Origin of the sequence: Roseomonas sp. E05, from assembly GCF_030063475.1 — a bacterium.
In the GTDB taxonomy this organism is placed as follows: Bacteria; Pseudomonadota; Alphaproteobacteria; order Acetobacterales; family Acetobacteraceae; genus Pseudoroseomonas.
This window is the reverse complement of record NZ_JASIRT010000018.1, coordinates 1-56366: the sequence shown is the minus strand read 5'-3', so window position 1 is coordinate 56366 and position 56366 is coordinate 1. Positions and strand designations below refer to the sequence as shown.

The 56366-nt window shown below is 71.0% G+C and carries 51 protein-coding genes and 3 tRNA genes (1 of these 54 running past the window's edge); 19 read left to right on the top strand and 35 right to left on the bottom strand.

Features of this window, described 5'->3' with window-relative positions; translation table 11 throughout:
• From QMO56_RS17180 to recG, 4 genes are all read right to left on the bottom strand, one after another.
• A protein-coding gene (locus tag QMO56_RS17180) for a Gldg family protein (protein WP_283527660.1) crosses the window boundary here: on the bottom strand, nt 1-1602 show its 5' portion. It extends 357 nt beyond the left edge of the window; the window shows 1602 of its 1959 coding nt (coding positions 1-1602); the start codon lies at nt 1600-1602; its stop codon lies beyond the left edge, outside the window.
• Between the two features lie 3 nt (nt 1603-1605).
• Nucleotides 1606-2337: an ABC transporter permease subunit gene (locus QMO56_RS17175; protein ID WP_283527658.1), complete on the bottom strand. Its 732-nt coding sequence runs from the start codon at nt 2335-2337 to the stop codon at nt 1606-1608.
• Nucleotides 2337-3065 carry an ABC transporter ATP-binding protein gene (locus QMO56_RS17170; RefSeq protein WP_283527657.1) on the bottom strand — a complete coding sequence of 243 codons (729 nt, stop codon included), beginning with the start codon at nt 3063-3065 and terminating at the stop codon, nt 2337-2339. Before QMO56_RS17170 ends, QMO56_RS17175 begins: the two co-directional genes overlap by 1 nt.
• A 100-nt stretch (nt 3066-3165) precedes the next feature.
• A complete protein-coding gene (recG, locus tag QMO56_RS17165; protein WP_283527656.1) occupies nt 3166-5247 on the bottom strand; it encodes an ATP-dependent DNA helicase RecG in 2082 nt (693 codons plus the stop codon).
• A gap of 34 nt (nt 5248-5281) precedes the next feature.
• Here recG and QMO56_RS17160 point away from each other — a divergent pair, with 34 nt between their 5' ends.
• Nucleotides 5282-5608, top strand: coding sequence for a succinate dehydrogenase assembly factor 2 (locus QMO56_RS17160; protein ID WP_283527655.1), 327 nt, complete (start codon nt 5282-5284; stop codon nt 5606-5608).
• Nucleotides 5605-9069 carry a transcription-repair coupling factor gene (mfd, locus tag QMO56_RS17155; protein WP_283527653.1) on the top strand — a complete coding sequence of 1155 codons (3465 nt, stop codon included), beginning with the start codon at nt 5605-5607 and terminating at the stop codon, nt 9067-9069. The genes QMO56_RS17160 and mfd overlap by 4 nt, the downstream gene beginning before the upstream one ends.
• A 4-nt stretch (nt 9070-9073) precedes the next feature.
• Here the strand turns inward: mfd and QMO56_RS17150 are convergent, their stop codons facing one another.
• Nucleotides 9074-9760, bottom strand: a complete 687-nt coding sequence (locus tag QMO56_RS17150) for a DsbA family oxidoreductase (protein ID WP_283527651.1) — start codon at nt 9758-9760, stop codon at nt 9074-9076.
• 185 nt (nt 9761-9945) lie between these two features.
• Between QMO56_RS17150 and QMO56_RS17145 the strand changes: the two genes are divergently transcribed.
• On the top strand, nt 9946-10644 hold the full coding sequence (locus QMO56_RS17145) for a metal-dependent hydrolase (RefSeq protein ID WP_283527649.1): 699 nt from the start codon (nt 9946-9948) through the stop codon (nt 10642-10644).
• On the opposite strand, the gene QMO56_RS17140 is transcribed toward QMO56_RS17145, so the two are convergent.
• Nucleotides 10612-10701, bottom strand: a tRNA-Ser gene (locus tag QMO56_RS17140). The two genes, QMO56_RS17145 and QMO56_RS17140, sit on opposite strands and share 33 nt — an antisense overlap.
• Before the next feature lie 95 nt (nt 10702-10796).
• Here QMO56_RS17140 and QMO56_RS17135 point away from each other — a divergent pair.
• From QMO56_RS17135 to mazG, 10 genes are all read left to right on the top strand, one after another.
• On the top strand, nt 10797-11807 hold the full coding sequence (locus tag QMO56_RS17135) for a lipid A deacylase LpxR family protein (protein WP_283527647.1): 1011 nt from the start codon (nt 10797-10799) through the stop codon (nt 11805-11807).
• Nucleotides 11808-11873: 66 nt separating this feature from the next.
• Nucleotides 11874-12845: a lytic transglycosylase domain-containing protein gene (locus tag QMO56_RS17130; RefSeq protein ID WP_283527645.1), complete on the top strand. Its 972-nt coding sequence runs from the start codon at nt 11874-11876 to the stop codon at nt 12843-12845.
• Nucleotides 12842-13753 (top strand): septal ring lytic transglycosylase RlpA family protein, encoded by a 912-nt coding sequence (locus tag QMO56_RS17125; RefSeq protein WP_283527643.1) that lies wholly within the window; start codon nt 12842-12844, stop codon nt 13751-13753. The genes QMO56_RS17130 and QMO56_RS17125 overlap by 4 nt, the downstream gene beginning before the upstream one ends.
• Nucleotides 13754-13777: 24 nt before the next feature.
• Nucleotides 13778-14989, top strand: a complete 1212-nt coding sequence (locus QMO56_RS17120) for a D-alanyl-D-alanine carboxypeptidase family protein (protein WP_283527642.1) — start codon at nt 13778-13780, stop codon at nt 14987-14989.
• A 1-nt stretch (nt 14990) separates the two neighbouring features.
• Nucleotides 14991-15620 carry a dTMP kinase gene (gene tmk, locus QMO56_RS17115; protein ID WP_283527640.1) on the top strand — a complete coding sequence of 210 codons (630 nt, stop codon included), beginning with the start codon at nt 14991-14993 and terminating at the stop codon, nt 15618-15620.
• On the top strand, nt 15617-16621 hold the full coding sequence (locus tag QMO56_RS17110) for a DNA polymerase III subunit delta' (protein WP_283527638.1): 1005 nt from the start codon (nt 15617-15619) through the stop codon (nt 16619-16621). Before tmk ends, QMO56_RS17110 begins: the two co-directional genes overlap by 4 nt.
• Nucleotides 16622-16632: 11 nt before the next feature.
• Nucleotides 16633-18180: a methionine--tRNA ligase gene (gene metG, locus QMO56_RS17105; protein WP_283527706.1), complete on the top strand. Its 1548-nt coding sequence runs from the start codon at nt 16633-16635 to the stop codon at nt 18178-18180.
• Nucleotides 18180-18950, top strand: a complete 771-nt coding sequence (locus QMO56_RS17100) for a TatD family hydrolase (protein ID WP_283527704.1) — start codon at nt 18180-18182, stop codon at nt 18948-18950. Before metG ends, QMO56_RS17100 begins: the two co-directional genes overlap by 1 nt.
• 10 nt (nt 18951-18960) lie before the next feature.
• Nucleotides 18961-19749, top strand: a complete 789-nt coding sequence (locus QMO56_RS17095; RefSeq protein WP_283527702.1) for an MBL fold metallo-hydrolase — start codon at nt 18961-18963, stop codon at nt 19747-19749.
• 67 nt (nt 19750-19816) lie between these two features.
• Nucleotides 19817-20614 carry a nucleoside triphosphate pyrophosphohydrolase gene (gene mazG / locus QMO56_RS17090; protein ID WP_283527636.1) on the top strand — a complete coding sequence of 266 codons (798 nt, stop codon included), beginning with the start codon at nt 19817-19819 and terminating at the stop codon, nt 20612-20614.
• A gap of 25 nt (nt 20615-20639) precedes the next feature.
• Here the strand turns inward: mazG and QMO56_RS17085 are convergent, their stop codons facing one another.
• From QMO56_RS17085 to dusB, 10 genes are all read right to left on the bottom strand, one after another.
• The gene (locus QMO56_RS17085) at nt 20640-21467 is read right to left on the bottom strand and encodes an inositol monophosphatase family protein (RefSeq protein ID WP_283527634.1); all 828 of its coding nucleotides are present in this window, start codon (nt 21465-21467) and stop codon (nt 20640-20642) included.
• A gap of 17 nt (nt 21468-21484) precedes the next feature.
• Complete coding sequence (gene hflX, locus QMO56_RS17080) at nt 21485-22837, bottom strand: GTPase HflX (protein ID WP_408906536.1); 1353 nt, start codon at nt 22835-22837, stop codon at nt 21485-21487.
• A complete protein-coding gene (gene hfq, locus QMO56_RS17075; protein ID WP_283527630.1) occupies nt 22818-23159 on the bottom strand; it encodes an RNA chaperone Hfq in 342 nt (113 codons plus the stop codon). Before hfq ends, hflX begins: the two co-directional genes overlap by 20 nt.
• 115 nt (nt 23160-23274) lie before the next feature.
• Nucleotides 23275-23949, bottom strand: coding sequence for an HAD family hydrolase (locus tag QMO56_RS17070; protein ID WP_283527628.1), 675 nt, complete (start codon nt 23947-23949; stop codon nt 23275-23277).
• Complete coding sequence (locus QMO56_RS17065; RefSeq protein ID WP_283527626.1) at nt 23946-24818, bottom strand: D-amino-acid transaminase; 873 nt, start codon at nt 24816-24818, stop codon at nt 23946-23948. Before QMO56_RS17065 ends, QMO56_RS17070 begins: the two co-directional genes overlap by 4 nt.
• Before the next feature lie 88 nt (nt 24819-24906).
• Nucleotides 24907-26307, bottom strand: a complete 1401-nt coding sequence (locus QMO56_RS17060; RefSeq protein WP_283527624.1) for a sigma-54 dependent transcriptional regulator — start codon at nt 26305-26307, stop codon at nt 24907-24909.
• Nucleotides 26297-28600 (bottom strand): PAS domain-containing sensor histidine kinase, encoded by a 2304-nt coding sequence (locus QMO56_RS17055; RefSeq protein WP_283527622.1) that lies wholly within the window; start codon nt 28598-28600, stop codon nt 26297-26299. The genes QMO56_RS17060 and QMO56_RS17055 overlap by 11 nt, the downstream gene beginning before the upstream one ends.
• Nucleotides 28597-30042: a nitrogen regulation protein NR(I) gene (ntrC, locus tag QMO56_RS17050; protein WP_283527621.1), complete on the bottom strand. Its 1446-nt coding sequence runs from the start codon at nt 30040-30042 to the stop codon at nt 28597-28599. Before ntrC ends, QMO56_RS17055 begins: the two co-directional genes overlap by 4 nt.
• Nucleotides 30039-31181, bottom strand: coding sequence for a nitrogen regulation protein NR(II) (locus QMO56_RS17045; RefSeq protein ID WP_283527619.1), 1143 nt, complete (start codon nt 31179-31181; stop codon nt 30039-30041). The genes ntrC and QMO56_RS17045 overlap by 4 nt, the downstream gene beginning before the upstream one ends.
• On the bottom strand, nt 31178-32260 hold the full coding sequence (gene dusB / locus QMO56_RS17040) for a tRNA dihydrouridine synthase DusB (RefSeq protein ID WP_283527617.1): 1083 nt from the start codon (nt 32258-32260) through the stop codon (nt 31178-31180). Before dusB ends, QMO56_RS17045 begins: the two co-directional genes overlap by 4 nt.
• Before the next feature lie 168 nt (nt 32261-32428).
• Between dusB and QMO56_RS17035 the strand changes: the two genes are divergently transcribed.
• Nucleotides 32429-33577 carry a bifunctional 2-C-methyl-D-erythritol 4-phosphate cytidylyltransferase/2-C-methyl-D-erythritol 2,4-cyclodiphosphate synthase gene (locus tag QMO56_RS17035; protein WP_283527615.1) on the top strand — a complete coding sequence of 383 codons (1149 nt, stop codon included), beginning with the start codon at nt 32429-32431 and terminating at the stop codon, nt 33575-33577.
• A 42-nt stretch (nt 33578-33619) separates the two neighbouring features.
• Here the strand turns inward: QMO56_RS17035 and trpS are convergent, their stop codons facing one another.
• On the bottom strand, nt 33620-34621 hold the full coding sequence (trpS, locus tag QMO56_RS17030) for a tryptophan--tRNA ligase (RefSeq protein ID WP_283527614.1): 1002 nt from the start codon (nt 34619-34621) through the stop codon (nt 33620-33622).
• Nucleotides 34622-34757: 136 nt separating this feature from the next.
• Here trpS and panC point away from each other — a divergent pair, with 136 nt between their 5' ends.
• The 3 genes from panC to QMO56_RS17015 are packed head-to-tail and all read left to right on the top strand — an operon-like array spanning nt 34758 to nt 38615.
• On the top strand, nt 34758-35618 hold the full coding sequence (panC, locus tag QMO56_RS17025) for a pantoate--beta-alanine ligase (protein ID WP_283527612.1): 861 nt from the start codon (nt 34758-34760) through the stop codon (nt 35616-35618).
• 34 nt (nt 35619-35652) lie between these two features.
• Nucleotides 35653-37866 (top strand): VTT domain-containing protein, encoded by a 2214-nt coding sequence (locus QMO56_RS17020; RefSeq protein WP_283527610.1) that lies wholly within the window; start codon nt 35653-35655, stop codon nt 37864-37866.
• A complete protein-coding gene (locus QMO56_RS17015) occupies nt 37863-38615 on the top strand; it encodes an endonuclease/exonuclease/phosphatase family protein (RefSeq protein WP_283527608.1) in 753 nt (250 codons plus the stop codon). The genes QMO56_RS17020 and QMO56_RS17015 overlap by 4 nt, the downstream gene beginning before the upstream one ends.
• A 66-nt stretch (nt 38616-38681) precedes the next feature.
• Here QMO56_RS17015 and QMO56_RS17010 read toward each other — a convergent pair.
• From QMO56_RS17010 to QMO56_RS16950, 13 genes are all read right to left on the bottom strand, one after another.
• A tRNA-Arg gene (locus tag QMO56_RS17010) sits at nt 38682-38758 on the bottom strand.
• A 16-nt stretch (nt 38759-38774) separates the two neighbouring features.
• Nucleotides 38775-39101 carry an ETC complex I subunit gene (locus QMO56_RS17005; protein WP_283527606.1) on the bottom strand — a complete coding sequence of 109 codons (327 nt, stop codon included), beginning with the start codon at nt 39099-39101 and terminating at the stop codon, nt 38775-38777.
• A 54-nt stretch (nt 39102-39155) separates the two neighbouring features.
• Nucleotides 39156-39229: transfer RNA gene (locus tag QMO56_RS17000), tRNA-Pro, on the bottom strand.
• Between the two features lie 45 nt (nt 39230-39274).
• Entirely contained in the window at nt 39275-40543 is a 1269-nt protein-coding gene (gene serS, locus QMO56_RS16995) for a serine--tRNA ligase (RefSeq protein WP_283527604.1), read from the bottom strand.
• Nucleotides 40544-40552: 9 nt separating this feature from the next.
• The gene (tatC, locus tag QMO56_RS16990; protein ID WP_283527602.1) at nt 40553-41338 is read right to left on the bottom strand and encodes a twin-arginine translocase subunit TatC; all 786 of its coding nucleotides are present in this window, start codon (nt 41336-41338) and stop codon (nt 40553-40555) included.
• A gap of 11 nt (nt 41339-41349) precedes the next feature.
• The gene (tatB, locus tag QMO56_RS16985) at nt 41350-41904 is read right to left on the bottom strand and encodes a Sec-independent protein translocase protein TatB (protein WP_283527600.1); all 555 of its coding nucleotides are present in this window, start codon (nt 41902-41904) and stop codon (nt 41350-41352) included.
• Between the two features lie 152 nt (nt 41905-42056).
• The gene (scpB, locus tag QMO56_RS16980; RefSeq protein WP_283527598.1) at nt 42057-42650 is read right to left on the bottom strand and encodes an SMC-Scp complex subunit ScpB; all 594 of its coding nucleotides are present in this window, start codon (nt 42648-42650) and stop codon (nt 42057-42059) included.
• Nucleotides 42631-43413 (bottom strand): ScpA family protein, encoded by a 783-nt coding sequence (locus QMO56_RS16975; protein WP_283527596.1) that lies wholly within the window; start codon nt 43411-43413, stop codon nt 42631-42633. The genes scpB and QMO56_RS16975 overlap by 20 nt, the downstream gene beginning before the upstream one ends.
• Nucleotides 43410-44111 carry a site-2 protease family protein gene (locus tag QMO56_RS16970; RefSeq protein WP_283527594.1) on the bottom strand — a complete coding sequence of 234 codons (702 nt, stop codon included), beginning with the start codon at nt 44109-44111 and terminating at the stop codon, nt 43410-43412. Before QMO56_RS16970 ends, QMO56_RS16975 begins: the two co-directional genes overlap by 4 nt.
• Complete coding sequence (gene nagZ, locus QMO56_RS16965) at nt 44108-45112, bottom strand: beta-N-acetylhexosaminidase (RefSeq protein WP_283527592.1); 1005 nt, start codon at nt 45110-45112, stop codon at nt 44108-44110. The genes QMO56_RS16970 and nagZ overlap by 4 nt, the downstream gene beginning before the upstream one ends.
• A gap of 15 nt (nt 45113-45127) precedes the next feature.
• On the bottom strand, nt 45128-45949 hold the full coding sequence (locus QMO56_RS16960) for an SPOR domain-containing protein (protein WP_283527590.1): 822 nt from the start codon (nt 45947-45949) through the stop codon (nt 45128-45130).
• The gene (gene argS, locus QMO56_RS16955) at nt 45946-47733 is read right to left on the bottom strand and encodes an arginine--tRNA ligase (RefSeq protein WP_283527588.1); all 1788 of its coding nucleotides are present in this window, start codon (nt 47731-47733) and stop codon (nt 45946-45948) included. The genes QMO56_RS16960 and argS overlap by 4 nt, the downstream gene beginning before the upstream one ends.
• Nucleotides 47734-47742: 9 nt before the next feature.
• Nucleotides 47743-48894 (bottom strand): deoxyguanosinetriphosphate triphosphohydrolase, encoded by a 1152-nt coding sequence (locus QMO56_RS16950; RefSeq protein WP_283527586.1) that lies wholly within the window; start codon nt 48892-48894, stop codon nt 47743-47745.
• A gap of 113 nt (nt 48895-49007) precedes the next feature.
• Between QMO56_RS16950 and QMO56_RS16945 the strand changes: the two genes are divergently transcribed.
• Together QMO56_RS16945 and xth are read left to right on the top strand one after the other, a co-directional pair.
• On the top strand, nt 49008-49364 hold the full coding sequence (locus tag QMO56_RS16945; RefSeq protein WP_283527585.1) for an iron-sulfur cluster assembly accessory protein: 357 nt from the start codon (nt 49008-49010) through the stop codon (nt 49362-49364).
• 15 nt (nt 49365-49379) lie between these two features.
• On the top strand, nt 49380-50147 hold the full coding sequence (xth, locus tag QMO56_RS16940) for an exodeoxyribonuclease III (RefSeq protein WP_283527583.1): 768 nt from the start codon (nt 49380-49382) through the stop codon (nt 50145-50147).
• Nucleotides 50148-50161: 14 nt separating this feature from the next.
• On the opposite strand, the gene QMO56_RS16935 is transcribed toward xth, so the two are convergent.
• The 5 genes from QMO56_RS16935 to QMO56_RS16920 all read right to left on the bottom strand — a co-directional run bounded on the left by QMO56_RS16935 (nt 50162) and on the right by QMO56_RS16920 (nt 56224).
• The gene (locus tag QMO56_RS16935; RefSeq protein WP_283527581.1) at nt 50162-50344 is read right to left on the bottom strand and encodes a hypothetical protein; all 183 of its coding nucleotides are present in this window, start codon (nt 50342-50344) and stop codon (nt 50162-50164) included.
• A gap of 1 nt (nt 50345) precedes the next feature.
• Nucleotides 50346-50741 carry a hypothetical protein gene (locus tag QMO56_RS27010; protein WP_408906535.1) on the bottom strand — a complete coding sequence of 132 codons (396 nt, stop codon included), beginning with the start codon at nt 50739-50741 and terminating at the stop codon, nt 50346-50348.
• 297 nt (nt 50742-51038) lie between these two features.
• Nucleotides 51039-52763 (bottom strand): dihydroxy-acid dehydratase, encoded by a 1725-nt coding sequence (gene ilvD / locus QMO56_RS16930; RefSeq protein WP_283527579.1) that lies wholly within the window; start codon nt 52761-52763, stop codon nt 51039-51041.
• 238 nt (nt 52764-53001) lie between these two features.
• Nucleotides 53002-55701: a valine--tRNA ligase gene (locus QMO56_RS16925; RefSeq protein ID WP_283527577.1), complete on the bottom strand. Its 2700-nt coding sequence runs from the start codon at nt 55699-55701 to the stop codon at nt 53002-53004.
• A gap of 70 nt (nt 55702-55771) precedes the next feature.
• Nucleotides 55772-56224 (bottom strand): DUF2497 domain-containing protein, encoded by a 453-nt coding sequence (locus QMO56_RS16920; protein WP_283527575.1) that lies wholly within the window; start codon nt 56222-56224, stop codon nt 55772-55774.
• Between the last annotated feature and the right edge of the window lie 142 nt (nt 56225-56366).

Below are 56366 nucleotides of genomic sequence, written 5' to 3'. Positions count from 1 at the left end.
CCGCATCGCCTCCACGCGGACAAAGGGGCGCAGGGATTCGCCGCGCGAGCGCAGGCCGATCAGCGCGTCCCCGCCGGCCAGCGTGTCCGTCAGGTTGGCGATCAGCGCGCCATTGTCGCTGAAGGGCGTCGTGACCTGCTGCCCGAAGAAGTCCTGCACCTGCACCCAGAAGCGGTCCTCCAGCAGGTCCGCGTCGTTGGCGACGACGAGGTTGGCCGGGCTGGTGCTGTGCGCGAGATGCGCCGGGAAGTCGGCGGGGCGCTCCTCGCCCTTCGGCGGCGCGGGCGGACCATCCGGGAAGGCGGAGTTCAGGATGCCGCGGGCGCGTGCCAGCAGGACGTAGCGCCTGCCATCCGGCCTGAAGGAAGCGAGCAGCGCGGCGGGATTCGGGTTCTCCTCCACCTTCGCGACATCGGCCAGCATGGCGTGATCGCTGCTGGTGATCAGCGGCGTGAACTCGATGCTGGCGCCCTCCTTGCGCAGCACCTGACCGGCGGAGGCGAAGGTCACCTGCTGCAGGTCGGCCGTCGCCACGTCGCTGTGGCTGAGGGAATCGCCGCTGGCGTTGAACCAGGCGAGATAGTCCACCGCCTGCAGCCGGTCCTGCGGGTTGCCGCGCACGCGCCAGGCGCCGCGCTGGTCCAGCACCACCTTGTCGCTCGGCGTCTCGATGCCCCAGGCGCCCAGCAGCCGGTCCAGGTTGGAGGCGGTGTCGGCCGGCGGCTGGCCGCTGGGGCCGGGGCGGGAGGCCTGGCTCTCGCTGTGCGGGTCGGCCAGCACGAAGAGCTTGCCGCCGCGCATGACGAACTGGTCGATGGCGTAGAGCGTCGCATCCGGCAGGTGCTGGGGATGCGCGGCGATCAGCACCTGCATGTCGGCGGGGATGACCTGGGCGTCGGAAGCGACATCGCGCAGGGTGAAGAACTGGCGCAGCTGGTTGGCGATGACGAAGGGCTGCCCGGCGCCGGGAACGCGCATCATCATCGCGCGCGGATCGCCGTTCACCGGCAGCGCGGAGAGCATGCCCACGACCGGCCGCCTGGGGTTGGACAGCTCGTAGACGAGCCGCGTCAGATCGTATTCGAGGAAGCGTTCGCGGTCGGGCTGCAGGAAGGGCAGCACGCGCTCGTCGTCCAGCAGGTTGGTGCCGGCGATGCCGAAATAGACCTGCTCGCCGGACTGGTCGACCGGCACGCCCTGCAGGCCATAGGCCATGGCGCGGTCCTCGGTCTCGCTGAACGGCTCCGGGTCGAGATATTCCAGGCGCAGCCTGCCGTTGGAGACGGCAGCATATTCCTGCAGCATCTCGCGCACCCGGTCGGCATAGGCGCCGTAGACGGGGATCGAGCTGCCGAGCTTGCTGGAATAGAACAGCCGCAGCGTCACCGGGTCCTTGAGGTTCGTCAGGACCTGCTTCGTGCCGTCGGAGAGCGTGTAGAGATGCTGCTCCGTCAGGTCGAGCCGCAGGCGCGGCAGCAGGCGCTGGGCCAGCAGGTTGACGGCGACGGCCAGCACCAGGGCGGCGATCAGGCCGGCGATCGAATAGATCAGGCGGCGCGAGCCGGGCTTGGGCGGCCGCGGCGGGGAAGTGGTTGCGCTCATGCCTCAGTCCGCCTTGCGATGGTCGACCGCCACGGCGTTGGCGAAGAGCCAGAAGCCGATGAAACTGGCGAAGAAGACAAGGTCGCGCAGCGTCACCACGCCGCGCGAGAAGCCGTTGAGCCGGTCGGTGATGGAGAGGCCGCGCGCGATCTCGGCCAAGGCGGGCATCCGGGTGGAGAGGAACTCCGTCACGACGGGGCTGCCGGCGGCGGCGAAGAGGAAACACACGGCGACGGCGAGGACGAAGGCGATCACCTGGTTCTTGGTCAGCGCCGAGATGGCGGCGCCCACCGCGAGATAGGTGCCGGCCACCAGCAGGCAGCCGGCATAGCCCGTCGCGATCACCCCGTTGTCGGGATTGCCGAGGTAGTTGACCGTAAGCACCAGCGGGAAGGTCAGCAGCAGCGCGATGGCGCAGAAGGCCCAGGCGGCGAGGAACTTGCCCAGCACCGCCTGGCCCTGCGTGATCGGCAGGGTGAGCAGCAGTTCGATGGTGCCGAGGCGGCGCTCCTCCGCCCAGAGCCGCATGGTCAGCGCCGGCACGAGAAACAGGAACAGCCAGGGCACGAAGCCGAAGAAGGGCTGGAGATCCGCCGTGCCGCGGTCGAAGAAGTTGCCGAGCGTGAAGGTCAGCGCGCCCGACATGATCAGGAAGATGACGATGAAGACATAGGCGACGGGCGTGGCGAAATAGCCGGCCAGCTCGCGCCGCGCGACGGTGAGGGCGCCGCCCATCACGCGACCTCCTTCGGGAGGGTCAGGTCGCGGAACACGGCGTCCAGCGAGGGGCCGCGGCTGGCGAGCTCCGCCGGCGTGGAATCGGCCAGCACCTGCCCGTGCGCGATGATGATGGCGCGGCTGCAGATGGCCGAGACCTCCTCCAGGATGTGCGTGGAGATGATGATCGCCTTGCTGGGCGCCATCTGCGCGATGAGGCGCCGCACCTCGTGCTTCTGGTTGGGGTCGAGGCCGTCGGTCGGCTCGTCGAGCACCAGCACCGGCGGATCGTGCAGCAGGGCCTGGGCCAGGCCGACGCGCCGCTTGAAGCCCTTCGACAGCGTCTCGATCGGCTGCAGGCGGACGCCTTCCAGCGTGGTCAGGCGCATGGCATGGGCGATGCGGTCGCTCGCCTCGCTGCCGCGGAAGCCGCGCACCCGCGCGACGAAGGCCAGGAAGCCCGCGACGGTCATCTCGGGATAGGTGGGGGCGCCTTCAGGCAAATAGCCGAGATGGCGTTTCGCGGCGACGGGACGGTCCACCACATCCTCACCGCAGATGCGGGCCGTGCCACTGCTCGGCGTGACGAAACCCGCGAGCATCTTCATCGTGGTGGACTTGCCGGCGCCATTCGGGCCCAGGAAGCCGAGGACTTCACCCCGCGCGACCGCGAAGGAAACGTCATCCACCGCGGTGAAGCTGCCGAAACGCTTGGTGAGGCGGTCGATCTCGATGAGCGCGGACAACCGGGCATATCCCCCCTTGTACTGGCCGGATTGTGACCGGGTTTACCGGGGGAAGGGGGGTTTGCAACCCCCTGGGCTGTATCGAAACGTCGCAGCTCCCTCAGCCCGCGGCGAGTGGCGCCAGCGTCAGGTCATGGCTGAAGAGCGCGAGCAGCAGCCGCGCCGCGCGCCCTCGCGGGGTGAGCAGGAGATCGGGATCCTTCTCCAGCAGCAGCGCGGCGTCCTGATGCGCCATCCGCACCATGCCGCCATGCCGTGTGGGATCGGCCAGCCGCCGCCCGAGCCGGCCAGCCTGGCGGACGCCGAGCGCGTCACCGCCGCCGCGATATTCGAGGTCGGCATCGGCGATGACGAAGCCGTCCTGCGTCTCGCGCAGCACGGCGAGGCGGCGTTGCTCCGACTCGTTCAGCTCGGCCGAGGGCAGCAGCAGGCAGAAGGACTGCGCGCGGCCGCGCCCGACGCGGCCGCGCAACTGGTGCAGCGCCGCCAGCCCGAAGCGTTCGGCCTGCTCGATGATCATGATGGTGGCTTCCGGCACATCCACGCCGACCTCCACCACGGTGGTCGCCACCAGGAGCTGCGCGCGGCCGGCGGCGAAGTCGTGCAGAGCGGCCTCGCGCACGTCCAGCTTCTGGGCGCCATGCGCCAGCCGCACCTTGTCGCCGAAGATGGCGGCCAGTTCCGCATAGGTGGTCTCGGCGGCGGCGTTGTCGTGCTTCTCGCCCTCCTCGACAGCGCGCACCACCCAGTAGGCGCGGTGGCCCTCGGCGAAGGCGGCGCGCAGCCGTGCCACCAGCTCGTCCCGCCGTTCGCGGCTGACGATGCGCGTGACGATGGGCTGCCGGCCGGCCGGACGGCCTTCCAGCCGGCTCACCGCCATCTCGCCCCATTGCGTCAGCAACAGGGTGCGCGGGATGGGGGTGGCGGTCATCACCAGCACGTCGGTGGTGCCCTTCTCGGTCAGGGCGAGGCGCTGGGCGACGCCGAAGCGGTGCTGCTCGTCGACCACGGCGAGGGCGAGGTCGTGGAAGGCGACGCCCTCCTCGATCAGCGCATGGGTACCGACCACCAGGGGGATGCTGCCATCGGCCAGCCCGGCCAGGACCCGCCGCCGCTCCTTGCCCTTCACCGAGCCGGCGAGCAGGGCGCAGGGCACGCCGGCCGCGCCGGCCAGCTTCTCCAGCGTGCGCAGGTGCTGGCGGGCCAGCAATTCCGTGGGCGCCATCAGCGCCGCCTGGGCGCCGGCCTCCACCGCACGCAGCATGGCCAGCACGGCGACCAGCGTCTTGCCGGCGCCGACATCGCCCTGCAGCAGGCGCAGCATCCGCCGCGGCCGGGCGAGGTCGGCATCGATCTCCTCCAGGGCGCGGGTCTGCGCCTCGGTCGGCGGAAAGCCGAAGGCGGCGAGGGCGGCGCGGCGCAGGTGGCCGTCGCCGGTCAGGGCGCGGCCGGGGCGTTGCAGCACCGTCCGCCGCACCAGCCCGACGGCGATCTGCCCGGCCAGCAGCTCGTCATAGGCGAGGCGGTCGCGCGGGGTGTCCTCCGGCACGGCCTCCGGCGCCTGGATGGCGTGCAGCGCGGCGGCGAAGGAGGGCCAGCGCCGCCGCGCCACCAGTTCCCGGTCCTGCCATTCCGGCATTTCCCGCAGGGCGCCCAGCGCGAGTCCCATGGCCCGGCCGACGTCGCGCTGCCCCAGCCCGCGCGTCAGCGGCCAGACCGGCTGGATCTCGGGGATGGCGTCCGGCGGGTCCACGAAGTCCGGCGCGTCCATCTGCCAGCGCTCGCGGAAGCGCTTCATCCGGCCGGAGACGCGCCGCACCGCCCCCTCCGGGAAGGTGCGGGCCAGCCAGGCGCCCAGCCAGGACTTGCGGCCGAAATAGATCAGGTCCACCAGCCCCGGCTGGGCCTCGCAGCAGACCACCCAGGGCTGGGTCGGCGTGCGGGGCGGGGCGACATGCAGCACCTGCACCGCCAGCGTGGCGATCTCCCCCTCGCGCGGTGTTGTGGCGCGCCGGTCCTGGTAGCGCTCGGGCAGGTGGAAGAGCAGATCGAGCACCCGCTCCCCCTCCACGGCCTGGAGCAGGCGCTTCCGTTTCTCCTCGGGCAGAGGCAGACTCGCGAGCGGCGCCAGCAGCGGCGCGGCGCCATCCAGTTCGGCCTCTTGGGCTGACATGATTCCCATCTGCCTCTATATGCCAGCCGCACGAGAGGCCGACATGCCCCAGAGCGAAGATAAGAGCGAACAGACTTCCACCGAACTTTCACCGCGCCGCCGCCGCCTGCTGTTCCGGGCGACCCACCGGGGCACCAAGGAGACCGACCTGATGATCGGCGGCTTCGTCGGGCGCCACATCGGCAGCTTCAGCGAGGCCGAACTCGACGAGCTGGAGGCGGTGCTGGAGATGCTGGATGTGGACCTGGCCGACTGGCTCTCCGGCCGCCGCCCGGTGCCGCCCGAGGTGATGACGCCGATGCTGGAGCGCATGGCCCGCGAGTGCTCGGCCCTGGGCGCCGGCGTGCCGGAGGCGGCGCGCCGCGTATGACCACGCTCACCGTCTACGGCGCGCCCGAGGGCTTCGACGCACTGCTGCTGAGCCGCCGCCGCGCCGAGACGGAGGGCTTCGTCCTGCATGTCTGCCGCGACGACGCGCGCATGATGCGGATGCAGGACGGCCTCGCCTTCTTCGCGCCCGACGTCGAGGTGCTGCGCTTCCCGGCCTGGGACTGCCTGCCCTACGATCGCGTCTCGCCGCATGCCGACCTGGTGGCCGAACGGATGGCCACGCTCGCGCGCCTGCTGGAGCCGGCCAGCCGGCCGCGCATCGTGCTGACCACGGTCAATGCCCTGGTGCAGCGGGTGCCGCCGCGCGAGGTCTTCGAGGGCGCGACGCTGCACCTCAAGCGGGGCGGGCGGATCACGCCGGAGAAGCTCGCCGCCTTCCTGGAGGCCAATGGCTATGGCCGCGTCGCCACGGTGATGGAACCGGGCGAGTACGCGGTGCGCGGCGGCATCGTGGATCTCTATCCGGCCGGCGAGCCGGACCCGGTGCGCCTCGACCTGTTCGGCGACGAGATCGAGAGCCTGCGCCGCTTCTCCACCGATACGCAGCGCAGCGGCGAGCATGTGCGCGAGCTGTGGCTCCGCCCGGTGGGTGAGATCCTGCTGGACGAGGATTCGATCTCCCGCTTCCGCACCGGCTACCGTGACCTGTTCGGTCCGGCGGCGGGCGAGGACCCGCTTTACGTCTCCATTTCCGCCGGGCGGAAGCACCCGGGCATGGAGCATTTCGTCGCGCTGTTCCACGAGCAGATGCCGACCCTGCTCGACTACATGCCCGGCGCCTCGGTCAGCCTCGATCACCAGGCGGAGGACGCGCTCGAAGTGCGCCTGGAGATGATCGAGGACCACTACCAGGCGCGCCGCGCCCCGCCACGCGAAGGGGAGGTGCCCTATCGCCCGGTGCCGCCGCGCCGCCTGTATCTCGACCGGCGCAGCTGGGACGCCATGCTCGCGGGCGGCACGCTGCTGCGGCTGAGCCCCTTCCCACAGCCGGAGGGCGCCGAGGGGATCGAGGGCGGCGGCCGCCCCGGCCGGCTCTACGCCGAAGTTCGCGCCGCCGGGCAGAACGTCTTTGCCATCTATCGCGAGCAGGCCGAGGGACAGGCGAAAGCCGGCATGCGCCCGGTGGTCGCCGCCTGGACGCGTGGTTCCCGCGAGCGCCTGGGCAATCTGCTGCGCGAGAACCGCGTGCCCGTGCAGACCACCGAGGACTGGGCGGAGGTCCTCAGGCTGCCCGCCGGGGTGGTGGCACTCGCCGTCTATGGCGTGGAGCGGGGCTTCACCGGGCCGGCGGCACCCGGCAAGGCAGGCGGCGGCATTGCCTTGACCGGCGAGCAGGATCTGCTCGGCGAGCGCATCGCCCGGCCGCCGCGGCGGCGCAAGCGCGCCGACCAGTTCATCGCCGACGCCACCGAGATCGCCGAGGGCGACCTGGTGGTGCACCAGGATCACGGCATCGGCCGCTATGACGGGCTGGAGACGCTGGCGGTCTCCGGCGCCCCGCATGACTGCCTCAGGCTGATCTATGACGGCGGGGACAAGCTCTTCCTGCCGGTCGAGAACATCGAGCTGCTCTCGCGTTTCGGCAGCGACAGCGCTGGCGTCGCGCTCGACAAGCTCGGCGGCACCTCCTGGCAGAACCGCAAGGCCCGCGCCAAGCAGCGCATCGCCGACATGGCCGGCCAGCTCATCCGCATCGCGGCGGAGCGGCGGGTCAAGGACGCGCATATGGCGACCCCGCCGGAAGGCGCCTGGGACGAGTTCTGCGCCCGCTTCCCCTTCGCCGAGACCGAGGACCAGCAGCGCGCCATTGCCGACGTGCTGGAGGACCTTGCCGCCGGCCGCCCGATGGATCGCCTGATCTGCGGCGATGTCGGCTTCGGCAAGACCGAGGTGGCGCTGCGCGCAGCCTTCGTGGTAGCGATGACCGGCGCCCAGGTGGCGGTGGTGGTGCCGACCACGCTGCTCTCCCGCCAGCATTTCCGCACCTTCACCGCCCGCTTCGCCGGGCTGCCGGTGAAGGTGGCGCAGCTCTCCCGCATGGTGACGGCGAAGGAGGCGGCTGCCGTGAAGGCCGGGCTGGCGGACGGCTCGATCAACATCGTCGTCGGCACCCACGCGCTGCTGGCCAAGAGCGTGGAGTTCGCCGATCTCGGCCTGGTCATCGTGGATGAGGAGCAGCATTTCGGCGTGGCGCACAAGGAGCGGCTGAAGCAGCTCCGCGCCGACGTGCATGTGCTGACGCTCACCGCCACGCCCATCCCGCGCACCCTCCAGCTCGCCCTGACCGGGGTGCGGGAGATGAGCGTGATCGCCACCCCGCCGGTGGACCGGCTGGCGGTTCGCACCTTCATCATGCCCTTCGACACCGTGGTGATCCGCGAGGCCATCCAGCGCGAGCGGCTGCGCGGCGGGCAGGTGTTCTGCGTCGTGCCGCGGCTGGAGGACCTGCCGAAGATGGCGACGCGGCTGGCCGAGATCGTGCCGGAGGCCAAGGCCGTGCAGGCGCATGGCCGCCTGACGCCCACCGAGCTCGAACGCGTCATGACCGAGTTCGGCGACGGCAAGTACGACATCCTGCTCGCCACCAACATCGTCGAGAGCGGGCTCGACATGCCGGCGGTCAACACGCTGCTGATCTACCGCGCCGACATGTTCGGCCTGGCGCAGCTCTACCAGCTTCGCGGGCGCGTCGGGCGCGGCAAGCTGCGCGGCTATGCCTACCTGACCTGGCCGGCCACCCAGCGCCTCTCCGCGGCCGCCGAGAAGCGTCTGGCTGTCATGCAGACGCTCGACAACCTCGGCGCCGGCTTCACCCTGGCCAGCCACGACCTCGACATCCGCGGCGCCGGCAACCTGCTGGGCGATGAGCAGTCCGGCCATATCCGCGAGGTCGGCATCGAGCTCTACCAGCAGATGCTGGAGGAGGCGGTGGCCAACATCAAGGCCGGCCAGGGCAAGCGTGGCGAGGCGGGTGACCGCGACTGGACGCCGCAGATCAATCTCGGCCTGCCTGTGCTGATCCCCGAGACCTATGTCGCCGACCTGCCGGTACGGCTCGGCCTTTACCGGCGCATCGGCGGCCTTGCCGGCGAGGCGGAGGTGGACGCCATGGCCGCGGAGATGACGGATCGCTTCGGCCCGCTGCCCACCGAGGTGGAGAACCTGCTGCAGGTCGTCTCCATCAAGCATCTCTGCCGGGAGGCGGGTGTGGAGAAGCTGGATGCCGGGCCGAAGGGCATTGTCGCGAGCTTCCGCCGCAACCGCTTCGCCAATCCCGGCGGGCTGGTGAACTGGGTGACGGCGCAAAAGGGGCTGGTGAAGCTGCGGCCGGACCACAAGCTCGCCATGGTCCGGGAGATGGAGCTGAAGGCGCGCGTCCGTGCCGCCAAGGACATGCTGGCGGCGCTGGCGAAGGTGGCGCGTCAGGCCCAGGCGGCCTGAGCGGTCAGAACTCCATCGCCTCCGCCACCGCGACATCCATCAGGCGCTCCAGCACCTCGGGTTCCTGCGCCCCGGCGATGGCATGCCCGGCGCCCAGACCCTGGCGGCCGGCGATGACGAAGCAGGGCACGCCGTTGATGCCGAGGCGATGGGCGCGCAGGTTCTCGGCATGGACCGCCTCGCTTTCCAGCCCACTGGCGAGGAAGCGGAGCAGGGTGCGCTGGTCCAGACCCTGCGCGGCGCCGAGGGCGGCGAGGGTCTCACGGTCACCGAGATCGGCGCCCTCGCAGAAATAGGCGACGAACAGCGCGTCCACGACCGCGTCCGCCACCCCGTGCTGGCTGGCGAAGCGCACCACCCGGTGCGCGTCGAGCGAGGGCGGCACGCGCCGGATGAGGTCGAAGCGGAAGGCGATGTCCTCGGCCCGGCCCAGCTCCGTGACGGTGGCGTGCAGCCGCCGGGCGCGCTCCTCACCGCCGAACTTGCGGGCGAGATAGTCCTGCCGCGCCAGCCCTCCGGCGCCGAGATCCGGGTTCAGCAGGAAGGGGCGCCAGCGGAGCGCGGCGACGACATCCGCCCGCCGCGACAAGGCGCGGCGCAGCCGCCGGGCGCCGAGGAAGCACCAGGGGCAGACCAGGTCGAACACCACCTCGATTTCGAGCTGGTTGCGGGAGGGCGAAAGCAGGTTCACGGCACCAACATAGGACGGAAGGCGCGCCGCGGCATCCCGGCGGAGCAGGCGGGCCCGCCATTTCCGGCAGCTTTTTTCACCACAAAGGCGAAATAGGCACAGAATATCGCGGAATCAGTCTTGTAGCGGTGATTCCTGACTCCTAGTTTCAGCCAGGCTCAACAAGGGTTTCGACAGCCGGCATGATGGCGGGGTCGCATATCGCGCTCGGGGCGGCCGCGTGGTTCGCCGCCGCCCCGCGGCTGGGACTTCCCGCCCTCGACCCTGCCATGCTGGGGCTGGCGGTGTTCGGCGCCCTGCTGCCGGACGTGGACCATCCGAAATCCTGGGTCGGCAAGCGCCTGCGGCCGGTCTCCATCGTCTTTGCCACGCTGCTGGGGCACCGGGGCGTCACCCACTCGCTGCTGGCGGTGGTCGGCTGCGGGGTCCTGCTGCTCAGCCAGAACGTGCCCATGGCCATCACCGCGCCGCTGGTGGTCGGCTATCTCTCCCACCTCGCGGCTGACCTGCTGACGCCGGGTGGGCTCCGCCTCGCCTGGCCGCTGCGCGGGACCTATTCGCTGCCGCTCTGCCGCACCGGCTCGCCCTTCGAACCGCTGGTGGTGGCGCTCGCCCTCTCCTGGGCCTGGGGTGCGACCTCGGAGAAGGTGGATCTCGGTGCCGGCCTGCGCGCCGTCGGCGTCTGCCGCGTGGTGGGGCAGGAATGGCCCGGCCTCTGCGCGGCCTCCGCGGCGCGGCCGCAGGCGCTGCAGCCGCCGGGGCCTGGGAGCCTCTGGGGGAGTGCGACCGGGACCTTGCTGGCGCATAACCCCGGCCACCGGTTCTCCGCCTGGTTCGACGAGGCGGCGGGCTGGCGGATGGGGTGGGATTCGAACCCACGGTAGGCTTGCACCTACGGCGGTTTTCAAGACCGCTGCCTTAAACCACTCGGCCACCCATCCGGAATGCGGGCGATGCTATTCTAGCGGTTGCGCTCCGCACGAAAACTCGCCACGGAACGTGGCGTTAGCGCCCGCGTCGTCAAAAGGAAAGCCCGATGCGCAAATGTCTCCTCGCTGTCTCGGCCCTCTCGGTCGCTGCGAGCCTTGCCGGGCCGGCGCAGGCGCAGGCGCAGCTGGACCACGCTCCGCCCCCCGATCCGGCGGGCACGCTGACCTTCTCGCTCGACAATGACATGTTCGGCGGCAGCGACCGCTACTACACGAACGGCTTCCAGTTCGCCTGGCGCTCCCCCTCGGCCGACCTGCCGGGCCCGCTCGCCTGGCTGAACGACCGGCTGGACTGGATGATGGGCCCGGGCGCGCTGCGCTGGGGGCTGGCCTTCGGCCAGAACCTCTACACGCCGCAGGACACCGAGACGACGCATCCGGACCCGAATGACCGGCCCTATGCCGCCTACCTCTATGGTGCTTTCTCGCTGACCCGCATCACCGAGCGGACCTCCAACCTGTTCGAGCTGCAGCTCGGCGTGGTTGGCCCCTCGGCGCTCGGCGAGTTCGTGCAGAACAACTACCATGAGCTGATCGGGGTCGATCAGGCCAATGGCTGGCACAGCCAGCTCAAGGACGAGCCGGCGGTCGCCGCCATCTACGAGCGGAAGTGGCGCCTGCCGCTTGGCGAGGTTGGGCCGGTGCAGATGGAGGCCATCCCGGCACTGACAGTGGGCCTCGGCAATGTGCAGACCTATGCGGGCCTGGGCGGGCTGGTGCGGCTGGGGCAGGGGCTCGACGCGGATTTCGGCCCGCCCCGTATCCGGCCGGCCCTGGCGGGTTCCGCCTGGATCCAGCCCCGCCGGGAGTTCGGCTGGTATGTCTTCGGCGGCACCCTCGGGCGCGTCGTGGCACACGACATCTTCCTCGACGGCAATACCTGGCGGGACAGCCGAAGCGTGGACCGGCGGCCCCTGGTCGGCGAGCTGCAGGCGGGCCTCGCGGTGCTCTGGCACGGTATGCGCCTCGCCTATACCCAGGTCTGGCGCAGCGAGGAGTTCTACGGCCAGCGAGGCACGCAGAGCTTCGGCTCGCTCAGCATCTCCTTCCGCTTTTGAGATAAAGCATTTCCCGGTGAAAGGGGCTGTTGCAGGGGGCGGCGTGGTCGTGGCACCAGTCGCCCCATGCTCAACCGCCGATCCTTTCTGACGCGAGTCGCGGCCGCTCCGGTCCTGGCGAGCGCCACGGCCCATGCCGCCACCGCCGGCTTCACCGACTTCCTGGCCGGTGTGGCAGCGGAGGCACGGCGCAACGGCATCGCCGACGAGACGGTGCGGCGCGCCTTCGCCATCATCCGCCCCAATGACAAGGTGCTGGAGCTGGACCGCCGGCAGCCCGAGTTCACGCTGACCTGGGAGCAGTACCGGGACGGCCGGCTGTCGCAGCAGCGCATCCAGCGCGGCCAGCAGGTCTTCGGCGAGAACCAGGCGCTGCTGGATGCCGTCTGGCGCCGCTACCAGGTCTCGCCGCGCATCGTGGTGGCGATCTGGGGGCTGGAGACGAACTACGGCGGCTTCACCGGCAACTTCAACGTCATCGAGGCGCTCGCCACCCTGGCCTGGGATGGGCGGCGCCATGAATTCTTCCGCAAGGAGCTGCTGGCCGCGCTGCGCATCCTGCAGGAGGGGGACGTCGCTCCGGAGCAGATGCGCGGCAGCTATGCCGGCGCCATGGGCAATCCGCAGTTCATGCCGAGCAGCTTCGAGCGGCTGGCGGTGGACTTCGACGGGGACGGGCGGCGCGACATCTGGTCCAGCACGGCGGACTCCCTCGCATCCATCGCCAACTACCTGGCGCGCAGCGGCTGGCGGGACGATGAGCGCTGGGGCCGCGAGGTGCTGCTGCCGCCGAACTTCGATCCCGCGCTGGCCGGACGGAGCACGCGGCGCCCGCTGCGGGACTGGCTGCGCCTGGGCGTCACGGCGGCGGATGGCACCACGCTGCCACCGCTGGAGATGGAGACCTCCATCCTCCTGCCGGGCACTCCGGGGGGGCAGGCCTTCGCGGTGTACAAGAACTTCCACGTCATCCGCCGCTACAACCCCTCAGACTACTACGCCCTCGTCATTGGCCTGCTGTCCGACCGCATTGCATGAGCGGCGCCCTGCGCCTGTTGCCGGCCACCGCCCTGGCGGTGCTGCTGGGCGTGAACGGATGCGCCCCGCAGGGTGCCCGCGAGAGCGCCCAGGAGGGCCGCTACATGGTGGGCGAGCCTTACCGGATGGGCGGCGTCTGGTCCTATCCGCGTGAGGATTTCGCCCTGCAGGAGACGGGCCTCGCCGCGGTCACGCCGGATGCGCGGGCGGGGCGGCGCACCGCCAATGGCGAGGCCTACGACCCCGCTTTGCTGACCGCCGCGCACCGCACGCTGCAGCTCCCCGCCATCCTGCGCGTGACCAACCTGGAGAACGGGCTGGAGCTGCGCGTGCGGGTGAATGACCGCGGGCCGGCCTCCCCGGGCCGGCAGCTTGAGCTCTCGCGCCGCGCCGCCGAGCTGCTGCGGATTCCGCCGGCAGGCGGCGTGCCGGTCGCCATCGCGGTGGATCCTGAGGCATCCCGCGCGCTGGCGGCCAGCCTGCCGCAGCCGGAGGCGCGCCCCCTGGCCATCGCCACGGCGCCACGCGCCGCGCTGGAGAGCGAGGCCCTGCCGCCGCCGCCCGGCGCCCGCGTGGCCGGGCAGGTCCGCCAGGGGCGGGAGGCGCCGGTCCGGGCGGTGGGTATTCCGGACGCCGCGGCCAGCGTGCCGGTCCGCCTGCCGGAGCAGGTGATGCAGGGTGCGCCGCGCATGGGCCGGCTGCTGGTCGAGGCCGGCACCTTCACCAACCGCGCCGAGGCCTACCGGCAGGCGGCGCGGATCAGGGGGCGGGTGGAAATGCGAGGGCCGCCGCGGCGGCCGGAATATCGTGTTCGGCTCGGACCCTTCGCCTCGGTTGCGCAAGCCGATGCCGCGCTAGAGAATGTGCTGGGGGCGGGTGTGCCGGAAGCCCGCATCCTGATCGACTGACTGCAGAGAATGGAGATTTCCGCGATGCCGCTTCGCCGCGAACTGCTGGGCGGTGCCGCCGCCGCGCTTGCCGCCGGCTTGCTGCCCGGCCCCGCCTTCGCGCAGCGCCGGGCGCCCGCAGGCCATGGCGCGGCCACGCCGCCGGCGCCGACCTCACCTGCCAGCACGCCGCTCGGCCCGGTTGACACCGAGGCCCGGCAGGCGATCCTGATCGATGCCGATACCGACGCCGTGCTTCTGGAGAAGAACGCCGACGAACGGATGACGCCCTCCTCCATGTCGAAGCTGATGACGGCCTACGTCGTCTTCGACATGCTGAAGCAGGGCCGGCTGCGGATGGATCAGGAACTGCCGGTCAGCGAGAAGGCCTGGCGCACGGGCGGCTCGAAGATGTTCGTCGAGCTGGGCAGCTCGATCAGCGTGCAGAACCTGCTCCAGGGCGTCATCGTGCAGTCCGGCAACGATGCCTGCGTCGTGCTGGCGGAGGGCATCAGCGGCAGCGAGCCGCAGTTCGCCGAATTGATGAACGACTACGCCAAGCGCCTCGGGCTGAAGAACAGCACCTTCCGCAACGCGAACGGCTGGCCCGACCCCGAGCACAAGATGACGGCGCGCGACCTCGCCATCCTCGCGCGCGCGCTGATCCATGACTTCCCGCAATATTACCCCCTCTACAGCGAGCGGGCCTTCACCTGGCACGACATCACCCAGCAGAACCGCAACCCGCTGCTCGGCCGGGTCTCCGGCGCGGACGGACTCAAGACCGGCCATACGGAAGAGGCGGGCTATGGCCTCGTCGGCACGGTCAAGCGCGGCGAGCGGCGGCTGATCCTGGTGGTGAACGGCCTCTCCAGCATGCGCCAGCGCGCCGAGGAGCCGGAGCGGCTGCTGGAATGGGGCTTCCGCGAGTTCGAGAATGTCGTGCTGTTCAAGGCCGCCGACACGGTGGACAGCGTGCCGGTCTATCTCGGCGAGCAGCCGAGCGTGCCGCTGGTCGGCGGCAAGGATCTCGTGCTGACCCTGCCGCGCCAGTGGCGCCGCAACCTGGCGGTGAAGCTGCGCTATGAGGGGCCGGTGCCCGCGCCCGTTGCGAAGGGCCAGGAGCTGGGCCAGCTCGACATCTCCGGCGAGGGGGTTCCGCCGATGGTCCTGCCGCTCTATGCCGGCGCGGACGTGGCCAAGCTCGGGCTGGTGCAGCGCATCCCGACCGTGCTGAGCCACCTGGTCTCCGGCTGAGGTGCCCCGCGGCGTCTTCATCACGCTGGAGGGCGGGGAAGGGGCCGGCAAGACCACCCTGGCCCGCCGTCTGGCGGAGGCGCTGGCCCTGGCCGGCCAACCGGTGCTGCGCACGCGCGAACCGGGCGGCGCGCCGGGGGCCGAGGCCCTGCGCGCCCTGCTGCTGAGCGGCGACGTCGCCTGGGACCCGGTGGCCGAGGCCATGCTGATGTTCGCGGCGCGCCGCGAACACGTGGCCAAGACCATCGAACCGGCTCTCGCCGCCGGCGCCTGGGTGATCTGCGACCGCTTTGCCGACTCGACGCTGGCCTACCAGTGCCACGGCCACGGGCTCGACCCGGCGGTCTGGCATGGGCTGTATGATGTGGCCCTGCCGGGCTTCGAGCCCGACCTGACGCTGGTGCTCGACCTGCCTGCCGAAGCCGGCATGGCCCGCGCCGTCGCGCGCGGCGCGCCGGATCGCTTCGAGCGGCTGGGGCCGGAGTTCCATGCCCGGGTGCGGGAGGCGTTCCGCCGCATCGCCGAGGCCGACCCGCGCCGCTGTGCGCTGCTGGATGCGCTGCTGCCGCCGGAGCCGCTCTATGCCGAGGCGGCGAAAGTGCTGCGCAGCCGCCTGGGGGCGCCGCTGTGATCCCGCCGGAGCCGCGCGCCAACCCAGAGCTGTTCGGGCACGACCACGCCGCGCAGATGCTGGCCGAGGCGGCCGGGGCAGGGCGCCTGCACCACGCCTGGCTGCTGGCCGGGCCGCGCGGCGTCGGCAAGGCCACGCTGGCCTATCGCTTCGCCCGCTGGCTGCTGGCCGGCCGTCCGCCGGGGCAGGCGCCGCTGGCGGTGCGGCCGGAGGATGCGGTGTTCCGGCGCGTCGCGGCCGGCGGCCATGCCGACCTGCGCGTGCTGGCGCCGAATGCCGGCGAGCGCGGCGTCAAGCTGATGATCCGCGTGGACGAGGTGCGCCAGGTGCCCCGCTTCCTCGGCCTGACAGCGGCGGAGGGCGGCTGGCGCATCGTCATCGTCGAGCAGGTGGAGGCGATGAATGCCGAGGCGCAGAACGCCCTGCTCAAGACGCTGGAGGAGCCGCCGGCCCGTGCCCTGCTGCTGCTGACCACCGCGGCGCCGGACCGGCTGCTGCCCACCATCCGCAGCCGCTGCCGCCGCGTCGACCTGTTTCCGCTGCCGGCGCCGGAGATGGATGCGGTGCTGGGCCGCTGGCTGCCGGAGCTTCAGCCGGAGCAGCGCGCGGTGCTGGCGCGCATCTCCGGCGGCGCGCCGGGAAGGGCATTGCAGCTCGCGGAGGGCGACGGGCTGGCGTTGCAGGCGCAGGTGGAGACCTTTCTTGGCGCACTGCCGCGGCCTGATCCGCGCAGCCTGCATCAACTGGCCGATACCCTGGCGGCCAAGCGGGACGGAAGCGCGTTCGTCACCTTCATGGAGCTGCTGCGCACGGGATTGGGCGAGGCGATCCGGGCGGCGGGCCGCGGCCAGCCGGCGCCGGGCTTCATTGCCGCCCGCCCGCTTGCCGACTGGGCCACCCTGTGGGACACCCTCGGCCGACTGGCCGATGAGACGGAGACCCTGAACCTGGACCGCAAGCAGGCGGTGCTGAGCGGGCTCTCGCAGCTGGCCTCGCGCTGAGGACCATGAGCATGACGAGCGAGCGGCGCTTTTACCTGACGACGCCCATCTACTACGTGAACGACAAGCCGCATATCGGCCACGCCTACACCTCCCTGGCGGCGGACGTGCTGGCCCGCTGGAAGCGGCTCTCCGGGCATGAGGTCTTCTTCCTGACCGGCACCGACGAGCACGGCCAGAAGGTGGAGAAGGCCGCCGAGGCCAAGGGCCTCGATCCGCAGACCTTCACCGACCAGGTGAGCCAGGCCTTCCGCGACCTCGCGGTGCGCATGAACTATTCCAACGACGCCTTCATCCGCACGACGGAGGAGCGCCACAAGGACGCCTGCGCCGCGCTGTGGAAGCGGCTGGAGGAGCGCGGCCAGATCTATCTCGGCCACTACGAGGGCTGGTACGCCGTGCGCGACGAGGCCTTCTACGGCCCCGACGAGATCACCGAGAAGGACGGCCAGAAATTCGCCCCGACCGGCGCGCCGGTGGAGTGGGTGAGGGAGCCTTCCTATTTCTTCCGCCTCTCCGCGTGGCAGGACAGGCTGCTGGCCTTCTACGACGAGAACCCGGACTTCATCGCGCCGGTCAGCCGGCGCAACGAGGTGATCAGCTTCGTCAAAGGCGGGCTGAACGACCTCTCGATCTCCCGCACCTCCTTCAAGTGGGGCGTGAAGGTGCCGGGGGACGAGGCGCATGTGATGTATGTCTGGCTCGACGCGCTGACGAACTACATTACCGCGCTCGGCTATCCCGATGAAAGCGGGCCGCTCTGGAAGTTCTGGCCGGCGGATGTGCATTTCGTCGGCAAGGACATCCTGCGCTTCCACACGATCTACTGGCCGGCCTTCCTGATGGCCGCGGGCCTGCCGACGCCGAGGCGCGTCTTCGCGCATGGCTGGTGGACCAATGAGGGGCAGAAGATCTCGAAGTCGCTGGGCAACGTCATTGATCCGCTGGCGCTGGTGGAGGAGTTCGGGCTCGACCCCGTGCGATTCTTCCTGCTGCGCGAGGTGCCCTTCGGCCAGGATGGCGACTTCCAGCGCAAGGCGCTGGTGGGCCGGCTGAACGGTGAGCTGGCCGATGCCCTTGGCAACCTGGCCAACCGCACGCTGAGCCTGCTCCAGCGCAACTGCGAGGGCCGCCTGCCGGAGCCCGCCACCACGGCCAGCGAGGCGGACCGTGCGTTCCTGGCCATCGCCGGCCATGCGGAGCTTTCCGCCATGGTGGATGAGCTGCTGAACCAGCAGAAATTCGACGCCGCGCTGGCGCAGATCTTCACCGCGATCCGCGAGGCCAATGGCTACATCACCCGCGAGCAGCCCTGGGCGCTGAAGAAGACCGATCCGGAGCGGATGCGCGTGGTGCTGCGGACCCTGCACGATGCGCTGCGCGTTTTCGGCACGCTGCTGCAGCCCTTCATGCCCGATACCATGGCGAAACTGCTGGACCAGCTCGCCGTGCCGGCCGAGGCGCGCGGCCTGGATGCCCTGGCAACGCCGCTGCCCGGCGGAACGTCGCTGCCGCCGCCCAGCCCGCTCTTCCAGAAGATCCAGGGCGAGGCGGCGTGATGCTGGTCGATAGCCACTGCCACCTCGACTACTATACCGAGGCGGAAATCGAGGAGATCCTGCGCCGCGCTGCCGAGGCGGGCGTCGGCCGGATGGTGACGATCGGCGTCCGGATGGGCCAGGCCGAGGCGGTGAAGGCGCTGGCGGAGCGGTTTCCGCAGGTCTGGGGCACGGTCGGCGTGCATCCGCAGAATGCGGGCGAGGGGCCTCTGCCCGAAGTGGCCGAGATCGTCGCCGCTGCGGAGCACCCGCGCATCATCGGCATCGGCGAGAGCGGGCTCGACTACTTCTACGACAAGGCACCGCGCGAAGTGCAGCAGGAGGGCTTCCGGCGGCACATCCGCGCGGCGCGGGAAACCGGCCTGCCGCTGGTGATCCATGCCCGGGATGCCGATGCCGACATCAGCGCCATCCTGCGCGAGGAACGCGCGGGCGGCGACTTCCCGTTCCTGCTGCATTGCTTCAGCTCGACCCGCAAACTTGCCGAAGATGCAATAGAAATGGGGGGATACGTTTCCTTCTCCGGCATCCTGACCTTCCCGAAATCCGGCGAGATTCGGGAGATCGCCCGGGACATGCCGGAGGACCGTATTCTGGTGGAGACGGATGCACCCTATCTCGCGCCGGTTCCGTTCCGCGGCAAGCGCAACGAGCCGTCCTATGTCTCGCATACCGCCCGAGTGCTGGCTGAGGTTCGCGGGTTGAGCCCGGATGCACTGGCCGAACGGACCACGGCCAACTTCCACCGGCTGTTCCAGAAAGCGGCTTAATCTCTTGAAGCTGAAGGTTACTGTCCTGGGCTGCGGCGGGTCTGCCGGCGTGCCGATGCTGGGCGGGCCGGATGGCAGCGGTGACTGGGGGGCCTGCGACCCCCGGGAGCCGCGCAACGAGCGCAGCCGGTCCGCCATCCTGGTCGAGGGTCCGGGCGGGCGCAGGCTGCTGGTGGATGCCGGGCCGGACCTGCGCCGGCAGCTGCTGGCCAACCGCATCAGCGTGGTGGATGCGCTGCTCGTCACACATGGCCATGCCGACCATATCATGGGCCTGGACGAGTTCCGGCCGCTGAACCGCGCCCTTGGCGCCGTCATCCCGGTGCTGGCCACGCCCGAGACGCTGGAGACCCTGCAGACCCGCTTCGACTATGCCTTCCGGCCCCCGACGGGACCGAGTTTCTTCCGGCCGGCCCTGGAGCCGGTTCCGGTCGAGGCGGGGCAGCTGGTCGAGGTGGCGGGCCTGGCGGTCCGGCTGCTGCGCCAGGACCACAAGGTGATGGAGACGCTGGGCCTGCGGATCGGTGACTTCGCGTACTCGACCGACGTTGTCACCATGCCCGAGGAAAGCCTGGAGCAGCTGGAAGGGCTGGATACCTGGGTCGTGGACTGCTTCCAGCGGCGACCGCATCCGGTGCATGCCAATCTGGAGCGTGTGCTGGAATGGGTGGAGCGGCTACGACCGCGCCGGACCGTGCTGACCCATATGGGGCACGACATGGACTGGGCCTGGATGCAGGCGAACCTGCCGGAGGGCATCGAGCCGGCGCATGACGGCCTGGTGCTGCATACCGGCTGAAGATTATTTTACATAATATTCCTTATGCGGCATTCGCATGTGCCGGTTGCCGCCCGGAGATCCCGCCATGGATGACGCCGCTCCTGCCCTGATGCGCCTGCTTTCCATCATGGCCCGCCTGCGCGCGCCCGATGGCTGCCCCTGGGACCGCGAGCAGAGCTTCGCCACGATCGCGCCCTACACGATCGAGGAAGCCTACGAGGTCGCCGACGCCATTGCCCGCGGCGATCTGCCGGCCCTGCAGGACGAATTGGGCGACCTGCTGTTCCAGGTCGTCTACCACGCGCAGATGGCCCAGGAGGCTGGCGCCTTCGACTTCGCCGCCGTGGCGCGCACCATTTCCGACAAGATGATCCGCCGGCACCCGCATGTCTTTGGCGAGGCGGCCGCGCGCGATACCGCGGCGCAGAATGCGGCCTGGGAAGTCCAGAAGCAGGCCGAGCGCGCGGCGCGCGCCGAGACGGGCACCCTGGCCGGCATTCCGCCTGCCCTGCCCGCCCTGACCCGTGCCAACAAGCTGGCCCGCCGCGCCGCCCGGGTGGGCTTCGACTGGCCCGACCCGGATGCGGTGCTGGACAAGCTGGTGGAGGAAGTCGCGGAGCTGCGCGCCGAGCTTCCCGGCGCCGCGCCGGAGCGCATGGCCGACGAGCTGGGCGACATGCTCTTCGTGATGGTCAATCTGGCGCGCAAGCTGGACCTCGACCCGGAAGCCTGCCTCCGGGCCGCCAATGCCAAGTTCGAACGCCGCTTCAACGCGATGGAGGCGCGGCTGACAGCCGAGGGCCACAGCCTGCCGGATGTCGAGCTGGAGGAGATGGAGAACGCCTGGCAGCAGGTGAAGGCCGCCGAGCGCCGGGGCGCCTGACGGCCGGCAGCCTGCCAGGCGGTCGTCAGTCCGCCAGCAGGGCCGCGTGGAGGGCGTGCCAGCTCGCCTCGTCGGGCGCGGCGAGCAGCCCGCCATCGGTATGCTCCGGGCGGTACGGGCTGCCGTCGAAGCGGGCGCTGTAGCCGCCCGCCTCGCGGTGCAGCAGCCAGCCCGGCAGGTGGTCCCAGGGCATCAGCCGGCTGTAGAGCACGGCATGGGCGCCGCCCGAGGCGATCAGCCGGTACTCATGCGCCGCGCAGCGGAAATGCACGCCGCCGGCCAGCTTCGGCATCCGTGCGGTGAGGCGGCTCTTCCAGGGTTCGGCGATATAGGTCCAGGAGATGCCGGCGATCATCTGCTCCACCGGCACGGGCGGGGCGACGTGGAGGTCCGTCCGGTGGCCATCCGGCGCCTCGATCCAGGCCCCTTCCCCGCGCAGGGCGATGGCGGTGTCGTCGCCCATGGGGTCGTAGATCCAGGAGGCGACCACCTCGCCCTTCACCACGGCGGCGGCCATGCAGCCGAACAGCGGCACGCCGGCGGCGAAGTTGGCGGTGCCATCCACCGGGTCCACCACGAAGGCGAGGTCGGCGCCCGCCAGACGGTCCAGCACGGCGGGGTCGGTGGCGGTGGCTTCCTCGCCGATCACCACGCAGCCGGGAAAGCGTTCCGTCAGCTCGGCGGTGATGCGCCGCTCCGCCGCCTCGTCCGCATCCGTCACCAGATCGGTGATGCTGGTCTTGGTGCGCACGGCGCCGCTGGCGAGGCGGCGGAAGCGCGGCTTGATCTCCGCCTGCGCCGCATCGCGCAGGAGGACGGCGATGTCGGTCGCCAGGCGGGAGTTAAAGCGCATCGGGTCCTCGCACGCGGTCAGGATTGCTCGAAACGGGCACGGTCGGCCGGCGAGAGGCGCACGGTCAGGTGGATGGCGTCGTCGTCATCGGCACGGGTGAGCACTTCGCCATGCTGGTAGAGCCAGGCCAGCCGCGCGCCCTCGCCGGGCGGGATGGCGTATTCGACCGTCTCCATCCCCGCGGCAAGGCGGGCGTCGAGGGCGGCGCGCAAGGCATCCAGCCCCTCCCCCGTCAGCGCCGAGACCACGACCGAACCCGCATCGTCCGCCCCGGGCACCGCCGAGGTGCCGCCGAGCAGATCGGCCTTGTTCAGCACCTCGATGGTGCGCCGGGGCCAGTTCTCGTCGAGCGTCGGATGAGGCCCGGAGGCCATTTCCGTCAGCACGGCGATGACATCGGCGCGCTGCGAGGCACTGTCCGGATGCGCCACGTCCCGCACATGCAGGATGATGTCGGCCGCGGCCACCTCCTCCAGCGTCGCGCGGAAGGCCTCGATCAGCTGCGTCGGCAGGTCGCTGATGAAGCCGACCGTGTCGGAGAGGATGATGGTGCGGCCGCTGGGCAGGCGGATCGCCCGCATGGTGGGGTCCAGCGTCGCGAAGAGCTGGTCCTGCGCGTAGATGCCGGCGCCGGTCAGTGCGTTGAACAGCGTGGACTTGCCCGCGTTCGTGTAGCCGACCAGCGCCACCACCGGGAAGGGCACGCGGGTGCGCGCGGCCCGGTGCAGGCCGCGGGTGCGGCGCACCTGCTCCAGCTCGCGCTTCAGCTTGACGATGCGCTCGCCGATCAGCCGCCGGTCGATCTCGATCTGGCTTTCGCCAGGGCCGCCGAGGAAGCCGAAGCCGCCGCGCTGGCGCTCCAGGTGGGTCCAGGACCGCACCAGCCGCGTCCGCTGGTATTCCAGATGCGCCAGTTCGACCTGCAGCGAGCCTTCCCTGGTGCGGGCACGCTCGCCGAAGATCTCCAGGATGAGGCCGGTCCGGTCGATGACCTTGCAGCCCCAGGCGCGCTCCAGGTTGCGCTGCTGGACCGGCGAGAGGGCGGCATCCACCACCACCACGCCGACCTGGTTTTCCTCGATGGCGCCCTTCACCATCTCGACCTGCCCCTCGCCGAGCAGCGTGGAGGGGCGCCGGCTGCGCAGGGGCAGCACGGCGCTGTGCACGACGGTCAGACCGATCGAGGCGGCGAGGCCAACGGCCTCGGCCAGGCGGGCCTCGGCGGCGCGGCTGGCGAAGCGGGCATCGGGAAGGGCGACAACGCCCTCGGCGCCCGCCGGGCGCGTCGGGCGCTCATACGGCAGCAGCACGGCGGCAAGCGTCGGCTTGCTGCTCCGTGCCTCGCTGGCGTCAGTCGGAGGAGCCGACAGGATTGACCTCGCGTTGCATTGTCAGGGTACCGTTCCGGCTCACATTCACCGGGCCGGCAGGAGCTGCCGCCGCCGCCGCTCCGGTGGCGGAGGAGGCATCGAACAGCGTGATCGGCGCGCCCGGCATGACGGTGCTGATGGCGTGCTTGTAGACCAGCTGGGTGTGGCCGTCGCGGCGCAGCAGGACGGAGAAATTGTCGAACCAGGTGATGATGCCCTGCAGCTTCACGCCATTGACCAGGAAGATGGTCACCGGCGTCTTGCTCTTGCGGACATGGTTCAGGAACACGTCCTGAACATTCTGGGACTTCTCGGCGGCCATAGGCTCGGTCCTTCTTTTTCTTGGCGGGCCCTTTTCCGGGCCACCGGCGTCTTTACGCAGGCAGGCACAGGGCTCCGCCCCGGCGGGCGGGCTGCCCGCCGGTTCGCCCGCAAGATCATGCAAGGCGGGGGGTCTTGGCAAGGCCGCGCAGGCATTCGGCGAGCACATGCCCATCGGCGAAGACCGCGTCGGGGGAAAGCGCGGCCACGCCGCCGTCATGCGCCGCATCGCCCAGCAGCACGGCGCTGCAGCCCGCTGCCCGCGCCGCCTGCATGTCCACGCCCGTATCGCCGACGAACCAGACCCCCGGCCCCGGCGCGATGCCGAGCCGTTCCAGCGCCATCAGCACCGGCGCGGCGGCCGGCTTGTCGGCGGCCGCGTCCCCTGCCCCGACCAGCGCGCCAAAGCGGATGTCCCATCCGAGATGCGCCGCCTCCCTCCGCAGGATCGGCCCCTGCTTGTTCGAGACCACGGCCAACGGCCAGGCCGCCGCGGCATCGAGTGCGGCGAGGACGCCGCCGAGCGGCGTCAGGAACTCCAGGTGCCGGGCACGCACTTCCCCGTAGAACAGCTCGCGCGCGCGCTCCCACTCCGCGCCGAAGATGGCCGGGAAGGCGTCGCGCAGGGAGAGGCGCGCGCGCGCGCGCACCTCCTCGATGGACCATTCCGGCAGGGCGAAAGCGCGCAGCGCGGCGTTCATCCCGGCCTGGACGCCGCCCCAGGCATCCACCAGCGTATTGTCCCAGTCCCACAGGATGGCCTGCGGGAGCGGCAGGACCACCGCGCTCATGCCGCGTTCTTCACGCCGCCCTTCACATGGCGGGCAAAGAGCTCGAACAGCCGGCGCGCGACCGGGCCGGGCGTGCCGTCGCCCACCGGGGCGCCGTCGATCGTCACGATCGGCTTCACGAAGGAGGTGGCGGAGGTGATGAAGGCCTCACGCGCGCGCTTCAACTCGTCCCGCGTGAAGGCACGCTCCTCGAAGGCGATGCCGGCCTGCTTCAGCTCGGCCATCAGCGCGCCCCGGGTGCAGCCCGGCAGGATGTCGTGCGACAGCGGGCGCGTGCGGATGGTGCCGTTCTCGTCCACGATCCAGAAGTTGGTCGCCGCGCCCTCGGTGACGAAGCCAGTCTCCTCCTCGTAGAGGATCGCCTCGATGGCGCCCTGCTCTCGCGCCGCCTGGCGCGCCAGAACGTTGGGCAGCAGGTTGGTGGTCTTGATGTCGCGCCGCGCCCAGCGCAGGTCCGGCAGGGTGATCGCCGCGCCGCTCCAGTTGTCGATCGTCGCCGGATAGGGCGGGATGCGCTTCACCGTCACCACCAGGGCCGGCGGCACGGGCTGCGCGGGAAACGGATGATCGCGCCGTGCCACGCCGCGCGTCACCTGCATGTAGAGCAGCCCTTCCCGCACCCGGTTCTTGCGCGCGACCTCCTGCAGCACGTGCGACAGCGCCTGCCGCGGCATCGGCATGGGCAGGCGGATCTCCTTCAGCGAGCGCTCCAGCCGGTCCAGGTGCCGGTCCTCATCGATGAAACGGCCGTCATAGAGGTGCACCACCTCGTAGATGCCATCGCCGAACTGGTAGCCGCGATCCTCGACGTTCACGCTGGCCTCGCGCTGGGGGAGATAACGGCCATTCACATAGGCGATGCGGGACATGCCCAGAGTCTCTTCCTGCTGCTCACGATAAGGAGGGCGCAGCTTCGCGCCAGCAGGGCGGCGCGGCAATGCCCCGCCTGCGCTTTCCTCACCCCTGCGCGGCGCGGTCCTCGGCCTGCACGCCGAGGAACTTCAGCTTCCGGTGCAGCGCGCTGCGCTCCATGCCGACGAAATTGGCGGTGCGGCTGATATTGCCCCCGAAGCGCAGCAGCTGCGCCTCCAGGTACTGCCGCTCGAACAGCTCCCGCGCCTCGCGCAGCGGCAGGGTCATGATCTCGGAGGAGCGGTCGAGCTTCAGCGCGGCCGGCGCCGCAGCCCCCACCTCCGGCGGCAGCATCTCCGGCCGGATCGGCTCGCCGGGGCCGCCCGGCGCCATGATCAGCAGCCAGTCCACGAGGTTGCGCAGCTGGCGGACATTGCCGGGCCAGTCATAGGCCTGCATGGCCGCCAGCACGTCCTCGGACAGCTCGCGCGCCGGCACGCCGGAGGTCTCCGCCGTGCGCGCCATGAAGTAGCGCGCCAGCAGCGGCACGTCCTCCCGACGCTCGCGCAGCGCCGGTACGCGCAGCGGCACCACGGCGAGGCGGTAGTAAAGGTCCTCGCGGAACCGCCCTGCGGCGATCTCGGCCGCGAGATCCCGGTTGGTGGTGGCAATCACGCGCACATCCACCTTCACGCGGGTCGCACCACCGACGCGCTCGAAGCCCTGCTCCTGCAGGGCACGGACGATCTTGCCCTGGGTTTCCAGCGGCATGTCGGCCACCTCGTCGAGCAGCAGCGTGCCGCCATGGGCGCGCTCCAGCACGCCGGAGCGGCGCGGCGGCGCCTGCGGATCGGTGCCGGACTCGATGCCGAACAGCTCCTCCTCGAAGCGCGCGGGATTGAGGGTGGCGCAGTTCAGGGCGACAAAGGGCTCGGCGGCGCGGCGGGAACGGGCATGGATCATGCGCGCCGCCACCTCCTTCCCAGCACCCGCGGGCCCGGAGATCAGCACCCGGCTGCCGGTCGGCGCCACCCGCTCGATCGCGCCGCGCAACTGGGAGATCTGCGATGAACTGCCCAGCAGTTCCGTCTCGGCCCCCGCGCGCAGCTTCAGCTCGCTGACCTCGCGCTTCAGCCGCGCTGCCTCCAGCGCCCGCTCGGCGATCAGCAGCAGCCGGTCGGATTTGAACGGCTTCTCGATGAAGTCATAGGCGCCCTGCTGGATCGCCTGCACCGCGGTCTCGATGGTGCCATGGCCGGAGATCATGACCACCGGCACCTTGGGCTCCTCCCGCTGCATCGCCTCGAGGATGCCGAGCCCGTCCAGGCGCGAGTTCTGCAGCCAGATGTCGAGGATGACGAGGCTGGGCCGGCGGGCACGGAAGGCGGCGAGCGCGGTGTCGGAATTCTGCGCGACCCGCGTCTCGTAGCCTTCGTCCGAAAGAATGCCCTCGATCAGCGCGCGGATGTCCGGCTCGTCATCGACGATCAGGATATCATGCGCCATGCTGCTGCATCTCCGTGCTTTTTGCCGCCATCTCTGTCCCGGATTCCGGTCCGCTGCGCCTCGGCAGCAGCAGCGCCGCCCTGGCGCCCGGCAGTGGTCCTCCCGCGGCGTCGCGCCGCTCGGTCAACACCAGCCTTCCTCCGTGGTCCTCCATGATCTTCTTGACGATGGCAAGACCAAGGCCAGTCCCTTTTGCTTTATGAGTCACATAGGGCTCGGTCAGCCGCGCCCGCTCCTCGCCCTGCGGCAGGCCGATGCCGTCATCCTCCACCGCGAGCGTGACCCATTCCTCGCCCACCTCCACGGAAAGCGTGATCCGCCCCGCCGGCGGCTCGGCTCCCTCGGCCGCCTCCGCCTGGCGCCGCATCGCCACGGCATCCGCGGCATTGGCGAGAAGATTGGTCAGCGCCTGGCCGATCAGCCGGCGGTCACAGGCCACACGCGGCGCCTCCGGCGGGATTTGCGTTGAATAAACAATGTCGTGATGCGCGTGCTGCTGGAGAATCAGCGCTTCGCGCGCAACCTGGTCGACCGGTTCCGGCCGGATCACCGGCTGCGGCATGCGCGCGAAGGCGGAGAACTCGTCCACCATCCGCCCGATATCCTCGACCTGCCGGACGATGGTGTCGGTGCAGGCCTTGAAGGTATCGGGGTCGGACTGGATCTCCTTCAGGTAGCGCCGCTTCAGCCGCTCGGCCGAGAGCTGGATCGGCGTCAGCGGGTTCTTGATCTCATGCGCGATGCGACGCGCGACATCGGCCCAGGCCGCCTTGCGCTGGGCGGAAAGCAGCTCGGTGATATCGTCGAAGGTCAGCACGAAGCCCACCACCTGCCCGCGCTGCAGCTCGGCGCCGATCTGGGCCAGGAGCGAGCGCCGCTCGCTGGCCGGGCCGATGCGGATTTCCGCCGTCTGCGGCCGCTCGGGCGTGGCCAGCGCCGCCTCCAGCAGGGGGGCGAATTCCGGCACCACATCGGCGAGCCGATGACCCAGTTCGGCGCTGAGGTCGCGGCCCAGCAACTCGCTGGCGCTGCGGTTGGGCAGGTTGATGCGGCCCTCGGTGTCCAGCCCGACCACGCCGGCCGAGACGCCGGCCAGCACCGTCTCGGTGAAGCGCCGCCGCTCGTCGATCTGGCGATAGGCCTCCATCAGCTCGCTGCGCTGGGCGGCGAGCTGGTTGGTCATGCGGTTGAAGGCGCGGGAAAGCGAGCCGACCTCGTCATCCGCCTCGCTCTCGGTCACACGCACGGAGAGGTCGCCGGAGCGCACCCGGTCCGCCGCGATGATCAGCCGGGCGAGCGGCCGGGCGATCTGGTTGGCGATGACGAGGCCGATCAGCACCGCCGCCATCAGCACCAGCAGCGCGGCGATGGCGAAGATCATGGCGAAGGTGATCTGCAGGCCCGAGCGGTTGCGGTCGAGCTGGTCATAGGCCTGGAAGGCCCGCTCGGTGCGCTTCATGTGCTCGATGACGCTGGGGTCCACCGGGCGGCCGATCAGCAGCATCAGCCCGGGGCCGATATCCAGCTCGACCAGGGCGCGCACCCGCCCCTCCTCCGACTCGCCCGGCAGCACGGCCACCTCGCCGCTGCGCGCCAGCTCCATGGCCCAGGCCGGCAGCGGCTCCAGCACCGGCGTCGTGGTCAGCCCGGCATGCGAGACGACGCGGCCGGTCACCGGGTCGAAGACCACGGAGTCGGTCAACCCCCGCAGCACGGTATGCGTGGCGAGGATCTGCGCGAAGCCATACTGGTTGCTGTCGAGCAGCCGCCCTGCCCGGTTCAGGTCCGCCGCCATCGCCAGCGCATCGGCGCGGATGGTGTTGCGATGCTCATCCAGATAGGCACGCGAGGCGACGAGGCTGGCCTCCAGCGTGTCGCGCACCCGGTCGCTGAACCAGGCCTGAATGCCGAGATTGAAGAATACCGCGGCGAAAATGGCGACCAGCAGCGCCGGCACCACGGCGACGACGCTGAACAGCATCACCAGCCGCACATGCAGCCGCGAGCCCGCCGAGCCGCGCCGCCGCTCGGCCCAGACGCGGACCAGCCGGGCGATCAGCGAGACCGCGAGCAGCAGCAGGAAGGCGACGTTGACCAGCACCATCGCCACCACCTGCCCCGGCCGGGTGGGGCCGAAGGGGCTGCCCCCCGAAAGCAGGGTGAAGGTGCCGATGCCCAGCAGCAGCGCGCCCACCGCCAGGGCGATCGTCACACCCCGCCCCAGCAGCGCATCGAGGATGCGGCGGAAGAGCGAGGGGCGGCTCTCGCCGAGCCGGCTGGCGAGGCGCTTCACGACAACCCGCGCACCACCGGCAGGTCGAGCTCGCGGATCTTCTTGCGCAGCGTGTTCCGGTTCAGCCCGAGCATGGCGGCGGCCTTGATCTGGTTGCCGCGCGTGGCCGAGAGGGCGAGCCGGAGCAGCGGGCGTTCCACCTCGGCCAGCACACGCTCATAGAGATCGCGCACCGGCAGCCCATCCTTCTGCGCCGCCACGAAGCTGCTGAGATGCCGCTCCACGGCCTGCTCCAGCGTCTCGGGGCTGCGCGTCTCGGGATCGGCGATGGGGGCGGCCTCGGTCAGCTCGGCGGCGACGGCGTCGGCGCCGATCACCTCCTGCGGGTAGAGCGCGGCCAGCCGGCGCATCAGGTTCTCCAGCTCGCGCGCATTGCCGGGCCAGGAGTGCTGCCGCAGGCGCTCCACCGCGCCCTGGTCGAGCTGCTTGGCCGGCAGGCCGGAGGCCTTGGCGCGGTCCAGGAAGTGCTTGGCCAGCAGCGGGATGTCCTCCAGCCGCTCGCGCAGCGGCGGCAACCGGATGGGCACCACGTTGAGACGGTAGAACAGGTCCTCGCGGAACAGCCCCTGGCGGATCGCCTGCCGCAGGTCCCGGTGCGTGGCCGCGACGATGCGGACATTCGCCTTGATCGGGTTGCGGCCGCCGACAGTGGTGAACTCGCCCTCCTGCAGCACGCGCAGCAGGCGGGTCTGCGCCTCGGATGGCATGTCGCCGATCTCGTCCAGGAACAGCGTGCCGCCCGCCGCCTGCTCGAAGCGGCCGACGCCGCGCGCCAGCGCCCCGGTGAAGGCGCCGCGCTCGTGCCCGAACAGCTCGCTTTCGATCAGCTCGCGCGGGATCGCCGCCATGTTGATGGCGACGAAGGGGCCGGTGCGGCGGCGGCCATAGTCATGCAGGGCACGCGCCACCAGCTCCTTGCCGGTGCCGCTCTCGCCGGTGATCATCACCGTGAGGTCGGTCGTCGTCAGCCGGGCGACGGTGCGGTAGATCTCCTGCATGGCCGGCGAGCGGCCGACCAGCGGCAGGCGCTCGCCCTCGCCATCCGCGTCCTCCTCCCGCGGCTGCGGCAGGGCCGGCGCGGTCAGGGCACGGGCGACAACGGCCAGCAGCTCCTTCAGGTCGAAAGGCTTCGGCAGGTACTCGAAGGCGCCGCGCTGGGCCGCCTTCACCGCCGTCATGAAGGTGGACTGCGCGGACATCACCACCACGCGCAGCTCCGGCCGCACGCGCTTGATGCGCGGCACGAGGTCCAGCCCGTTTTCGTCAGGCATCACCACGTCGGTGATCACCAGGTCGCCGGCGCCTTCCTCCACCCAGCGCCAGAGGGTGGCCGCCGAGGAGGTCGCCCTCACCGTGTAGCCGGCGCGCCCCAGCGCCTGGGAGAGGACAGTGCGGATGGCGCGATCGTCGTCGGCCACGAGGATGGTGCGGGTGTCGGTCATTCGTCGCGGGTCTTGGGGTGGCCGGCGAAGCCGGTCGGCACCATCGGAAGGGAGAGGCGGAACACCGTGCGGCCGGGGCGGCTGTCGCACTCGATCAGGCCACCCTGATCGGCGACAAGCTTGGCCACCAGGGCGAGGCCGAGCCCCTGCCCGCCCCGCTTGGTGGAGACGAAGGGCTCCCACATCGTCGCGCTGACATCCTCGGGAATGCCGGGCCCATTGTCGCGCACGCTGACCTGCAGCGGCAGATGGACCCGCTCGCGCGAGCCGGGAATCGCGATCCGCACGCCATGATGGTAGGCGGTGGAGAGGTGGATCTCGCCGGTCTGCGGGTCCACCGCCTCGGCGGCGTTCTTCACCAGGTTCAGCAGGACCTGCACCAGCAGGTCCCGGTTGCCGAAGATCGGCGGCAGCGAAGGGTCGTAGTCCTCGACGATGCGCAGATGACTGGCGAAGCCGCGCCCGGCGATGCGCCGCACATGGTCGAGCACCTCATGGATGTTCACCGGGGCACGCTCCACCGGGCGCTCGGAGAACATGTCCATCCGCTCGACAAGGCTGCGGATGCGGTCCGCCTCGTCCTGGATCAGGACGCAGAGCTCACGATCCGCCTCGCTGGCCGACTGCTCCAGCAGCTGCGCCGCGCCGCGGATGCCGGAAAGCGGATTCTTCACCTCATGCGCCAGCATCGCCGCCATGGCCGAGGCGCCGCGCGCCGCGCCGCGGAAGTCGAGCTGGCGCTCAAGCTTCTGCGCCTTGCTGCCATCCTGCAGCGTCAGCACGACCGCGCCGGGCAGCTCGGGCAGCGGCGCGCCATGCGCCGCGACGCCGGTCCGGTGCAGGCGGGGGCTGTCCAGCGTGAGATCATGGTCCGAGACGGGTGAGTCGAGCATGCGGACCTGCGCCACAAGGGCGAAAAGGCGGCTGTCGGGCGGGATCAGGTCGGCGAGGCCGAGCTGGGCCAGTGTGCCCGCCGAAAGCTGAAAAAACTGCTCCGCCGCCGGATTGGCGGAGCGGAAGCGGTCCTTCGCGTCGAGCACCACCACGGGCACCGGAAGGGCGGCGAGCAAAGCCACGGCGTCAGGCAAGGCCACGCTGCCCTCCCCGGGCCTCCGGAACGAAAGGACGGGACTGCTCATGCCGCCAGCGCATCCTGGTCCGGCTCACGGAAGGCGTCCCGGACGGCTTCGACGCCCTGGTCGATCAGCGGACGGTAGAAGGCTTCCAGCAAAGCCTCGGCGGCTTCCGCCGTCTCCGCCCGGTTCACCTGCACGCGGAACTCCGCCGAGCCGGGCAGGCCCTTCGAGTACCAGGCGAGGTGCTTGCGGGCGAGCCGCACGCCGGGATGGGTGCCGTGGTGCTCCAGCATCGCCCGGTAGTGCCGCAGCAGGATCTCGTACTGGGTGGCGAGGTCGGGCTCGGGCAGCTCGGCGCCGGTGGTCAGGTAGGCCGCGGTGCGGGCCAGCAGCCAGGGCCGGCCATAGCAGCCGCGGCCGATCATCACGCCGTCCGCCCCGGACTGGCGCAGCGCCTCGGCCGCGTCCTGCGGCGTCAGGATGTCGCCGTTGACGATGACGGGGATGCCCACCGCCTGCTTCACCTGGGCGACGAAGGCCCAGTCGGCGCTGCCGGTGTAGAACATCTGCCGGGTGCGGCCATGCACCGTCACCATGCGGATGCCGCACTCCTCGGCGATCTTCGCCAGGCGCGGGGCGTTGAGGCTGTTGTGGTCCCAGCCCATGCGCATCTTCAGCGTGACCGGCACGGAGACGGCCTTCACCGTCGCCTCCAGCAGGCGGGCGGCATGGATCTCGTCCCGCATCAGGGCGCTGCCGGCCTGCTGACCGAACGCCACCTTCTTCACGGGGCAGCCGAAGTTGATGTCCACGATGGCGGCGCCGCGATCCGCCGCCAGCTTCGCCGCCTCCCCCATGGTCACGGGGTCGCAGCCGGCGAGCTGCACGCTGGCCGGCCCGCCGAACCCGTCCACCTCGGCCATCTTCAGCGTCTGGCGGTTCTCCCGCACCATGGCCTGGCTGGCGATCATCTCGCTGACCACCATGGGAGCCCGCAACTCGCGGCAGAGGCGGCGGAAGGGCAGATCGGTAACGCCCGACATGGGCGCGAGGATGACCGGGGCGTCGATGCGGATCGGCCCGACCGTGATCGGCCGCAACACCGGCGGCGCGGCCGTGGAAGGCGTGGGGGCGATGCTCATGATTTGGGCAATCTAGTCACAAGCCCCCGATCCGTCCATGAGCAAACCGCCTGACCTGTTGGCAAATTTCACCGCTTGACCCAGGTCACGCCCCTTGAAACCGGCTTGGCGAACTCCTGACGGATATCCCCCTGGGCGCGGCGGTGCCGGGCGGATAGGGTTCGCGCCATGCGTGTCATCGCCCTGCTCATGGCGGCCGGAACCGGCAGCCGCTTCGGCGCCGAACGGCCGAAGCAATATCTCGCCCTCGCCGGGCGCCCCATCCTGCGCCATGCCGCCGAGGCGCTGCTCGCCGAGGGCGGCGTGACGGCCCTGCTGCCGGTGGTCGCCGGCCCCGCCGAGGCGCGCGAGGCCGAGGCGGCGCTGGCCGGCCTGCCCTGCCTGCCCGCCGTCCAGGGTGGCGCCACCCGGCAGGCCAGCGTGCGCGCCGGGCTGGAGGCGCTGGCCGCCGCGCCGCCCGACGTCGTGCTGGTGCATGACGCCGCCCGCCCCTTCGTACCCGCCGGCATCGTGCCGGCCCTGCTGAAGGCGCTGCAGGACGTCCCCGGCGCGATTCCCGCCCAGCCCGTCAGCGACACGCTGAAGGCCGGCGAGAGCGGCCGTATCCTGCGCACCGTGCCGCGCGCCGGGCTGTTCCGCGCGCAGACGCCGCAGGCCTTCCGCTTCGCCCCCCTGCTGGACGCGCACCGCGCAGCGCGCGAAGAAGCCACCGACGATGCCGCACTGCTGGAGGCCGCCGGCCTGCCGGTGGCGCTGCTGCCCGGATCGGAGAGCAACCTGAAAGTGACCTATCCCGAGGATCTCGCCCGCGCCGAGGCATCCCTGCTGCCCCGCCTGCTGCCGGCCATGGGCACCGGCTTCGACGTCCACCGGCTGGTGGAGGGCCGCCCGCTCATCCTCTGCGGCGTGACCATTCCGCACCCGCTGGGGCTGGAGGGGCACTCGGACGCCGATGTCGGCCTGCACGCGCTGTGCGACGCCATCTATGGCGCGCTGGCGGAGGGCGATATCGGCCGCCACTTCCCGCCCAGCGACATGCAATGGAAGGACGCCGACAGCACCGCCTTCCTCCGCCACGCCGCCGGCCGGGTGGCGGCGCGCGGCGGCATCCTGACGCATGTGGACGTGACGCTGATCTGCGAGCGGCCGAAGATCGCCCCTCATGCGGAGGCGATGCGGGCGCGGGTGGCGGACCTGCTCGGCATCCCGGTCGGCCGGGTCTCGGTGAAGGCCACCACCACGGAGCGACTGGGCTTCACCGGGCGCGGCGAGGGCATCGCCGCCCAGGCCGCCGCCACCCTGCTGCTGCCGGCCTGACACCCAGGCCGGCGGCTCCTCTCTCTCTCCTGCCCCGTGCGCTCAGCGCGGCGGCAGGAAGCCGACCAGCTCCTCGGCGCGGCGCACGATCGGGTCGGCGATGGCGGCGGCCTTCTCGGCGCCGCGGCGCAGGGCGGCGTCCACCGCCGCCGGGTCGTCCAGCAGCCGCTTCATCTCCGCCTGGATGGGCGAGAGCTTGGCCACGAGTGCCTCGGCCAGCACCTCCTTGAAGGCGCCGAAACCTTTGCCGCCATGCTCGGCCAGCACCGCTTCGGCCGTGCTGCCGGTGATGGCGGCCAGGATGCCGACGAGGTTCCGCGCCTCGGGCCGCCCCTCCAGGCCCCGTTCCTCGGAAGGCAGCGGCTCCGGGTCCGTCTTGGCGCGGCGGACCTTCAGCGCGACGGCATCGGCATCGTCGGTCAGGTTGATGCGCGACTGGTCGGAGGGGTCCGACTTCGACATCTTCTTCGTGCCGTCGCGCAGGCTCATCACCCGCGCCGCCACGCCCTGGATCAGCGGCTGGATGACGGGGAAGAACTCCTCGCCATAGTCGTGGTTGAACTTCTGGGCGATGTCGTTGGCCAGCTCGATATGCTGCTTCTGGTCATCGCCCACCGGCACCTGGGTGGCATGGTAGGCCAGGATGTCGGCCGCCATCAGGTTCGGATAGACGTAGAGACCGACCGAGGCGCCCTCGCGGTCCTTGCCGGCCTTGTCCTTGAACTGCGTCATGCGGTTCAGCCAGCCGATGCGGGCCACGCAGTTGAAGACCCAGGCGAGGCGCGCATGGGCGGGCACGTGGCTCTGCACGAAGAGGATGCAGCGCTCCGGGCTCAGCCCGCAGGCGATCAGCGCCGCCGCCATCTCGCGCGTCTGCCGCGCCAGTTCCTTCGGGTCCTGCCACACCGTGATGGCGTGCTGGTCCACCACGCAGAAGAGCGAGGCATCCCCGTTCTGCATGGGCACCCAGTTGCGGATGGCGCCCAGGTAGTTGCCGAGGGTGGGGATGCCGGAAGGCTGAATCCCGGAGAAAACACGCTGCATCGTCGAACCTTTCGGGCCTGGCGCTGGGCGTGATCCCGCGCGGGGCGCCGCGCGTCAAGCCATCCCGCGCCATCCACCCTTGCGCTGGCGGCGCGGGAACGGCACTCAGCCCGGGAAGTGGGCTTGGAGGAACAGGATGCAGGTCGAGCGGGAACTGGCGGGGCTGCAGGTCACAACCCAGGCATGGCGCGCCGGGGGAGAGCGCATCGGGCTGGTGCCCACCATGGGCGCGCTGCATGCGGGTCATCTCGCCCTGGTCGAGGCCGCCCGCGCCGCCGCCGACCGCGTGATCGTCTCGATCTTCGTCAATCCGCTGCAGTTCGGTCCGCAGGAGGACCTCGACCGATACCCGCGCGACGAGGCGGGCGACCTGGAGAAGCTGCGCCGCGCCGGCTGCGACCTGGTCTGGCTGCCCGGCCCGGCCGTGATGTACCCGCCCGGGGACGCCACCCGCATCGAGCCCTCCGGCCCCGCCGAGGGCTGGGAGGGCGCCGCCCGCCCCGGCCACTTCCGCGGCGTGGCCACAGTCTGCACCAAGCTCTTCATGATGACCCGCGCCGATGTCGCCGTGTTCGGCGAGAAGGACTGGCAGCAGCTCCAGGTGATCCGGCGCGTGGTGGCCGACCTGCATCTGCCCCTCCGCATCCTGCCCCTGCCCACGGTGCGCGACACGGACGGGCTGGCCCTTTCCTCCCGCAACCAGCGCCTCTCGCCGGGCGAACGTGGTGAGGCCGCTCGGCTCCCCCGCGCGCTGCAGGCGCTGGCCGGGGCGCTGGCCGGCGGTGCGGCGCCGCAGGCCGCCCTGGCGCGGGAGCAGGAGGCGCTGACGGCTGCCGGCTTCGGCGTGGACTATCTGGCGCTGGTGGTGCCGGACAGTCTGCAACCCTGGCCCGCCGGCGCGTCCGGCGAAGCGCGGCTTATCGTTGCCGCGCAACTGGGGAGTGTGCGGCTGCTGGATAACATGCCGGTCATGATCTCCTCGCGTAGCGAAGCCTGACACTTTTCGCCGCTTCCTGCGTTGCAGCAGGTTGATGGGCAATCTGATCGATATCGCCGAGCATCCCTGCCCGGCCGGGATGCCGCGGCCGGCAACGTCCGGGCGGGAAGGGCTGCTCCGCCCCGGCCAGAACGTCTGGCGGCTGGAGCGGGCGGCGCGCGGCAAGGTGCTGGTGGACGCCGCCAACTACTATGGCACGCTGCGCGAGGTGCTGAAGAAGGCACGCCACAGCATCTTCATCGCCGGCTGGGACATTGACAGCCGAACGCCGCTCGTCGGCCCCAGCGGCGAGGCGGCGGACGGCCTGCCGGCCACCCTCGGCCCCTTCCTGGCGGCGCTGGTGCAGCGGCGGCCGGAACTGCGCGTCAAGCTCCTGCTCTGGGACTATTCGGTACTCTACGCGCTGGAGCGCGAGCTGCTGCCGGCCCTCAGCCTGCAGTGGAACACCCCCTGGCAGATCGAGCTCTGCCTCGACGACGAGATCGCCTTCGGCGCTTCCCACCACCAGAAGCTTGCCATCGTCGACGACAGCCTCGCCTTCTGCGGCGGCCTGGACCTGACGATCCGCCGCTGGGACACGTCCGAGCACAGGATCCACAACCCGCATCGCATGGACCCGCGGGACGAGACCTACGCGCCCTTCCACGACACGCAGATGATGGTGGATGGCGCCGCAGCCACCGCGCTGGCGGAACTCTTCCACTCCCGCTGGCTCCGCGGCGCCTGCGAGGAGCTGCCGCCCCCCTCGCCCGCCGGCGCCGACGGCACCGACCTCTGGCCCAGCGGCGTGGTGCCCGACTTCCGCGACGTCGAGATCGGCATCGCCCGCACCATGGGCACCTTCGAGGATGAGCCGGAGATCCGGGAGGTCGAGCGGCTCTTCGAGGACATGATCGACGTCGCCGAGCGCAGCATCTACATCGAGAACCAGTTCCTGACGAATGTCGGCCTGGCGCAGCGGCTCGCTGACCGGATGCGCGAGCGGCCGCAGCTTGAGGCGGTGATCCTCGGCCCGAAAACCCACCACACCTGGCTGGAACACCGCACCATGCTCGCGGGCCGCATCCGCTTCACGGAGACGCTGCGCCGCGCCGGCGTGATGGACCGGGTGCGGCTGCTCTATCCGCATGTCGGCGGCCGGCGCGGCCCGCAGGCGGACGTCATGGTCCACTCCAAGGTGATGATCGTGGACGACCGGCTGCTGCGGGTCGGCTCGGCCAATCTCTGCAACCGCTCCATGGCGGCCGACAGCGAGTGCGACCTGGTGATCGAGGCGCGCGACGAGGCGACCCGTGCCGGGATCCGCCAGGTGCGCGACCGCTTCCTCGCCGAGCATCTCGGCGCCACGCTGGAGCAGGTGGCGGAGGCGACGCAGGGCGGCTCCCTCTTCGCCGCCCTCGACAGGCTGGGCACCCGGCGCCGGCAACTGCTCCCGATCGAGGACGGGCGGCTGCAGGAAGGCGAGGGCCTGCCGCAGATCGAGGCGGTGGCGGACCCGGTCCGCCCCCTCAGCTCCACCGTGCTGCTGGCCGACTTCACTGCAGGAAACGGACACCCTCACCTCATGCCCCTTTGGCTTCGCATCGCGCTGGTGGCGGGGCCGATCCTGCTGCTCGGCATCGCCTGGCGCTACACGCCGCTGGCCGACTTCCTGAACCCCGACACCTTCAGCGCCTCGATGCAGAGCGTCAACGGTGCCTGGGGCCCGGCCATGGCGCTGGGACTGTTCATGGTCCTGGGGCTGCTCGCCTTCCCCGTGAACGTGCTGATCGTCGCCACGGCGGCGGCCTTCGGCCTCTGGCCGGGGCTGATGTACGCGGCGGTGGGCGCGCTGGTCAGCGCCTTCCTGACCTATCTGGTCGGGCGCAGGGCCGGGCCGGACATGCTGCGCAAGCTGATGGGGCCGCGCATCAACCGCATCAGCCGGGGCATCGCCCGCAACGGCATCATGGCGGTGACGATGGTCCGGCTGATGCCGGTTGCCCCCTTCACCCTGGTGAACCTCGTGGCAGGCGCCATCCGCATCCCCATGTTGGACTACATGGCCGGCACCGCGCTCGGCCTGGCGCCCGGCTTGCTGCTGATGACGGCCCTCGGCGACCGGCTCATCCGCATCATGCAGGCCCCCTCCCTGACGGACATCATCGGCTTCGTGCTGGTGCTGCTGGCCTGGGCAGCGCTGTCCTATGGGTTGCAGATGCTGGTGGGCTGGTTCCGGCGCCGCGCCGCACACAAGGAGGAAGCATGATCCTGCGGGCGATGACCTGGAACATCCATTCGGCCATCGGCCCGGATGGGCGGTACGACCTGGAGCGCGTGCTCGGCCTGATCCGCCGCCACCATCCAGACCTCCTGGCAGTCCAGGAAGTCGAGGCGCGCGGCCGCGGCGCCCGGCCCTCGCCCTTCACCCTGCTGCGGGAGCATTTCGCGGGCCATGCCCTGCATGCCGAGACGATCCACGCGCATGACGGTGCCTATGGCCACATGCTGCTCAGCCGCTGGCCGATGGAACAGGAGGCGGTGCACGACCTCTCCATCGAAGGGCGGGAGCCGCGCGCCGCGATCGCCGCGCGCATCCGCACCCCCGGCGGGCTGCTCGGCGTCATCGCCGCGCATCTCGGCCTCAAGCGGGCCGAGCGGCACCGGCAGGCGAGCCGGCTGGCGAAGCTGGTGCGGGAAATGGAGGGGCCCACCGTCGTGATGGGCGACTTCAACGACTGGAGCTGGCGGGGGCCGGTCTGGCGCAGCCTCTCGCCGCTGCTGCCGGCGCGGACCTCGCACCGGACTTTCCCGGCGCGCTTCCCGGTGCTGCGGCTGGACGAGATCTTCTGCCGGCCCGCCAACCTGCTGGGCCCGAGCTGGCGAGACAAGGCGGGCAAGACCGCCTCGGACCACCTTCCCGTGGTGGCGGAGCTGCGCATGCCCGCCAGCGCCAACCGCTCCCAGGCGGAGGCCGCCCATCGCGCGACGGAGCCGCTGGAGGAAAGCTTCGGCTAGAGCATCTTCACCCGTTCCGATGATGCCATCGGAACGGGATCTGCTCTAAGCCCGGTGGAGGAGAAGTGGCGCGCCCTGAGGGATTCGAACCCCCAACCAACCGGGTAGAAGCCGGTTGCTCTGTCCAGTTGAGCTAAGGGCGCCGCGCCGCCGGCGAATTCAGTGCGTCCAGTTCTCGGCCCGGCCGTAGCGGAAGTTCTCGGCGTAGGACTTCGGCTTGATTTCCCGCTGGGGCGCCGGCGCGTCCTCGACCTCGTAGACGAGGCCGTTGGCCTTGGCATAGGCCTCGGCCGCCTCGCGCGAGGAGAAGCTGAGGCGAAGCTGAGCCTGCGTGTCGCCCGAGCCGAACCAGCCGGTCAGCGGGTCGAGCTTGCGGGCCTCGGCAGGCGCGAAGGTCAGGATCCAGCCGCCGCCCCGCCGCTTGCCGGACTGCATGGCCGAACGTGCCGGGGAGTAGATGCGGGCGATGGCAGTGTTGCGGCTCATGGCGTTCGGTGCTCTCGGCCTCATGCTGGCGGGGTGCCCCGCCGGAACAGGGTTTCGGGGCGAGAGGATTCGAACCTCCGGCCCTCTGCTCCCAAAGCAGATGCGCTACCAGGCTGCGCTACGCCCCGAATGGGGTGCAAACTATGGTCTGGCTGGCCGCTCCGCAAGCGCCTTCAGCCGATCCTCGTGGCCCCGCCCATCCAGGGTGCCAGCACCTGCGGCACGCGCACGCTGCCATCCGCCTGCTGGTGCGTCTCCAGCACCGCGATCAATGCCCGGCCGACAGCCACACCGGAGCCGTTCAGCGTGTGCAGGAAGGCCGTGCCCTTGCCCTCTTTCGGGCGGTAGCGGGCATTCATCCGGCGCGCCTGGAACTCGCGGGTGTTGGAGCAGGAGGAGATCTCCCGCCAGGCCCCCTGCCCCGGCAGCCAGACCTCCAGGTCGTAGGTCTTCGCCGCGGAGAAGCCGGTGTCCCCGGCGCAGAGCACGATGCGGCGCCAGACGAGGCCCAGCTCGGTCAGCACCCGCTCGGCGCAGCGGGTCATGCGTTCATGCTCGGCCTCCGACTGCTCCGGCGTGGTGATGGAGACCATCTCCACCTTGGAGAACTGGTGCTGGCGCAGCATGCCGCGGGTGTCGCGCCCGGCGCTGCCGGCCTCGGAGCGGAAGCAGGGCGAGAGCGCGGCGAAGCGCAGCGGCAGTTCCGCCTCGGGCAGGATTTCGCCCGCCGCGAGGTTGGTCAGCGGCACCTCGGCCGTCGGGATCAGCCAGCGCCCGTCCGTGGTGCGGAACAGGTCCTCCTCGAACTTCGGCAACTGGCCGGTGCCGTACATGGTGGCGTCGTTCACCAGCAGCGGCACCGCGGTCTCGGTGTAGCCATGCTCCTCTACATGCAGCGAGAGCATGTACTGGCCGAGGGCGCGCTCCAGGCGCGCCAGCGCGCCCTTCAGCACGGTGAAGCGGGCGCCGGCCAGCTTGGCGGCGCCGGCGAAGTCCATCAGCCCGAGCGCCTCGCCGATCTCGAAATGCTGCTTCGGCGCGAAGTCGAGTTCCGGCGGCGTGCCCTCCTGGTGGAGGACGAGATTGGCGCTCTCGTCCCGCCCTTCCGGCACGTCGGCATCGAGCAGGTTGGGCAGCGCCTCCAGCACGGCGATCTGGGCGGCCTCGGCAGCCTTGGCCTCGGCCTCCAGCGCCTCCATGCGGTCGCGCAGCGCGGCGCCCTCCGCCTCCAGCGCCGCGGTGTCGCCGCCCTGGCGCTTCGCCTGCCCGATCTCCTTGGAAAGCTGGTTGCGGCGGGCCTGCGCCTCCTGGGCGGCGGTCTGCGCGGCGCGGCGGGCGGCATCCTGCGCCAGCAGGGCCTCGGCCACCGGCGCGAGGCCGCGCCGGGCCAGGGCAGCGTCGAAGCCGGCCGGATCGGCGCGGACGATGCGGATGTCATGCATGGCGGGAACTCAACTGTTGTCGTCGCGCTTCGGCTTCACCCAGCCCGCGGCCAGGATCGAGATCTCGTACAGGGCGATCAGCGGCACGGCGAGGCCGATCTGGCTGATGATGTCCGGCGGCGTGATCACCGCCGAGACGGCGAACATGCCGACGATGGCGTAGCGCCGCCCCCGCTTCAGCCCTTCGACCGAGACGATGCCGACCTTGGCCATCAGCGTCAGTGCCACCGGCAGCTGGAAGGCCACGCCGAAGGCCAGGATCATGTGCATGACGAGGCTGAGATACTCGCTGACCTTCGCCTCGAGCTGCACGGGCAGCGCACCGGAGCCGGGCGGCGTCTCGAAGGAGATGAAGAACTTCCAGGCCAGCGGAAAGATGAAGTAGTAGGCCAGCGCCGCGCCCATCACGAACAGCACCGGCGAGGCGAGCAGGAAGGGCAGCAGCGCCTTCTTCTCGCTGCGGTAGAGGCCCGGCGCGATGAACAGCCAGAGCTGCGTCGCCCACATCGGGAAGCTGAGGAAGGTGGCGCCGAACAGGGCGACCTTCAGGTAGGTGAAGAAAGCTTCATAGAGAGCGGTGAAGATCATCCGCCGCTCGCCGCCGCTCTGCTGCTGCAGGATATCGGCCAGCGGCTGTGCCAGGAAGCCGTAGATCTGCGACGAGAAGTAGTAGCAGAGCGCGAAGGCGATGATGAAGGCGCCGAGCGACCATAGCAGCCGCGTCCGCAGTTCGAGCAGGTGCTCGATCAGCGGCATCGGCTTGTCGTCGATTGTGTCTTCCTGGTCTCGGGGCACGGATGGTTTGCTCAGACGTTCGGGGTTGCGGGCTTGCCCGGGACCGTCTGGGCAGTGCCAGAGGCAGGCTCGGCGGCGGGTGCCGTGTCGCGGCCTTCGGCGGGCCGGTCAGGGCCGGTCGGGCGGGCGGGGCCGGATTCGGCCGCGACCGCCGGGGGGACGAAGGCCGGCGCCGCGCTCGTCTCCACGTGCTCCGGGGCATCGGCCGACGAAGCCGCCGGCGTCGCCGGGCTGGTGGCGGCAGACGAGCTGGGCTCGGGCTTCCAGGCATCCTTCAACGGGTCCTCGTTGATGGTACGCCGGATCTGCCCGTCCTGGTCAAGGTTGCGCTCGATCGCGCCCTTCAGGTCGAAGTTGCGGATGTCGCGGATCTGGTCGCGCACGTCCTCGAGCTTGGCCTCGCGGACCAGCTCGTCGGCATGCGACTGGAACTCCGCGGCCATGCGCCGCAGCTTCTGGATTCCCTTGGCGATGTTGCGGATGGCGTCCGGCAGGTCCTTCGGCCCGATCACCACCACCGCCACCACGGCGATCAAGGCCAGTTCCGACCACGCGAAATCGAACATGTGCTTCCCATCTCCCCCAGCCGGGGGCCGCTTCCGTTAGCAGGAACGGAGGACAGCGCCAATCGGCCGCCTTGCTTCCCGTTTATCCATTCTGCCTATCTAGGCGCTTCCCGCCGAAAAGACGAAGGCGTGCGGGCGCTCCGCAGCAAGCTTCACAGGAGGCTGCCCCCCGGCGGGCCGCCGATGCCGGGCTGCCCGTCGCCGGCGAGCAGCTCCTCCCGGCGCGGCAGGTCGGCCAGGACCCGCAGGCCGAACTGCTCCAGGAAGCGGGGCGTGGTGCCCCAGAGCGTCGGCCGGCCCGGCACCTCCTTGCGGCCGCGCGGTGCGATCAGTCCCTGCTCCAGCAGGGTTTCCAGTGTCGTCTGGGACAGGCTGGTGCCGCGAATCTCCTCGATCTCCGGGCGGGTGACGGGCTGGTGGTAGGCGATGATGGCCAGTGCCTCCATCGCCGCACGCGGCAGGCGGCGGGGCGCCTCCACCACGCGCGTCAGCACCGGCGCGAGATCCGGGGCGGTGCGGAAGGCATAGCCGCCGGCCACCTCGGTCAGCTCCACCCCGCGCCCGGCATAGCGGGAGGCGAGCAGGGTCAGCACCGCATCCGCGCGCAACCCCTCGGGCAGCAGCTCCTGCAGGCGCTGCGGCGGCACCGGGCGGTCGGAGGCGAAGACCAGCGCCTCGGCGAGGCGCAGCGCGTGTTCGAGTTGCGCGAGGCCTGCCGGGTCCCCGTCAGGCGGCAGCGGCATCATGGTCGGCTCCCTCCAGCGCCGCCTCGGCCGCCGGGCAACGCCGCAGCAGGATGGGGCCGAAGGCGGCTTCCTGCCGCAACTCGATACTGCCGCCCCGCGCCATCTCCAACCCCGCGATGAGCGTGGCCGCCAGGGCGGCGCGCCGCTCCACCGGATCCTCCAGGGCTTCGGGCAGGAAGCGTTGCAGCTCGCCCCATTCCGGCAGGCCGCCGACCAGCCGCGCGAGCCGCTCCAGCGCTTCCTGCACCGTCCAGAGGCGGCGCGGCTTGGGGCGGTAGGGCCGCTTGGCCGCGGAGCGGCGCAGCGCCTCCACATAGGCGCGCAACAGCATCGGCAGGTCCGCGTTCAACCCGCTGCGGTCCTGCCGCAGGAAGCTCTCGGGGTTGCCGCGCTCCAGCACCTCCTGGCCGAGCTGCGGCCGGGTGGCGAGCCACTGGGCGGCCGCCCGCATCCGCTCCAGCTCGGCCAGACGCTCGGCGAGCTGCCCGGCCAGCGCCTCGGCGTCCTCCTCCTGCTGCGGGTCCTCCGGCAGCAGGAGGCGGGACTTCAGCCAGGCCAGCCAGGCCGCCATCACCAGCCAGTCCGCCGCCAGCTCCAGCCGGACCTGGCGGGCGCCCTCGATCACCGCGAGGTACTGATCGACCAGATCCAGGATGGAGAGCCGGGCGATGTCCACCTTCTGCGCCCGCGCCAGCTCCAGCAGCAGGTCGAGCGGCCCCTCATAGCCATCCAGGCTGACATGCAGCGTCTCCGGCGCCGTCATGTCCCGTGTCCGGCCAGCCACAGGATCAGGTTGAAGCCCGGCCCGGTGACCAGTTCGACCAGCCAGCCGAGCAGGTCGAGCGAGGGCGAGATGCGCGGCAGCACGAAGATCAGCAGCAGCACGATCAGCAGCCCCCCCCGCTCCAGCCGCGCCACCTGCATGGCCAGCGGCGCCGGCAGCAGGCCGACCAGGATGCGTCCGCCATCCAGCGGGGGAACCGGCAGCAGGTTGAACAGGCCGAGCAGCAGATTGGCCAGGATGGAGAGAATGACGAAGCGGATGCCCAGCGCCATCGCCTCGGGCGGCAGGGTGCCGCCAAGGCTCTCCAGCGGATGCGCCAGCATCGCCGCGCACCAGGCGAGGAAGACGTTCATCGCCGGCCCGGCGGCGGCCACCAGCGCCATGCCCGAGCGGGGGTCGCGCAGCCGGCGGACATCCACCGGCACCGGCTTGGCCCAGCCGAACATCGCCTCGACCCGGCCGATGGTCAGCAGCTGGACCAGCAGCAGGATGCCGGGCAGCAGCACCGTGCCGACGGGGTCCACATGCCGCAGCGGGTTCAGGCTGAGCCGGCCGGCGCGCTGCGCGGTGTCGTCTCCCAGCGCCAGGGCCGCGTAGCCATGCGCCGCCTCATGCAGCGTGATGGCCAGGACCGTGGCAAGGATGGCGACCGCGAGCTCGGGCAGCCAGCCGGTCACGCCGCCTCCCGCAACAGGGCGTCCCGCCGGGCGGCGAGCGCGGCGGGGTCGTCAGTGCGCCCCTGGCTGGCCAGCCGGGTGGCGGCGCGCGCGGCCGCGAGGCGGGCGGCGGCGCGGTCGCTGAGCGGTGCGCTGCCTTCCAGCACGGCCACCGTCTCCGCCAGATCGCCGGTGCAGTGCAGCACGAGGTCGCAGCCGGCCGCGAGCGCCGCCGCGGCCAGCTCGCCCGGCGGCCCCTGCAGCGCGTGCATCGCCAGGTCGTCCGAGACCAGCACGCCATCGAAGCCGATCTCGCCGCGGATCACGCCGGAGATCACCCGCGGCGACAGGGTGGCCGGCCGCTCGGCATCCCAGGCGGGGTAGAGGATATGCGCGGTCATCGCCCAGGCGCCGCTGGCCGCGAGGGCGCGGAACGGCGCCAGGTCGGCCTCCAGCACGTCCCGCGCCTCGGTGACGCGTGGCAGTTCCAGATGGCTGTCCGCCATGGCGCGGCCATGGCCGGGAATGTGCTTGATGACGGGAATGGTGCCCGCCGCCTGCAGCCCGGCGATCCAGGCGGCGCCGAGGCGGGCCACCTCTTCCGGCGCGGCGCCGAAGGAGCGGTCGCCGATGATGCCATGCGCGCCGGGCAGGCGCAGGTCCAGCACCGGGGCGCAGACCACGTCCAGCCCCATGGCGGCGCATTCGAGCCCGAGCAGCGTGGCATTGGCCTCGGCGGCGCCGGCGGGGCGGCTCTCGAAGGCGGCGGCCGGCGGGAAGGCCGGCCAGTGCGGCGGGCGCAGCCGGGCCACGCGCCCGCCTTCCTGGTCGATCAGGATCGGCGCCTCGCCTCCCAGCTCCGCGCGGATCGCCGCCGTGAGCGCGGCAAGCTGCGCCGGGGACTCCACGTTGCGCGCGAACAGGATCGCCCCGAGCGGGCGCAGGCGGCGCAGCATCGCCACCTCCTCGGCCAGCAGGACGGGGCCCGAAAGGCCGATGATGGCCGCGCGCGGCGTGGACATGGTGAAGGCGCCCTTTCAGCCCCCGATGACGGCGCAGGCGCCGCCCCGGCTCTTCATCGACTCACAGAAGGTGTTCGCCGCCTCGCGGCTGTCGAAGCCGCCGGTGCGCAGGCGCCACATGGTCGGCTTGCCCTCGCGCTCGAAGCGGATGATGTGCGGCGTGCGGCCCTGCATCAGGTCCGGGGCGCGCCGGCCAAGGCGTTCCCACTCCGTGCGGGCCCCCTCCTCCGAGTCGAGCGCGCCGAGTTGCACCACCACTCCGCCCACGGCGCGGACGGGAGCCGGCGGCGGCGCGACAGCCGTCCTGACGGGCGCAGCCGGCGCAGGCGCGGGCATCGGTGCGGCGGGCGCGGGGGCCTGGACGACCGGCGCCGGACCGCTCGGCGGGGCAGCCTCCAGCGGCGCGGCCGGGGGCGGCGCGGGGGCCGCCTCGATGGCCGGCTGCGGCGGCGGCGCCACAGGCGCGGTGCCCGGCGGCGGCGTGGTGCCCGGCGGCGTGGTGGCAGCGCGCAACGCATCGAGGTTCGGCGTCTCGGCCGCCGGGCCGAGGCGGCCACTCGGCTCGTAGGGCGAGCCCATGTTGCGCCGCTCGAAAATGATTTCGTCCTGATTCGGGACGCGCAGGCCGCCCCGGTCCTCCGGCTTCACCTTGATGGGGCGCGAGTCGGCCTCGATCACGGGGATGGTGGTGTCCGTGTACCGCGTCACCGCCCAGCCGACGAGGCCGCCAACGGCAAGCAGCCCGGCGATGCCGCCCGCCACGAGAAACAGGCGCGGCGGTCCGCTTTCTCCGGATGATTGCCGCACACGATAGGACGGGACCTGAGCTTCCCTCACCGCATCTCCTCAACTGGCGCGACGCCCATGACCCGCAGGCCCGAGCGAATGACGACGGCCGTGGCGGCAACCAGCGCGAGGCGCGCCCGCGTGGCTTCCGGCTCCTCGGCGCGGATGAAGCGGAGTGTCGCATCATCCCGCCCACGGTTCCACAAAATATGAAAGTCGGCGGCCAAGTCATGGAGATAAAAGGCAATTCGGTGTGGCTCCCGCGCCGCAGCAGCGGCCTCCACCGTGCGCGGCCAAGTGGCCATGCGGCGGATCAGGGCCAGCTCGGCAGGGTCACGCAGCATATCGAGCGGCACCCCGGTCAGCTCAACCGCTGCGGGATCGCCAGCCTGCCGCAGCACGGAACGGCAGCGCGCGTGCGCGTACTGCACGTAGAAGACGGGGTTGTCGCGCGACTGCTCGACGACCTTGTCGAGGTCGAAGTCCATCTGCGCGTCCGACTTGCGCGTCAGCATGGTGAAGCGCACGGCGTCGCGCCCCACCTCGTCGATCAGGTCGCGCAGCGTGATGTAGGTGCCGGCGCGCTTGGACATGCGCACCGGTTCGCCGCCCTTCATCACCTTGACGATCTGCGTCAGCACCACCTCGAAGCCGACCGGCTTCTCGCCCGAGAGCGCCGCGACCGCCGCCTTCATGCGCGAAACATAGCCGCCATGGTCGGCGCCCCAGACCTGCACCAGCTCGTCGAAGCCGCGCGCGATCTTGTCGGCGTGGTTGCCGATGTCGTTGGCGAAATAGGTGTTGCTGCCGTCGCTCTTGCGCAGCGGGCGGTCCACGTCGTCGCCGAAGCGGGTGGAGGCGAAGAGCGTCTGCGGGCGCGGCTCCCAGTCATCCGGCAGCTTGCCCTTGGGCGGCTCCAGCACGCCCTCGTAGACAAAGCCCTTGGCGGCCAGCTCGGCGATGGCACGGTCGGCCACGCCCGCCTTCACCAGCGCGGCCTCGCTGATGAACACGTCGTGCTCGACACCGAGCGCGGCGAGATCGCCGCGGATCTCGTCCATCATCCGGGCCACGGCGAACTCGCGCACCGTGTCGAGCCAGAGCGAGGGATCGGCCGGGCGCGCGCCGGGCGCGAGCGCCTCGCCATGCTGCGCCTTCAGCGCCTCCCCCACCGGAATCAGGTATTCGCCGCGATACTGCAGCCCGTTCGGCGTGGAGGCGGCGTATTCCTCCTCGGTCAGTGGCGTGCCGAGCGCCTGGAGGTAGCGCCAGTAGGCGGCATAGGCGAGCGCCTGCACCTGCGCGCCGGCATCGTTGACGTAGTATTCCTTGGTGACCTCGTAGCCGGCCTTGGCCAGCAGGTTGGCCAGCGCATCGCCCACCACGGCGCCACGGCAATGGCCCACATGCATCGGTCCGGTCGGGTTGGCGGAGACGTATTCCACGTCCACGCGCACGCCCTGCCCGGCCGGGCTGGTGCCGTAGTCCTCGCCGGCGCCCAGCACCAAGGGCACCTGGCCGAGCAGGAAGGTCTCGGTCAGCCGCAGGTTGACGAAGCCAGGGCCGGCCGGCGCGGCCTCGGCCACCATCGGCAGCTCGGCCAGCGCCTGGGCCAGCGGCGCGGCGATCTTCGGCGGCGGCAGCTTCGCGGCCTTGGCCACCACCATGGCGGCGTTGGTGGACATGTCGCCATGCGCGGCGTCGCGTGGCGGCTCGACGGCAACGCGGGAGAGCGCCTCCTCGGGCAGCTCGGGCAGGATGCGGCGCAGGCAGGCCAGAACCTCCGTGCGCAGCGCGGCGAAGATGTCCTGCGGGGCGGCGGGGGTCTGTTCCATGGTGTCCGTTCAGCCGGGAATGTGGGGGTCGGTGAGGCGCCGGTGCTCGTCCAACGCGAAGCGGTCGGTCATGCTGGCGATGTAGTCGCAGACCACGGCGGCGCAGCGTGCGGTGCCGGGCGCGCCGGCGCCCTCCCGCCACTCGGGCGGCAGCATGTCCGGCCCGCCATGCAGCAGGCTGAAGAGCATCTGCACCACGCGCTTCGACTTCTGCGTGGTGCGGTTGACGCGCCAGTGGCGGTACATCCGGCCGCGCAGGAAGTCGCGCACCTGCTGGTTGGCGGCCTGCATCGGCTCGCTGAAGGCGATCATCGGGCGGCCGGCGGCGCGCACGTCCTCGACGCTCCGCGGCGCCAGCGCGGCCAGCCGGCGCCCCGCCTCCGTCATCACGTCCTGCACCATGACGTTGATGACGCGCCGGATCGCCTCGCTGGCCTGCCGGCCCGGCGAGGCCTCGGGGTGGAGCGTGCGAACCTCGCGCACCGCATCGCCGACCAGTGGCAGGGTGGCGGCCTCGTCCAGGGTGAACAGCCCGGCGCGCAGCCCGTCATCGAGGTCATGGTTGTTGTAGGCGATGTCGTCGGCCAGGGCGGCGACCTGCGCCTCGACCGAGGCATGGCTGCCCAGGTCCAGCGGATGCCGGCCGTCATACTCCGCCATGAAGGGCGACGGGCGGCGGATCGGGCCATTGTGCTTGGCCAGCCCCTCCAGCGTCTCCCAGGTCAGGTTCAGCCCGTCGAAGCCGGCATAGCGCTTCTCCAGCACCGTTACCGCCTTCAGGCTCTGGGCGTTGTGGTCGAAGCCGCCATAGGGGCGCATCAGCCCGTTCAGCGCCTCCTCCCCGGCATGGCCGAAGGGCGGATGGCCGAGGTCATGCGCCAGGGCCAGCGCCTCGGCCAGATCCTCGTCGATCCGCAGGCGCCGCGCGATCGAGCGGGCGAGCTGGGCCACCTCGATGCTGTGGGTCAGGCGGGTGCGGAAGGCATCGCCCTCATGGTAGATGAAGACCTGCGTCTTGTACTGCAGGCGGCGAAAGGCCGTGCTGTGGATGATGCGGTCACGGTCCCGCTGGAAGGGCGAGCGCACGCCATCCGCCGGCTCCGGGTGGAGCCGGCCCCGCGAAGTCTCGGGCCGGACGGCGAAGGGTGCGAGCTCGGGCATGATCGCGGCGGCTTACCAGCCGCTCCGCCGGGCCGCAACGCCGCTGAAACCCCGGGCGGGCGGTTGGAAACCTGCCCTGCCCCGCCTATGTTGCGGGCCAAGGAGTTTCCGCCATGCCCGACGGCACCACGCCTGCCACCGCCGCCTTCCGCGTCACGCCGCGCGCCTTCGCCCAGGTGGCCGAGATCGCCGCCCGCGAGGGCCGCCCGCAGGCCGGGCTTCGCGTTGCCGTGCAGGCCGGGGGCTGCTCCGGCTTCCAGTATTCCTTCCAGCTTGAGGACAGCCCGGCCGCGGACGACCTGGTGCTGGAGGGCGGCGCGGCCCGCGTCATGATCGACCCTGTCAGCCTGGACCTTCTCGCCGGCGGCGAGTTGGACTGGGCGGACGAGCTGATCGGCGCGCATTTCGCCATCAGGAACCCGCAGGCGGCCTCGGGCTGCGGCTGCGGCGCCTCCTTTTCCATCGGCTGAAGCAGCGCCGCCTCCGTGCGTCTCGCCAGCTTCAACGTGAATTCGGTGCGCAAGCGCGTGCCGCATCTGCGCCGTTTCCTGCAATCCGCCCAGCCCGACCTGCTCTTCCTCCAGGAGTTGAAGTGCCGGACGGAGGAGTTCCCGGCCGCCGAACTGGCCGATCTCGGCTACCGCATCCATGCCGTCGGCCAGCCCGGCGGCCGGAACGGCGTCGCCGTGCTCGGCCGGGTTCCCTTCGAGGTGAAGGCCGAGGAACTGCCCGGCGAGAGCGCCGATGAGCATGCCCGCTATGTCGAGGTGGCGTCCGGGGGGGCGCATTTCGCCGGGATCTATCTCCCCAACGGCAATTCCGGCGGGGCGGAGGGCTTCGCCTACAAGCTGCGCTGGATGGAGCGGCTGCGCGCCATTGCCGAGGACCGGCTGGACAGCTTCATTCCCTTCGCGATCCTGGGCGACTTCAACGTCTGCCCCGGCGCGCTGGACTCGCCGCCCGGCGCCATGCCGCCGACCGATGCCCTCGTCCGCCCCGAGAGCCGGGCCGCCTTCAACGCCCTGCTGCATCTCGGCCTGACCGATGCCGTGCGTGCCCTGCACCCGGCCGAGCGCATCTACACCTACTGGGACTACGGCCCGGCCTTCGAGGGCAACCGGGGCCTGCGGATCGACCACGCCCTGCTCTCGCCGGAACTGGCCGAACGGCTTTCCGCCGCCTCGGTGGATCTCGCCACGCGCGCTCAGGAGCAGCCCTCGGACCACGCGCCGGTCATCATCGACCTGACCTGATTCTCTCCCTCCCCTCACCAGCCCGGCGGCGGGGAGGGCGGCGCGGGAGGAATCCAGGGCGCAGGTGGCGGTGGTGGAGGCTCCACGTAGTAGGAGGGCGGCGGGGCATAAACGCCGAGGACCGGCTGGATGGTGCAACCACCCAGCCCAAGCCCGGCGCCGGCCAGGAACAGCAGAACCGCGGACCGGCCGGTCATCTCAGCGCCAGCCCGGCTCGACCCAGACCCAGCCACCGCGCCGCTCGACCCAACGGCCTTCCCGCCAGCGGCCCCGTCGCTGCTCAACCCAGCGCCCCGGCACCCAATCATAGCGACCACCGCCCCAGATCCAGTGGCCGGGCTGCCACGTCAGGTGCGGGCGCGGCGGCGCTCCCGGCGGACGCTCCGGGCGGGGCGGCGGCGGCGCAGGCGGGCGATGCGGTCCACGGCCCGCCTGCGGCCCGCGGCCCGAGGATGGCCCCCGATCCGGTCCGTGGTCCGGCCCCCGGCCCGGTCCCTGATCCGGCCCGCGGCCGGAAGGGCCGCCCGGCGGCGGACCGTAGGGCTGCGCCTCGGCCGGAGCTGCGCACGGGAGGGTAGCAAGCCCCGCCAGCATTCCGCCCAGAAGGCTGCGCCGGTTCAGCATCGTTGGTTCTCCTTCCCCAGCCGCCGGAAGGCGGCCGGAACACTGCTGCAAGATTGCGTCCGGGAAGCAGGCTGGCCCTGCGGGACAGGCCCGCATGGCCATCGGCGCCCTTCCCCTCCGCAACGCCGCCTGGGGCCCGAAGGCTGCAGCGGCGATGCAGGGAGCTTTCACGGGAAGGATGGCGAAGCCAGGGCGGAAGCGTGACAAAGAGGGGCGGCATGTTGCCGCCCCTGCAACAAGTGGACCCCAGCGCCCGCCCGTGCCGCCTCAGATGTCGGCGTAGGAATGCGTCTCGGCCGCGCCGCCGGGATGGGTGACGGCACCGAGATGGGCCGGCCCCACGGTCTGTGCGTATTTCCACAGCACGCCGGAATTGTAGTCGGTCCGGCGCGGCTGCCATTCGGCGCGGCGCTTCGCCATCTCCTCGTCGGAGATCAGCACGTCGATGCTGCCCTTCTCGGCGTCGATGACGATGCGGTCGCCGTTCTTCAGCAGGCCGATCGGGCCGCCGACCGCCGCCTCAGGCCCGACATGGCCGATGCAGAAGCCGCGCGTGGCGCCGGAGAAGCGGCCATCGGTGATCAGCGCGACCTTGTCGCCCATGCCCTGGCCGTAGATGGCGGCGGTGGTGGAGAGCATCTCCCGCATGCCGGGGCCGCCCTTCGGCCCCTCGTAGCGGATGATGATGACGTCGCCCTCCTTGTAGGCGCGCTGCTCGACGGCCTGGAAGGCATCCTCCTCGCAGTCGAAGCAGAGCGCCGTGCCCTCGAAGCGCAGGTGCTTCATGCCCGCGACCTTCACGATGGCGCCGTCCGGGGCGAGATTGCCCTGCAGGCCGACCACGCCGCCAGTGGGCGAGATCGGGTCGGAGACCGGGCGGATGACGTCCTGGTCCTTCGGGAAGATCACCTCGCGATGGTTCTCCGCCAGGCTCTGGCCGGTGACGGTGATGCAGTCGCCGTGCAGCAGGCCGGCATCGAGCAGCGCCTTCACGATCACCGGGATGCCGCCGACCTTGTAGACGTCATAGGCCACATAGCGGCCGCCGGGCTTGAGGTCGCCGATATAGGGCGCCTTGCGCATAATTTCAGCGACGTCCTGCAGCGTGAACCTGATCCCGGCCTCATGCGCCATGGCCGGCAGGTGCAGGCCCGCATTGGTGGAGCCCCCCGTGGCGCCGACGATCAGCGCCGCATTGTAGAGCGATTCCTTCGTGACGATGTCGCGCGGGCGGATGTTCTTCTTCAGAAGCTCCATCACCGCCTTGCCGGATTCCACCGCCCACTTGTCGCGGTCCTCATAGGGCGCGGGGGCGCCGGCGGAGCCGGGCAGCGCCAAGCCGATGGCCTCGGAGACGGTCGCCATGGTGTTGGCGGTGAACTGGCCGCCGCAGGCGCCGGCGCTCGGGCAGGCGACGCATTCCAGCGCGTGCAGGTCCTCGTCCGACATGTTGCCGGCGGCGTGCTGGCCGACCGCCTCGAACACGTCCACCACCGTGACGTCCCGGCCCTTGAACTTCCCGGGCAGGATCGAGCCGCCATACATGAAGACGCTGGGCACGTTCAGGCGCAGCATGGCCATCATCATGCCCGGCAGGGACTTGTCGCAGCCGGCGAGGCCGACCAGCGCGTCATAGCAGTGGCCGCGCATGGTGAGTTCCACCGTGTCGGCGATGGCGTCGCGGCTGGCCAGCGAGGACTTCATGCCCTGGTGGCCCATGGCGATGCCGTCGGTCACCGTGATGGTGGTGAACTCGCGGGGCGTGCCGAAGGCGTGCTTCACCCCCTGCTTGACGCTCTGCGCCTGCCGGCTGAGCGCGATGTTGCAGGGCGCCGCCTCGTTCCAGCAGGTGGCGACGCCCACCAGCGGCTGGGCGATCTCCTCCTCGGTCATGCCCATGGCATAGTAGTAGGAGCGGTGCGGAGCGCGCTCCGGGCCGACCGTCACATGGCGGCTCGGCAGGCGCGACTTGTCCCATTTCTGCTCGGCCATGCCGGCGTACCTTTCTCGTCGTTGCGTCCCGCAACAGGTATCGCGCAGCACTCCTCCGGGGGCAACCGAGAGCCGCCGGAAAGGCTGGGGGAAAGAATTCCCCCAGACCCCCATCTTTTTCTTCGAGGTTGGTGCCCTTCCGCAGGTCAGGCGCACCGGCGCAGCAGTCGCGACCTTGAAGACAGACAGAAAGAAGAAGGGGGGGGTCTGGAGGAGAATTCTTTCTCCCCCAGTGCTTTCACCCGCCGATGCGGGCCAGGGCGGCCTCAAGCCGCGCCACCTCGGCTTCGAAACCGGCGAGGCGCTCACGGTTCTCCTCCACCACCTCCGGCTTGGCACGGGCGACGAAGTCGGCATTGGCCAGCTTCTGCGCGACCTTTGCCCCCTCTGCCCGGGCCTTGTCGCGCTCCTTGGCGAGACGGGCGCGCTCGGCGGGGAGGTCGATGGCGTCGGCCAGCGGCAGCAGCACGGTCGCCTCGCCGACCACCGCCTGCGCCACGCCCGTCAGGTCCTCGCCCTCGGCCAGGGCACGGAACTCGGTGGCCCGGCCGAGGCGGCGGATCGCCTCGATCCAGCGCCCGCCGCGCGCCAGCGTCTCCGCCGAGGCGCCCTGCAGCAGCAGCGGCACGGTGACAGAGGGCGGCACGTTCATCTCGGAGCGCACACCCCGCACGGTGGAGATCAGGCTCACCAGCCAGTCCAGCTCGGCGCGGGCCTGCTCGGCGCCCGGCACGGCCACCGGCTGCGGCCAGGCGGCGCGGATCAGGCTGAACTCGGCGCCATAGCCGAAGCGGTCCCACAGCTCCTCGGTGACGTAGGGCATCACCGGGTGCAGCAGGCGCAGGATGGTGCCCAGCACATGCTGCGCGACGCCCTTCACCTCGGCCTTCTCGGCGCCATCCGGCCCGTTCAGGGCGGGCTTGGCGAATTCCAGGAACCAGTCGCAGAAGCTGTTCCAGACGAAGCGGTAGCAGGCGCCCGCATAGTCATCCATGCGGTAGGCTTCGAGCGCCTCGGTGGCCTCGCGGATGGCGGCGTTGGCCGCATCCAGGATCCAACGGGCGAGCGGCGTTTCCACCTTCGTCGGGTCGAAACCGGCGTCCGGCGCGATGCCGTTCATCTCGCAGAAGCGCGCGGCGTTCCACAGCTTGGTGCCGAACGAACGGAAGTCCTCGACGCGCTTGCGGCCGAGCTTCACGTCGCGCCCCGGCGTCGCCAGCGAGGCGATGGTGAAGCGCAGCGCATCGGCGCCGAAGCTTTCCACCAGCTCCAGCGGGTCGATGACGTTGCCCTTCGACTTCGACATCTTCTGGCCCTTCTCGTCGCGGACCAGACCGTGGATGTAGACGGTGCGGAAGGGCACGTCGCCCATGAAGTGGTGGCCCATCATCATCATCCGGGCGACCCAGAAGAAGATGATGTCCCAGCCCGTCACCAGCACGTCGCCGGGGTAGTACTTGGCGAGTTCCGGCGTCTGCTGCGGCCAGCCGAGGGTGCTGAAGGGCCAGAGGGCGGAGCTGAACCAGGTGTCCAGCACGTCCGGGTCGCGCTCCAGCGTCACGCTGTCGCCCAGCCTGGCGCGGGCCTGGGCGAGCGCCTCCTCCTCGCTGCGGGCGACGAAGACGCTGCCATCCGGCGCGTACCAGGCCGGGATCTGGTGGCCCCACCAGAGCTGGCGCGAGATGCACCAGGGCTGGATGTCGCGCATCCAGGAGAAGAAAATATTCTCGAAGTGCTTCGGAACGAACTGGGTGCGGCCGGTCTCCACGGCCTCGATGGCCGGCTTGGCCAGGGTCGCGGCATCGCAATACCACTGCAGCGTCAGGCGCGGCTCGATCGGCACGCCGGAGCGGTCGCCATGCGGCACGGCATGGGTGTGCGCCTCGATGGTCTCGACCAGCTCCAGCCGCTCCAGCTCGGCGACGATCGCCTTGCGGGCGGCGAAGCGGTCCTGCCCGGCGAGGGAATTGACGAATTCCGGCGCCGCCACGCCCTCGACCGTCGCCAGATCCGCCTCGATCTCGCCGAGGAAGACGTGGCCGTCCGCGTCGAGCACGGAGGGCATGGCGAGGTTGTGCCGCTTGCCTACGGCGAAATCGTTGAAGTCATGCGCGGGGGTGATCTTCACCGCGCCCGAGCCCTTCTCGGGGTCGGAGTACTCGTCGGCCACGATGGGGATGCGGCGGCCCACCAGCGGCAGGATGGCGAACTTGCCGACGAGGTCGCGGAACCGCTCGTCCTCCGGGTGGACGGCCACGGCGGTGTCGCCCAGCATGGTCTCCGGCCGGGTGGTGGCGACCACGATGAAGCGGCCCGGCGCGCCCTCCACGGGGTAGCGCAGGTGCCAGAGGCTGCCCTTCACCTCGCGGCTCTCCACCTCCAGGTCGGAGATGGCGGTCTGGAACTTGGGGTCCCAGTTCACCAGCCGGCGGTCGCGGTAGATCAGCCCCTGCTCGTGGAGCGTGACGAAGACCTCGCGCACGGCGTCGGACAGGCCGGCATCCATGGTGAAGCGCTCGCGCGGCCAGTCCAGGCTGGCGCCGAGGCGGCGGAGCTGGCGGGTGATGTTGCCGCCCGACTGCGCCTTCCACTCCCAGACATGCTCCAGGAACTTCTCGCGCCCGATTTCCCGCCGGTCCACCCCCTGCCCGGCCAGGAGCCGCTCGACCACCATCTGCGTGGCGATGCCGGCATGGTCGGTGCCAGGCTGCCACAGCGCGTCCCGCCCCTGCATGCGCCGCCAGCGGATCAGCGTGTCCTGGATCGTGAAGGTCAGCGCGTGGCCGATATGCAGGCTGCCCGTGACGTTGGGCGGCGGGATCATGATGGTGAAGGGCGCCGCGCTGCTGCCGGGATCGGCACTGAAGGCGCCGCTCGCCTCCCACCCCTCATAGAGGCGTTGTTCGAAGGCGGCGGGCGAGAGGGTCTTGTCGAGCATGGGCGCACGCTTGGGCGGGAGCCGCCCGCCCGTCAAGAGGCTCCGGCGCGGATCGCCCGCCCCGCTGGTCTCAGCCGGCGCCGCGGCCCGTCAGGCGGGCGATTTCGGCCTTCACCTGCCGCTCCACGATGGCGGGCAGATGCTCGTCGAGCCAGGCCTTGAGCAGCGGCCGGAGCTCCTCGCGCACCACGTCCTCGATGCTCGGCCCCACGCCACGCCGGACGGGCGCCTGGGGGTTGCGCGCGACGGCCTGGGCGAGCCCCTCCAGGGCGGCGACCACCGCGGCGGTCGCGCCGGCAGAGGCCTCGGCCATCTTCGCCGGCGTGGCCGGTTGCGTGTCCGGCTCCTCCGGCTGCCTGGACTCTTCCGGCGCGGGCAGCGCGGGCCGCACCATCATGTCCTCGGTCAGCTGCAGCGGCTGGTCCCTGGGACCTTGCAGCTCATCCTCGTTCAGGATCTGCCGGATGGAGGCAAGGATGTCCTCCATGGAGGGGTCGGGCGAGTTGGACGAAGGCTCCGCCATGTCATTCTCCCTTCCTGTCCAGGGGGTTGCCTGTACCGAACCACTTGGAGCGGACGGCGTTGTAGTATTCCTCCATGTCGTACTGTGCGACGGGGAGGGCGAGGTCGCGGGCGGTGAGGCGTCCGACGGCGGCGGCCAGGTT

Excerpts from the sequence above, each read along its gene's own strand:
- QMO56_RS17175 (WP_283527658.1), bottom strand. The coding sequence starts at position 2,337 with ATGGGCGGCGCCCTCACCGTCGCGCGGCGCGAGCTGGCCGGCTATTTC.
- recG (WP_283527656.1), bottom strand. The coding sequence starts at position 5,247 with ATGGGAATCATGTCAGCCCAAGAGGCCGAACTGGATGGCGCCGCGCCG.
- QMO56_RS17160 (WP_283527655.1), top strand. The coding sequence starts at position 5,282 with ATGCCCCAGAGCGAAGATAAGAGCGAACAGACTTCCACCGAACTTTCA.
- mfd (WP_283527653.1), top strand. The coding sequence starts at position 5,605 with ATGACCACGCTCACCGTCTACGGCGCGCCCGAGGGCTTCGACGCACTG.
- QMO56_RS17145 (WP_283527649.1), top strand. The coding sequence starts at position 9,946 with ATGGCGGGGTCGCATATCGCGCTCGGGGCGGCCGCGTGGTTCGCCGCC.
- QMO56_RS17135 (WP_283527647.1), top strand. The coding sequence starts at position 10,797 with ATGCGCAAATGTCTCCTCGCTGTCTCGGCCCTCTCGGTCGCTGCGAGC.
- QMO56_RS17130 (WP_283527645.1), top strand. The coding sequence starts at position 11,874 with ATGCTCAACCGCCGATCCTTTCTGACGCGAGTCGCGGCCGCTCCGGTC.
- QMO56_RS17125 (WP_283527643.1), top strand. The coding sequence starts at position 12,842 with ATGAGCGGCGCCCTGCGCCTGTTGCCGGCCACCGCCCTGGCGGTGCTG.
- QMO56_RS17120 (WP_283527642.1), top strand. The coding sequence starts at position 13,778 with ATGCCGCTTCGCCGCGAACTGCTGGGCGGTGCCGCCGCCGCGCTTGCC.
- metG (WP_283527706.1), top strand. The coding sequence starts at position 16,633 with ATGACGAGCGAGCGGCGCTTTTACCTGACGACGCCCATCTACTACGTG.
- QMO56_RS17100 (WP_283527704.1), top strand. The coding sequence starts at position 18,180 with ATGCTGGTCGATAGCCACTGCCACCTCGACTACTATACCGAGGCGGAA.
- mazG (WP_283527636.1), top strand. The coding sequence starts at position 19,817 with ATGGATGACGCCGCTCCTGCCCTGATGCGCCTGCTTTCCATCATGGCC.
- QMO56_RS17085 (WP_283527634.1), bottom strand. The coding sequence starts at position 21,467 with ATGCGCTTTAACTCCCGCCTGGCGACCGACATCGCCGTCCTCCTGCGC.
- hfq (WP_283527630.1), bottom strand. The coding sequence starts at position 23,159 with ATGGCCGCCGAGAAGTCCCAGAATGTTCAGGACGTGTTCCTGAACCAT.
- QMO56_RS17070 (WP_283527628.1), bottom strand. The coding sequence starts at position 23,949 with ATGAGCGCGGTGGTCCTGCCGCTCCCGCAGGCCATCCTGTGGGACTGG.
- QMO56_RS17065 (WP_283527626.1), bottom strand. The coding sequence starts at position 24,818 with ATGTCCCGCATCGCCTATGTGAATGGCCGTTATCTCCCCCAGCGCGAG.
- QMO56_RS17060 (WP_283527624.1), bottom strand. The coding sequence starts at position 26,307 with ATGGCGCATGATATCCTGATCGTCGATGACGAGCCGGACATCCGCGCG.
- ntrC (WP_283527621.1), bottom strand. The coding sequence starts at position 30,042 with ATGACCGACACCCGCACCATCCTCGTGGCCGACGACGATCGCGCCATC.
- QMO56_RS17045 (WP_283527619.1), bottom strand. The coding sequence starts at position 31,181 with ATGAGCAGTCCCGTCCTTTCGTTCCGGAGGCCCGGGGAGGGCAGCGTG.
- dusB (WP_283527617.1), bottom strand. The coding sequence starts at position 32,260 with ATGAGCATCGCCCCCACGCCTTCCACGGCCGCGCCGCCGGTGTTGCGG.
- QMO56_RS17035 (WP_283527615.1), top strand. The coding sequence starts at position 32,429 with ATGCGTGTCATCGCCCTGCTCATGGCGGCCGGAACCGGCAGCCGCTTC.
- trpS (WP_283527614.1), bottom strand. The coding sequence starts at position 34,621 with ATGCAGCGTGTTTTCTCCGGGATTCAGCCTTCCGGCATCCCCACCCTC.
- panC (WP_283527612.1), top strand. The coding sequence starts at position 34,758 with ATGCAGGTCGAGCGGGAACTGGCGGGGCTGCAGGTCACAACCCAGGCA.
- QMO56_RS17020 (WP_283527610.1), top strand. The coding sequence starts at position 35,653 with ATGGGCAATCTGATCGATATCGCCGAGCATCCCTGCCCGGCCGGGATG.
- QMO56_RS17015 (WP_283527608.1), top strand. The coding sequence starts at position 37,863 with ATGATCCTGCGGGCGATGACCTGGAACATCCATTCGGCCATCGGCCCG.
- QMO56_RS17005 (WP_283527606.1), bottom strand. The coding sequence starts at position 39,101 with ATGAGCCGCAACACTGCCATCGCCCGCATCTACTCCCCGGCACGTTCG.
- serS (WP_283527604.1), bottom strand. The coding sequence starts at position 40,543 with ATGCATGACATCCGCATCGTCCGCGCCGATCCGGCCGGCTTCGACGCT.
- tatB (WP_283527600.1), bottom strand. The coding sequence starts at position 41,904 with ATGTTCGATTTCGCGTGGTCGGAACTGGCCTTGATCGCCGTGGTGGCG.
- scpB (WP_283527598.1), bottom strand. The coding sequence starts at position 42,650 with ATGATGCCGCTGCCGCCTGACGGGGACCCGGCAGGCCTCGCGCAACTC.
- QMO56_RS16975 (WP_283527596.1), bottom strand. The coding sequence starts at position 43,413 with ATGACGGCGCCGGAGACGCTGCATGTCAGCCTGGATGGCTATGAGGGG.
- nagZ (WP_283527592.1), bottom strand. The coding sequence starts at position 45,112 with ATGTCCACGCCGCGCGCGGCCATCATCGGCCTTTCGGGCCCCGTCCTG.
- argS (WP_283527588.1), bottom strand. The coding sequence starts at position 47,733 with ATGGAACAGACCCCCGCCGCCCCGCAGGACATCTTCGCCGCGCTGCGC.
- QMO56_RS16950 (WP_283527586.1), bottom strand. The coding sequence starts at position 48,894 with ATGCCCGAGCTCGCACCCTTCGCCGTCCGGCCCGAGACTTCGCGGGGC.
- QMO56_RS16945 (WP_283527585.1), top strand. The coding sequence starts at position 49,008 with ATGCCCGACGGCACCACGCCTGCCACCGCCGCCTTCCGCGTCACGCCG.
- QMO56_RS16935 (WP_283527581.1), bottom strand. The coding sequence starts at position 50,344 with ATGACCGGCCGGTCCGCGGTTCTGCTGTTCCTGGCCGGCGCCGGGCTT.
- QMO56_RS27010 (WP_408906535.1), bottom strand. The coding sequence starts at position 50,741 with ATGCTGGCGGGGCTTGCTACCCTCCCGTGCGCAGCTCCGGCCGAGGCG.
- ilvD (WP_283527579.1), bottom strand. The coding sequence starts at position 52,763 with ATGGCCGAGCAGAAATGGGACAAGTCGCGCCTGCCGAGCCGCCATGTG.
- QMO56_RS16925 (WP_283527577.1), bottom strand. The coding sequence starts at position 55,701 with ATGCTCGACAAGACCCTCTCGCCCGCCGCCTTCGAACAACGCCTCTAT.
- QMO56_RS16920 (WP_283527575.1), bottom strand. The coding sequence starts at position 56,224 with ATGGCGGAGCCTTCGTCCAACTCGCCCGACCCCTCCATGGAGGACATC.